At 64.6% G+C, this 55678-nt stretch carries 56 protein-coding genes (2 of these 56 cut by a window edge); 29 read left to right on the top strand and 27 right to left on the bottom strand.

Annotation, left to right across the window (positions count from 1 at the left end):
- From LPJ38_RS22825 to LPJ38_RS22815, 3 genes are all read right to left on the bottom strand, one after another.
- A protein-coding gene (locus LPJ38_RS22825; RefSeq protein WP_145632113.1) for an alpha/beta hydrolase crosses the window boundary here: on the bottom strand, positions 1–687 show its 5' portion. The gene continues 123 nt to the left of window position 1, outside the view; the window shows 687 of its 810 coding nt (coding positions 1–687); the start codon lies at positions 685–687; its stop codon lies off the left edge, out of view.
- A 253-nt stretch (positions 688–940) separates the two neighbouring features.
- On the bottom strand, positions 941–2218 hold the full coding sequence (locus tag LPJ38_RS22820; RefSeq protein WP_145632125.1) for an ArgE/DapE family deacylase: 1278 nt from the start codon (positions 2216–2218) through the stop codon (positions 941–943).
- 54 nt (positions 2219–2272) lie between these two features.
- A complete protein-coding gene (locus LPJ38_RS22815; protein ID WP_145632137.1) occupies positions 2273–2998 on the bottom strand; it encodes a pyridoxamine 5'-phosphate oxidase family protein in 726 nt (241 codons plus the stop codon).
- Between the two features lie 72 nt (positions 2999–3070).
- Between LPJ38_RS22815 and pdxR the strand changes: the two genes are divergently transcribed.
- Positions 3071–4558 (top strand): MocR-like pyridoxine biosynthesis transcription factor PdxR, encoded by a 1488-nt coding sequence (pdxR, locus tag LPJ38_RS22810; protein ID WP_145632149.1) that lies wholly within the window; start codon positions 3071–3073, stop codon positions 4556–4558.
- 67 nt (positions 4559–4625) lie between these two features.
- A complete protein-coding gene (locus LPJ38_RS22805; RefSeq protein WP_061848361.1) occupies positions 4626–4871 on the top strand; it encodes a DUF6719 family protein in 246 nt (81 codons plus the stop codon).
- Between the two features lie 11 nt (positions 4872–4882).
- On the opposite strand, the gene LPJ38_RS22800 is transcribed toward LPJ38_RS22805, so the two are convergent.
- Together LPJ38_RS22800 and LPJ38_RS22795 are read right to left on the bottom strand one after the other, a co-directional pair.
- The gene (locus tag LPJ38_RS22800) at positions 4883–5245 is read right to left on the bottom strand and encodes a hypothetical protein (protein WP_145632505.1); all 363 of its coding nucleotides are present in this window, start codon (positions 5243–5245) and stop codon (positions 4883–4885) included.
- A gap of 34 nt (positions 5246–5279) precedes the next feature.
- Positions 5280–5444 (bottom strand): hypothetical protein, encoded by a 165-nt coding sequence (locus LPJ38_RS22795; RefSeq protein ID WP_167520416.1) that lies wholly within the window; start codon positions 5442–5444, stop codon positions 5280–5282.
- Between the two features lie 407 nt (positions 5445–5851).
- Here LPJ38_RS22795 and LPJ38_RS22790 point away from each other — a divergent pair, with 407 nt between their 5' ends.
- Positions 5852–6070, top strand: coding sequence for a hypothetical protein (locus LPJ38_RS22790; protein WP_145632163.1), 219 nt, complete (start codon positions 5852–5854; stop codon positions 6068–6070).
- On the opposite strand, the gene LPJ38_RS22785 is transcribed toward LPJ38_RS22790, so the two are convergent.
- On the bottom strand, positions 6060–6608 hold the full coding sequence (locus LPJ38_RS22785) for a CreA family protein (RefSeq protein ID WP_145632176.1): 549 nt from the start codon (positions 6606–6608) through the stop codon (positions 6060–6062). The genes LPJ38_RS22790 and LPJ38_RS22785 overlap by 11 nt on opposite strands.
- A gap of 208 nt (positions 6609–6816) precedes the next feature.
- Between LPJ38_RS22785 and LPJ38_RS22780 the strand changes: the two genes are divergently transcribed.
- From LPJ38_RS22780 to LPJ38_RS22765, 4 genes are all read left to right on the top strand, one after another.
- The gene (locus LPJ38_RS22780; protein ID WP_167520417.1) at positions 6817–8403 is read left to right on the top strand and encodes a L,D-transpeptidase; all 1587 of its coding nucleotides are present in this window, start codon (positions 6817–6819) and stop codon (positions 8401–8403) included.
- A gap of 88 nt (positions 8404–8491) precedes the next feature.
- Positions 8492–9061, top strand: a complete 570-nt coding sequence (locus LPJ38_RS22775) for a glutathione peroxidase (protein WP_145632191.1) — start codon at positions 8492–8494, stop codon at positions 9059–9061.
- A 163-nt stretch (positions 9062–9224) separates the two neighbouring features.
- A complete protein-coding gene (locus LPJ38_RS22770) occupies positions 9225–10247 on the top strand; it encodes a polysaccharide deacetylase family protein (protein WP_145632194.1) in 1023 nt (340 codons plus the stop codon).
- A 7-nt stretch (positions 10248–10254) separates the two neighbouring features.
- A complete protein-coding gene (locus tag LPJ38_RS22765) occupies positions 10255–10806 on the top strand; it encodes a dihydrofolate reductase family protein (protein ID WP_167520418.1) in 552 nt (183 codons plus the stop codon).
- Between the two features lie 175 nt (positions 10807–10981).
- Here the strand turns inward: LPJ38_RS22765 and LPJ38_RS22760 are convergent, their stop codons facing one another.
- Together LPJ38_RS22760 and LPJ38_RS22755 are read right to left on the bottom strand one after the other, a co-directional pair.
- Positions 10982–11434, bottom strand: coding sequence for a DoxX family membrane protein (locus tag LPJ38_RS22760; protein ID WP_145632197.1), 453 nt, complete (start codon positions 11432–11434; stop codon positions 10982–10984).
- 294 nt (positions 11435–11728) lie between these two features.
- Positions 11729–14038, bottom strand: coding sequence for an NADP-dependent malic enzyme (locus LPJ38_RS22755; protein ID WP_145632200.1), 2310 nt, complete (start codon positions 14036–14038; stop codon positions 11729–11731).
- A gap of 247 nt (positions 14039–14285) precedes the next feature.
- Here LPJ38_RS22755 and LPJ38_RS22750 point away from each other — a divergent pair, with 247 nt between their 5' ends.
- A complete protein-coding gene (locus LPJ38_RS22750) occupies positions 14286–16253 on the top strand; it encodes a hypothetical protein (RefSeq protein ID WP_145632511.1) in 1968 nt (655 codons plus the stop codon).
- Between the two features lie 188 nt (positions 16254–16441).
- Here the strand turns inward: LPJ38_RS22750 and aspS are convergent, their stop codons facing one another.
- Positions 16442–18214, bottom strand: coding sequence for an aspartate--tRNA ligase (aspS, locus tag LPJ38_RS22745; RefSeq protein ID WP_145632203.1), 1773 nt, complete (start codon positions 18212–18214; stop codon positions 16442–16444).
- 196 nt (positions 18215–18410) lie between these two features.
- Between aspS and LPJ38_RS22740 the strand changes: the two genes are divergently transcribed.
- The 6 genes from LPJ38_RS22740 to LPJ38_RS22715 all read left to right on the top strand — a co-directional run bounded on the left by LPJ38_RS22740 (position 18411) and on the right by LPJ38_RS22715 (position 24578).
- Complete coding sequence (locus LPJ38_RS22740) at positions 18411–19886, top strand: protein adenylyltransferase SelO (RefSeq protein ID WP_145632206.1); 1476 nt, start codon at positions 18411–18413, stop codon at positions 19884–19886.
- A gap of 11 nt (positions 19887–19897) precedes the next feature.
- Positions 19898–20410, top strand: coding sequence for an SEL1-like repeat protein (locus LPJ38_RS22735; protein WP_145632209.1), 513 nt, complete (start codon positions 19898–19900; stop codon positions 20408–20410).
- A gap of 173 nt (positions 20411–20583) precedes the next feature.
- A complete protein-coding gene (locus LPJ38_RS22730; protein ID WP_145632212.1) occupies positions 20584–21432 on the top strand; it encodes a phosphodiesterase in 849 nt (282 codons plus the stop codon).
- Position 21433: 1 nt separating this feature from the next.
- Entirely contained in the window at positions 21434–22384 is a 951-nt protein-coding gene (locus tag LPJ38_RS22725) for a carbohydrate ABC transporter permease (protein WP_167520419.1), read from the top strand.
- The gene (locus tag LPJ38_RS22720; RefSeq protein WP_145632218.1) at positions 22381–23250 is read left to right on the top strand and encodes a carbohydrate ABC transporter permease; all 870 of its coding nucleotides are present in this window, start codon (positions 22381–22383) and stop codon (positions 23248–23250) included. Before LPJ38_RS22725 ends, LPJ38_RS22720 begins: the two co-directional genes overlap by 4 nt.
- Before the next feature lie 11 nt (positions 23251–23261).
- A complete protein-coding gene (locus LPJ38_RS22715; RefSeq protein WP_145632221.1) occupies positions 23262–24578 on the top strand; it encodes an ABC transporter substrate-binding protein in 1317 nt (438 codons plus the stop codon).
- A gap of 77 nt (positions 24579–24655) precedes the next feature.
- On the opposite strand, the gene LPJ38_RS22710 is transcribed toward LPJ38_RS22715, so the two are convergent.
- Complete coding sequence (locus LPJ38_RS22710) at positions 24656–25645, bottom strand: zinc-dependent alcohol dehydrogenase family protein (RefSeq protein ID WP_145632224.1); 990 nt, start codon at positions 25643–25645, stop codon at positions 24656–24658.
- A 104-nt stretch (positions 25646–25749) separates the two neighbouring features.
- Between LPJ38_RS22710 and LPJ38_RS22705 the strand changes: the two genes are divergently transcribed.
- Together LPJ38_RS22705 and rnd are read left to right on the top strand one after the other, a co-directional pair.
- Positions 25750–26649, top strand: a complete 900-nt coding sequence (locus LPJ38_RS22705) for a LysR family transcriptional regulator (RefSeq protein ID WP_145632227.1) — start codon at positions 25750–25752, stop codon at positions 26647–26649.
- A 355-nt stretch (positions 26650–27004) separates the two neighbouring features.
- Positions 27005–28153 (top strand): ribonuclease D, encoded by a 1149-nt coding sequence (gene rnd / locus LPJ38_RS22700; RefSeq protein ID WP_145632230.1) that lies wholly within the window; start codon positions 27005–27007, stop codon positions 28151–28153.
- A gap of 150 nt (positions 28154–28303) precedes the next feature.
- On the opposite strand, the gene LPJ38_RS22695 is transcribed toward rnd, so the two are convergent.
- The 5 genes from LPJ38_RS22695 to LPJ38_RS22675 all read right to left on the bottom strand — a co-directional run bounded on the left by LPJ38_RS22695 (position 28304) and on the right by LPJ38_RS22675 (position 31874).
- Positions 28304–29686 (bottom strand): aspartate aminotransferase family protein, encoded by a 1383-nt coding sequence (locus LPJ38_RS22695; RefSeq protein ID WP_145632233.1) that lies wholly within the window; start codon positions 29684–29686, stop codon positions 28304–28306.
- 181 nt (positions 29687–29867) lie between these two features.
- A complete protein-coding gene (locus LPJ38_RS22690; protein ID WP_167520420.1) occupies positions 29868–30035 on the bottom strand; it encodes a hypothetical protein in 168 nt (55 codons plus the stop codon).
- A gap of 31 nt (positions 30036–30066) precedes the next feature.
- Positions 30067–30630 (bottom strand): cysteine hydrolase family protein, encoded by a 564-nt coding sequence (locus LPJ38_RS22685; RefSeq protein ID WP_145632238.1) that lies wholly within the window; start codon positions 30628–30630, stop codon positions 30067–30069.
- A 25-nt stretch (positions 30631–30655) separates the two neighbouring features.
- The gene (locus LPJ38_RS22680) at positions 30656–31276 is read right to left on the bottom strand and encodes a GNAT family N-acetyltransferase (protein ID WP_145632241.1); all 621 of its coding nucleotides are present in this window, start codon (positions 31274–31276) and stop codon (positions 30656–30658) included.
- Positions 31263–31874, bottom strand: a complete 612-nt coding sequence (locus LPJ38_RS22675; protein WP_145632244.1) for a hypothetical protein — start codon at positions 31872–31874, stop codon at positions 31263–31265. The genes LPJ38_RS22680 and LPJ38_RS22675 overlap by 14 nt, the downstream gene beginning before the upstream one ends.
- A 77-nt stretch (positions 31875–31951) precedes the next feature.
- Between LPJ38_RS22675 and LPJ38_RS22670 the strand changes: the two genes are divergently transcribed.
- A complete protein-coding gene (locus LPJ38_RS22670; RefSeq protein ID WP_145632247.1) occupies positions 31952–32992 on the top strand; it encodes a LysR family transcriptional regulator in 1041 nt (346 codons plus the stop codon).
- A 1-nt stretch (position 32993) separates the two neighbouring features.
- On the opposite strand, the gene LPJ38_RS22665 is transcribed toward LPJ38_RS22670, so the two are convergent.
- Entirely contained in the window at positions 32994–34115 is a 1122-nt protein-coding gene (locus LPJ38_RS22665) for an autotransporter outer membrane beta-barrel domain-containing protein (protein ID WP_145632250.1), read from the bottom strand.
- A gap of 359 nt (positions 34116–34474) precedes the next feature.
- Between LPJ38_RS22665 and LPJ38_RS22660 the strand changes: the two genes are divergently transcribed.
- Together LPJ38_RS22660 and LPJ38_RS22655 are read left to right on the top strand one after the other, a co-directional pair.
- Positions 34475–34681: a cold-shock protein gene (locus LPJ38_RS22660; RefSeq protein WP_145632253.1), complete on the top strand. Its 207-nt coding sequence runs from the start codon at positions 34475–34477 to the stop codon at positions 34679–34681.
- 27 nt (positions 34682–34708) lie between these two features.
- Positions 34709–35098: a DUF6678 family protein gene (locus LPJ38_RS22655; protein ID WP_145632256.1), complete on the top strand. Its 390-nt coding sequence runs from the start codon at positions 34709–34711 to the stop codon at positions 35096–35098.
- Positions 35099–35114: 16 nt separating this feature from the next.
- Here LPJ38_RS22655 and purN read toward each other — a convergent pair whose 3' ends face one another.
- Complete coding sequence (purN, locus tag LPJ38_RS22650) at positions 35115–35768, bottom strand: phosphoribosylglycinamide formyltransferase (protein ID WP_167520437.1); 654 nt, start codon at positions 35766–35768, stop codon at positions 35115–35117.
- A gap of 14 nt (positions 35769–35782) precedes the next feature.
- Positions 35783–36856: a phosphoribosylformylglycinamidine cyclo-ligase gene (purM, locus tag LPJ38_RS22645; protein WP_145632259.1), complete on the bottom strand. Its 1074-nt coding sequence runs from the start codon at positions 36854–36856 to the stop codon at positions 35783–35785.
- 154 nt (positions 36857–37010) lie between these two features.
- Between purM and LPJ38_RS22640 the strand changes: the two genes are divergently transcribed.
- From LPJ38_RS22640 to ppx, 4 genes are all read left to right on the top strand, one after another.
- Positions 37011–37553 carry a CDP-alcohol phosphatidyltransferase family protein gene (locus tag LPJ38_RS22640; protein WP_145632262.1) on the top strand — a complete coding sequence of 181 codons (543 nt, stop codon included), beginning with the start codon at positions 37011–37013 and terminating at the stop codon, positions 37551–37553.
- A gap of 92 nt (positions 37554–37645) precedes the next feature.
- Positions 37646–38323, top strand: a complete 678-nt coding sequence (locus LPJ38_RS22635; protein ID WP_145632515.1) for a P-loop NTPase family protein — start codon at positions 37646–37648, stop codon at positions 38321–38323.
- 146 nt (positions 38324–38469) lie between these two features.
- Positions 38470–40662 (top strand): RNA degradosome polyphosphate kinase, encoded by a 2193-nt coding sequence (locus LPJ38_RS22630; protein WP_167520438.1) that lies wholly within the window; start codon positions 38470–38472, stop codon positions 40660–40662.
- Positions 40663–40677: 15 nt separating this feature from the next.
- Positions 40678–42180, top strand: coding sequence for an exopolyphosphatase (ppx, locus tag LPJ38_RS22625; RefSeq protein WP_145632265.1), 1503 nt, complete (start codon positions 40678–40680; stop codon positions 42178–42180).
- A 4-nt stretch (positions 42181–42184) separates the two neighbouring features.
- Here the strand turns inward: ppx and LPJ38_RS22620 are convergent, their stop codons facing one another.
- Positions 42185–43312, bottom strand: coding sequence for a PepSY-associated TM helix domain-containing protein (locus tag LPJ38_RS22620; RefSeq protein WP_145632268.1), 1128 nt, complete (start codon positions 43310–43312; stop codon positions 42185–42187).
- A 117-nt stretch (positions 43313–43429) separates the two neighbouring features.
- On the bottom strand, positions 43430–45406 hold the full coding sequence (locus LPJ38_RS22615; protein WP_145632271.1) for a TonB-dependent receptor: 1977 nt from the start codon (positions 45404–45406) through the stop codon (positions 43430–43432).
- Positions 45407–45563: 157 nt separating this feature from the next.
- Between LPJ38_RS22615 and LPJ38_RS22610 the strand changes: the two genes are divergently transcribed.
- A complete protein-coding gene (locus tag LPJ38_RS22610; protein ID WP_145632274.1) occupies positions 45564–45860 on the top strand; it encodes a hypothetical protein in 297 nt (98 codons plus the stop codon).
- A 253-nt stretch (positions 45861–46113) separates the two neighbouring features.
- On the opposite strand, the gene LPJ38_RS22605 is transcribed toward LPJ38_RS22610, so the two are convergent.
- Both LPJ38_RS22605 and ndk read right to left on the bottom strand, forming a co-directional pair.
- Positions 46114–46974: a TerC family protein gene (locus LPJ38_RS22605; RefSeq protein ID WP_145632277.1), complete on the bottom strand. Its 861-nt coding sequence runs from the start codon at positions 46972–46974 to the stop codon at positions 46114–46116.
- A 44-nt stretch (positions 46975–47018) separates the two neighbouring features.
- Positions 47019–47441: a nucleoside-diphosphate kinase gene (gene ndk, locus LPJ38_RS22600; protein WP_130216087.1), complete on the bottom strand. Its 423-nt coding sequence runs from the start codon at positions 47439–47441 to the stop codon at positions 47019–47021.
- A gap of 242 nt (positions 47442–47683) precedes the next feature.
- Between ndk and LPJ38_RS22595 the strand changes: the two genes are divergently transcribed.
- The 3 genes from LPJ38_RS22595 (at position 47684) to LPJ38_RS22585 (ending at position 50280) form a co-directional block, all read left to right on the top strand.
- The gene (locus LPJ38_RS22595) at positions 47684–47944 is read left to right on the top strand and encodes a sulfur globule protein precursor (RefSeq protein ID WP_145632280.1); all 261 of its coding nucleotides are present in this window, start codon (positions 47684–47686) and stop codon (positions 47942–47944) included.
- Positions 47945–48180: 236 nt separating this feature from the next.
- Entirely contained in the window at positions 48181–48354 is a 174-nt protein-coding gene (locus LPJ38_RS22590; protein ID WP_167520421.1) for a hypothetical protein, read from the top strand.
- Between the two features lie 66 nt (positions 48355–48420).
- Positions 48421–50280, top strand: coding sequence for an ABC-F family ATP-binding cassette domain-containing protein (locus LPJ38_RS22585; RefSeq protein WP_145632283.1), 1860 nt, complete (start codon positions 48421–48423; stop codon positions 50278–50280).
- Between the two features lie 140 nt (positions 50281–50420).
- On the opposite strand, the gene LPJ38_RS22580 is transcribed toward LPJ38_RS22585, so the two are convergent.
- Both LPJ38_RS22580 and LPJ38_RS22575 read right to left on the bottom strand, forming a co-directional pair.
- Positions 50421–51389 (bottom strand): tripartite tricarboxylate transporter substrate-binding protein, encoded by a 969-nt coding sequence (locus LPJ38_RS22580; RefSeq protein WP_145632286.1) that lies wholly within the window; start codon positions 51387–51389, stop codon positions 50421–50423.
- A gap of 259 nt (positions 51390–51648) precedes the next feature.
- The gene (locus LPJ38_RS22575) at positions 51649–52119 is read right to left on the bottom strand and encodes a MarR family winged helix-turn-helix transcriptional regulator (protein WP_145632289.1); all 471 of its coding nucleotides are present in this window, start codon (positions 52117–52119) and stop codon (positions 51649–51651) included.
- Positions 52120–52217: 98 nt separating this feature from the next.
- On the opposite strand from LPJ38_RS22575, the gene LPJ38_RS22570 reads away from it, so the two are divergent.
- Both LPJ38_RS22570 and LPJ38_RS22565 read left to right on the top strand, forming a co-directional pair.
- Positions 52218–52586, top strand: a complete 369-nt coding sequence (locus LPJ38_RS22570) for an antibiotic biosynthesis monooxygenase family protein (RefSeq protein WP_145632292.1) — start codon at positions 52218–52220, stop codon at positions 52584–52586.
- A 24-nt stretch (positions 52587–52610) separates the two neighbouring features.
- Positions 52611–53084: a hypothetical protein gene (locus LPJ38_RS22565; protein WP_145632296.1), complete on the top strand. Its 474-nt coding sequence runs from the start codon at positions 52611–52613 to the stop codon at positions 53082–53084.
- 93 nt (positions 53085–53177) lie between these two features.
- Here LPJ38_RS22565 and LPJ38_RS22560 read toward each other — a convergent pair whose 3' ends face one another.
- The 3 genes from LPJ38_RS22560 to LPJ38_RS22550 form a co-directional block, all read right to left on the bottom strand.
- Complete coding sequence (locus tag LPJ38_RS22560) at positions 53178–53675, bottom strand: hypothetical protein (protein WP_167520422.1); 498 nt, start codon at positions 53673–53675, stop codon at positions 53178–53180.
- 156 nt (positions 53676–53831) lie between these two features.
- Positions 53832–54284, bottom strand: coding sequence for a DNA polymerase III subunit chi (locus LPJ38_RS22555; RefSeq protein ID WP_145632302.1), 453 nt, complete (start codon positions 54282–54284; stop codon positions 53832–53834).
- An 18-nt stretch (positions 54285–54302) separates the two neighbouring features.
- Positions 54303–55678: the 3' portion of a leucyl aminopeptidase gene (locus LPJ38_RS22550; protein ID WP_167520423.1), read on the bottom strand. 124 nt of this gene lie beyond the right edge of the window; 1376 of the gene's 1500 nt are visible here — the last part of the coding sequence; its start codon lies beyond the right edge, outside the window — the gene reads right to left on this strand; its stop codon occupies positions 54303–54305.

Below are 55678 nucleotides of genomic sequence, written 5' to 3'. Positions count from 1 at the left end.
GACATTGGCAATCAGGTCGGACTGGCGGATGAACTCCGGGCGTTCGCTGCCGCCGACCCAGGCGGTCACAGGCGAAGCTCCGCGCGGCAGATGCAGCACCGCGCTTTCCAGCGTCGCCTCCTCCATGGTCATGCGCAGCGTCTCGTTCATTTTCGTCTTGAGCAGCGGACGCAGATCATGCAGGCCGCTGATCGAGAGCGTGCCGGCGATGCGATCGTAGACGGCGGGCTCGAGCCGGCCGTCGTTGCACAGCATGCGCGTGACAAGATGCCCGCCGGCGGAATGGCCGGCGAGCCGGATCGGCCCCGCGACCAGCGAAGCCGCCTTGGCAATCGCAGTTGTGATCTCGGCCGTGATGTCGGAGATACGCGCGGCCGGCGTCAACGTGTAGCTCGGCAAGCAAACCGTCCAGCCATGGTGGCGCGCGCCTTCGGCCAGATCTGTCCAGGTCGATTTGTCGAAGCGCATCCAATAGCCGCCATGCACAAAGACGACGAGGCCCTTGCTGTCACCGTCCGGCAGGACCAGGTCGAGGCGCTGGCGCTCGGTGGCGCCATAGGCGATGTCCGCACGAAAATCTTTCAGCCCGGCACGATAGGCCGCTGCTCGCTCCGCCCACAGCGCCGGCATCTTGTCCGAGCCCGGGATATGGGCCGAATTGGCATAAGCGTCATCCCAATCGCGCATGGTGTCTCCCTGGACTCGTCCGGCGAACGGGCACCAGTCTGCCACCGGTTAGTGCGGCATCCTAGTCTTTATTTTAAGCTTAAAGGATTTGGGCAGTGGAGCGGCAAGATATTTCCGCACAAATGAGGATCTGGCAGCCAACTCCGTCATTGCGAGCGCAGCGAAGCAATCCAGTCTGTCTCCGCGGCGACAGTCTGGATCGCTTCGTCGCAAGGGCTCCTCGCAATGACGGCGGAGACGGCGGGGCTCGCCTCTACGCCTTCTCCACGCCGCACCATTCCGCGACGAACAGCGCCATCGCCTTGGTCGTCTTCTTCAGCGAGTCCAGGTCGACATATTCGTTGAAGCCGTGCATCTCGCCGCCGCTCGCACCGAAGCACAGGCTCGGGATGCCGTGATTGAGGCCGTAGAACCGGGTATCGGTGAGCGCGGTGAACACGAGGTCTTCGACTGCGCCGCCATAGACTTTGTTGAAGGCCTTGCCGAACGCAGCCTCCGGTGCGGCAGCGTCGGTTAGTTCATACCCTTCCGACAGGAAGCCCGACCATTCGATCTCAGGCGGGTTGTTGGCCAGGAAGCGGTGGTTGCGCGCAGCGGCCGCGACGCAAGCCATGATCTCCTTCTGGTGATCGGCGATCGACCAGCCCGGCAACACGGCAATCCGGCAATCGACGTCGCACCAGGCCGGGACGCTGGAGGCCCAGTCGCCGCCCTTGATGATGCCGGGGTTGAAGTTGATGGGATGGTTGAGCGTCTTGAAGTGCCGATCGGCTTTCGCGCGCTCGTTCCATTCGATCTCGAGCTTTTGCAGGGCCTGAATCAGATGATAGGCGGCCATGATCGCATTCGCACCTGAGCCGGCGAAAGCCACGTGGGTCGGGTGCCCTTTCACACGCAGGCGGAACCAGATCACACCGACCTGCGAGCGCACCATCTTGCCGCCGGTCGGCTCGGGAATGAAGCAGGCGTCGGCGCGATAACCGCGCTGCAGCGTCGAGAGTGCGCCGACGCCGGTGCTCTCCTCCTCGATCACGGATTGGAAGTGGATCCGCGCCGTCGGCTTCAAGCCCGCCGCCTTGATCGCATCCAGCGCATAGAGCGCGCCGATCGTGCCCGACTTCATATCGCAGGCGCCGCGACCGAACATCTTGCCGTCCTTGATGACGGGCGAGAACGGTGGCGTCTCCCACAAATCCAGCGGACCTGCCGGCACCACGTCGGAGTGGCCCTGGAGGATCAGCGATTTGCCAGCGCTGGTTTGCGGACGGTAGGTCCCCACCACGGAACGCGCCTTGGAGAAATCGTGCTCGATCGGGCCGAAGCCGCGCAGATCCTTGAGGTCGTCGACATTGATGTGCCAGTCGTCGACCTCGTAGCCGCGCTCGCGCAGGAGGTCGCCGATCATGTCCTGGCACGGTCCCTCGGCCCCGCGGGTCGAGGGGATCGCGACGAAATCTCGCGTGGTCGCCAGCTGGGCTTCGAAGCCGGCGTCGACGGCGTCGAGAATCCTCTGCTGCATTTCGGCATTCATCAGGCAACTCCAATCGGGGCTTCAGATCATCGATGGAGCGCAAGCTAGCCGATTTCAGCCGTTCGGGTACTCCACAAAATACGCATCCCGCAATGCATCTTCGAGCAGTCGGCCTTCCGAATAGCCATCCAGCGTCGCAGGACGGCTGACGCCGTCGAGCAGGCGCGGACACGGCTCGGGCGCGCCGAGCACGGTGCGCACCGGGATGCGCTCGGCATAAACAGGCAATTCGTAGTCCTCGTCGTCGTCTGCCACGCCCTTGGCGCGGATCTTGGCCGAGGCCTCCTCGATCTCCATCGCGATGAAGGAGGTCGCCTTGATCTCCTGCGCAGTGCTCTGGCGCAGGCCCGCGGTGCGGCCCGGGAAAAAGCGGTCGACCATCGCGATCACCGCACGCTCCTTCTCTTCGGGATCGGTGACGAGATAGGCGGTGCCGAATGCCATCACCGCGCGGTAGTCGGCGGAATGGTTGAAGCCGCAGCGCGCCAGCACGAGACTGTCGAGATGGGCGACCGTCAAACAGACGCGCTCGCCTCTGGTCTGGCTGCGCAGCATGCGGCTGGCGCTGCTCCCGTGCCAGTACAGCTTCGTGCCTTCGCGCCAAAAGAAGGTCGGCGTGCAATAGGGCTGGCCGTCGATCACGTAGGAGACGTGGCACAGCATCGAGGAATCCAGGATGCGGTGAACGGTCGCGTGATCGTAGAAGCCACGGTCGTGACGCCGCTTCACTTGGTTACGGGCTGACGTCGGATAGGAATTCGAAATCTCAACCTGGCTCACGGCCGCTCCTCGGGAGTGAAACAATCCAACAGAGTTGTAGCCGCGGATTTGGTCTGCGATAGTGCCAATTCCATGCAAAAAATTCCGACCAATTCTCTGCCGCCGGCCAAGGCCGCTTCTCTGTCGAAGCCCGAGCTGCCGCTCGACCTGACCGGTCCGCACATCACGGCGGACGCCTCCGCCGGGCACCGGCTTTATCAGGCCCTATGCGAGATGATCGTGTCCGGTCTCGTCCGGCCCGGTGAGCCGCTCCCGCCGACGCGGACATTGGCCAAGCAAACGGGCTTCCGCCGCAACGCCGTCGTCACTGCCTATGAACGGCTGATTGCCGACGGTTTTGCCGAGGCAAGAGTCGGCTCCGGCACCTTCGTCGCAGCGCGGATTCCGGCGCGCGCGGCCGAGGCGAAGGCGCCCAAGGCCGTGATCGAAGCACCGCGGCAGGGCGCATTCGCGCTCGGCTGCACCCATATCGACGAGCGCGCCGTGCAGCGGTTCCGCGCTTTCGTCGGCCGCCGCATGCGCGCATTCGGGTCCGAGCATCTGCACTATGGCGATCCCCGCGGCAGCCGCGAGCTGCGCGCGGCGATTGCCGATCACCTGCTGTCGGCGCGAGGCCTGCGCTGCGACCCCGAGCAGATCATGCTCACGTCAGGCACGCTGCACGCGCTGCGCATCGTGCTGAGCGCGATCCTGAAGGCCGGCGACCGGGTCTGGTGCGAAGACCCAGGTTATCCCATCGTGCGCCGGACGATCGCCCAATGCGGATATCGCATCGTGCCCATCCCCGTCGACGCGCAAGGCCTGCACGTGGCCAAGGGCCGCGCTATGGCGTCGTCTGCGCGCGCAGCCTATGTCACGCCGTCGCACCAGTTTCCGCTGGGAGTCCAGATGTCGATGCCACGGCGGCTCGAGCTGCTGGACTGGGCCAAGCAGGCCGGCGCCTTCGTGCTGGAGGATGATTACGACAGCGAGTTCCGCTACGACGGCGCGCCGCTGATGTCGCTGGCCGGCATCGATCACCTGCAGCGCGTGATCTACATGGGCACCTTCGCCAAGACCCTGTTTCCGGGCCTGCGCATCGGCTATTGCGCCCTGCCCGAGCGCCTGATCGGGAACGTCACCGCCGCGCGCGCCGCGCTCGACCGCTTTCCCGGCACGCTGATGGAAGGTGCCGTGGCCGACATGCTCAATTCCGGCGCCTTCGCGGCGAACCTCAAGCGCACGCGCAAGCTCTATCGCGAGGCGCGTGATGCCCTGGCCGCGACGCTGGAGACCAGATCCGACGGCGCACTATCGGTGCCGGTGCCGTCGCAAGGGTTGCACCTCGTCGCCCGGTTCGATCGCGCAGTCGATCCGCGGGTGGCGGCAGAGGTGAAGCAGGCGGCTGGTGCAGAGGGCTGGCTCCTGGCCGACACCTATTCACGCGCACGCCCCCTGCCCGGCTTCGTGCTGGGATTTTCGGGCCACGCGGTTCCGCAATTGATCGCCTCGGCTGAACGGCTGGCGCGGGAATCGCGCTCAGCCCAAAGTGCCGGAAGCAAATCGTCCCGGCGGGCGTGACGAAGCTTCACTATGAGAATCGCCTGCCGCTTCCTAGATTGCGACTATCGATACCGGATCTCACACCATGCAGCTGCGCCGCGCGACTTGCCTGTCTCTCCTGATCTCCCTCGCGCTCGCCTCGACGGCGCACGCAGCAACGGTCGGCCGCGAGCAGGACATCGTCGACCTCAAGCTTGGCCAGCGCGTGCTCGTAGATGACGGAACCTGCCCCGCAGGTCAGGTCAAGGAAGTGCGCGGCGCGAAGATGACCGACAAGGGCGTGTCGCGGACCAGCGCCTGCGTGCCGCGCTACGGTCCGAAAACCAAATGAAGACCTGAGAGCTACTTCGCCGGGTCGAACATGCACTGCAGGGTCGGCTTGGCGATCCTGGTGAAGGTCGGGCCGATTTCGCCCTGCTTGGACGTCGGTACCCAATCGGTCTCGATCGTCGGCACGCCCGTTTCGCTGATGCCGCGCAGCAGGGCCTCGCGCAAATCGCGATCCTCGACCATGGCAGCCGCATGGTCGTGGAGACAGGTGCAAATCGCTTCGGGATGCTCCCAGCGCCCCAGCATCCGTGGCGCACACTGACGCACGAATTCGCCACGCGGATCCGGCAGCCTCGAGGGAGCGCGGACCTGCGCCTGAGCGGCACTGATCGTCAGGACGGAGATGAACGCTGCGGCGCAGAAACGAACGAGCATGATGGCCATTGCCGGCTGATTTTCGGGTTGGCAGTCAGAGGCGCGCGGCGAGCACGATCGGCTGCGCTGCGGTGGTCGTCAGCGGCGAGCCACTGTACTGGAACGTGCCGACACCGGGCAGACTGCCATCGGGCGTGCCTGCGAAGGAGGAGCCGGCGAGGACGAAACCGAAGGCAAGGATGAAGCTGAGTGCGCGCATAGTCTCGTCTCCGAATTCGTGGCCGGCAGTGCGCCGTCGTCGTTGTGAAGCTGATAACCATGGGCGGTTTCGGCCGTGATGCGCGAAAAGCGGAAAATGGTTTCGTCTTTCGCGCGAATTGTTTCGACACATTCGGTGCGACGAAACATTGGGCGGGAAACCCCAATCATTTCAGTTAGGTCGCGCCAGGGCCCAAATCGGCCTGGCAAGTTCCATCCGAGCTCGAGGCCAGACTCCAAGACAGGCGTCGTCATGCTCGCGCCTTACGCGCTTCACATGCATTTTACGTTTTTCTGCTGAAGAGAAGCCGAACGAAGGCTGGGCCTGTCGAACCGGGGGCGCTTCGGCTGCGACCCAAGCCATCGAAACCGAGACGCCCGGGCTCACCGGGCGCGTGTATTTGAGGGATGGCCATCATGATGGCGACAGATCGCGCAACGACGCGCGAGGCGGACCAACGGACCGGCCGTGGAGATCAAGGATCCGTTCGCGGCAGCGCCAAATCCACTGGCGAAATGGCGCTGCAATCAAACCGTGGCTTTGAAGCCGCGCCGCAGACATTCGTGCGGCTGACCGGTTCGCATCTGGCAAAGCCGCGTGCCAGCCGCGCCGTCGTCAGTGAGTGAAGAACTCCCCGCACTTCTGCACGTTGGCGTCCGAAGGTCCCCACGGCATGATCGGCACCGTCGAGGTCGAGTTCTTCGGCGATCCCTCGATCAGCCTGTCCGAATAGACCATGTAGACCAGCACGTTGCGCTTGGTGTCGCAGCCACGCACGATCTGCATCTTCTTGAAGAACAGTGAGCGGCGCTGGCGGAACATGTCGTCGCCCTGCTCCATCTTGTTCTTGAACTTGATCGGGCCGACCTGACGACAGGCGAGCGAGATGTCCGAGACCTCCTCGGCAAGGCCCAGCCAGCCCTTGAAGCCGCCCTTCTCCGGGACCGTGAAATGACAGGCCACACCCTCGACCTCGGGATCGTCGAGACCATAGGTCGCGAGCTTGTCGTTCGGGCTCATCCATTTGAACACGGTCGAGCGGCGGAAGATCAGATCCGGCTCGTCGGCAGCTTGGGCGGACGCCGCCGGCGCAGCCAGAGCCAGAAGCAATAAGGCGAGGCCTTTCAAGCGGATGCCGGCAAGACCAGGGAAACGAGATGACATGAAGTTCTCCGGTAACAAGTCCCCGCAATGTAGGAATGCGACAGCCCGACAGGAAGATGACATGCCCCCGGAGGTGACCGCCGTTTACCGCTCTGTGAGGCTTTTTTGCTACGCCTTGGACAAATGTAGCTGATGGCAGAACCGCGCTGCTGGTGAACGCGTATCCCCTTTGTGAGACTAACGTCTGATTTGGATGATGGATTCGAGGATGAATAGCGTGAACGGGGCCGCTTCTTCCAGCAAGCCGGCGCGGCTGTGGCAGATCGCCTTTTTGACGGCGGCAGGCGCGATCGGTACGGCAAGTCAGGCGGACGCAGCGTATTATTATTGGACGGATTATTCCGACGGCTCCTACTACGCCCGGCAGGATCGGCGCCCCGAGATACAGCCGCAGAAGCCTCAGAAGCGTACCAACGCGGCCAAGAAGGATACCGTCGTCCAGAAGGAAGCGGGCACCAAGCCGCAGGGACCGCTGGTCATCGTCGTCTCGATCGAGCGGCAGAAGGTCGCGGTCTACGACAGCAACGGCCTGTTCGCGGAATCTCCGGTGTCGACCGGCATGAAGGGCCATTCGACGCCGATGGGTGTGTTCAGCATCATCCAGAAGCACAAATTCCACCACTCCAACATCTATAGCGGCGCGCCGATGCCCTACATGCAGCGGATCACCTGGTCCGGCGTCGCCATGCATGCCGGCGCGCTGCCGGGCTATCCGGCCTCGCACGGCTGTATCCGCATGCCGATGGCGTTCGCGATGAAGATGTGGAACTGGACCCGGATGGGCGCGCGCGTGATCGTGACGCCCGGCCAGATGTCGCCGCGAAACTTCTCGCATCCGCTGCTCGCCTCGGTGCGCGTGCCGCCGCAGCCCGCTGCCAGCCTCGCGCCGCAGATCAATGCCGGCGACAAGGCGGATAAGGGTGCGCAAGCGACGTCCGCCGAAGCCAAGATCACTGAAACCAAGCCGCTCGAAAGGAAGACTGCCAGTGCGGACAGCGTGCTCGAGTTGCGCACTTCGCTCGGCCACACCGTGATGTCGGATGTGACGACCGGCAATGCGCCCGCACGCGAGGACGCAGCTGCCCCAGCCGACAGAACCGAGACCAGGACCGCGGAGGCCTCCGATGCGGTCAAGTCGTCGTCCGACGTATCCGCCAAACCAGCAGCCACGGACGCGAAGCCTGTTGACGCCGCGGAAGCGCCGAAGGCTTCGAAGACGACCGACAAGCCGGACGCCACCAAGACCGACGCGCCGGCGCTCACCGCCTCACCTGACGTGAAGAAGGACGAGACCCGGATGGCCGATCCCGCGCCTGCGGCAAAGCCGGATGCGCCGAAGCGCGCCGGCCAGATCGCCGTCTTCATCAGCCGCAAGGATTCCAAGCTCTACGTGCGGCAGAATTTCGCGCCGCTGTTCGAGGTGCCCGTCACTATTGCCCCGAGCGACCGGCCGCTCGGCACGCATGTCTTCACCGCCGAACTCGACAAAGCCGATTCCAATACGCTGCGCTGGTCGGTGGTGTCGCTGCCGGTCTCCGTTCGCGCAGCCGTGCGCGATGACGACGGACGCGTGTTGCGCCGCAAGGGCGGCGCTGCCGTGATCCCCGTCGCTGCAAAGCCGGTGGTCACGCCGGACAGTCCGGCCGAAGCTCTCGACCGCATCATGATCCCCGCCGACACCGTGGCTAGGATCAACGAGATGCTGACCACGGGTGGCTCGATCATCGTGTCCGACCAGGGCATCAACCAGGGTGAGACCGGCGAAGGCACCGACTTCATCGTCCGCCTGTACTGAGCTGCATCGCTCCCGATAACGCGGTGTTGACGCGCGAGATCGCAGCGGCGGAGTAATGTCCGCCGTGGATCATTTCGGGGACGCCGTCATGATGAATCGCAGAACCTTGCTCACCGCGGCGCTTGCCGGCGCCATGATGCCAGCGACACGCGCGTTGGCCGATGGCGGCATGAGCCGGATCTCGGCCTACGCCTTCTCCTTCCCCGCATTGTCCGGCGACGACATCCGCCTTGCCGCTTTCACCGGCAAGCCGCTGCTGGTCGTGAACACCGCTTCGCTCTGCGGCTACACTCCGCAATATGCGGGCTTGCAGGAGCTCTGGGGCGAGTTTCGCGAGCGCGGGCTGACCGTCATCGGCGTGCCCTCCAACGATTTCGGCGCCCAAGAGCCCGGCGGCACCAGCGAGATTTCAGAGACCGCGCACCACCAATACGGCGTTACCTTCCCGGTCACGGGCAAGTCGGCCGTGATCGGATCGAAGGCGCACCCATTCTATAAATGGGCCGCTGACGCGCGGCCGCGGGAGGTTCCGAAGTGGAACTTCCACAAATATCTGATCGGGCGAGATGGCTATATCGCCGAGGTCTTTCCGTCCGCCGTCGCGCCGACCGATACGCGCGTCAAAACCGCCATCGCCAAGGCGTTGGCCGACAGCTGACTCCGGTCGCGCCCAATCCGGTTGGGCACAATTGTGGCGCGGCATCAAACAGCCGTTGCAATGACGAGGGCCCACCATCTAGGCTAGGATGGTTTGGGCAGGACGGTTTGTCGCGAGCGAAAAGCCGCGGCGGAACAACGGGATCAATCTCGAGGACAACACGATGCGCGTGGCAGCAGGACTGATATTGGCAGGCGCGATGTCTCTGGCCATGACGGGCGCGGCGTGGTCGCAGACCGCCGCAAAACCCGCGGCAAGTACGCAGGCTGCTCCGCCGGCGACACCGGCCACTTCGGCGCCAGCAGCTGCGCCGGCTCCCGCCCCGGCCGTGGCTGCAGCGCCAGCCGGCTTCGTCAATCCGCCGCCACCGAAACAGGCGCCACAGCCGGCACGCGCGGCCTGCAACACGCCGGGCGCGCTCGGCGTCGCCCGCACCGTCGAGATCGACACCACGGGGGGTCCGGGCTTCGGCTTCGAGCACTTCAAGGAGCTCGACTTCCTGCGCGACAAGGAGGTGGTGCTGACCTTCGACGATGGCCCCTGGCCACGCAACACGCCTGCGGTGCTCAAGGCTCTCGCCGACGAATGCACCACCGGCATCTTCTTCATCATCGGCAAGCACGCGACCTATGAGCCGGAGATCCTGAAGCAGGTCTATGCGGCCGGGCACACGGTTGGCGCCCATACCTGGTCGCACGCCAACCTCAACAACAAGAAGTTCACCGAGGCACAGCGCAAGGACGAGATCGAGAAGGGCTTTGCGGCGGTGAAGTGGGCGCTGGGCGGCGTCTCGCCGGCGCCGTTCTTCCGCTTCCCGGCGCTCCAGCATCCGCCGGAGATGGTCACCTATCTCGGCAACCGCAACGTCGGGATCTTCTCCTGCGACATCGACTCCTTCGACTTCAAGGCGTCCAAGCCCGAGAAGATCGTCGAGACCGTGATGAAGAAGCTCGACACCAGAGGCAAGGGCATCATCCTGATGCACGACTTCCAAAAGCACACTGCCGAGGCCCTGCCGGAACTACTCAAGCGCCTGAAGGCCGGCGGCTACAAGGTGGTGGCGATGCGCGCGAAATTCCCGGCCTCGACGTTGCCCGAATACGAGCAGGAGCTGGTCAAGGACCTCAAGCTGCCCACGGTGAGCCAGCGCCCGGTCAATTCCGTGGTGACGACCGTTTCCGAATAGACAGCAATTGTCTTTCCGGTTCGAAGGCTACGTCATCGTCTCCGCGGACGGCATGCTCGCCGACGCTGGTCATGTGATGCCCGATAGCCTGAAGTTTGAAGGCGACAAGCTGTTCTTCGAGCAGTCGCTCGACCGCGCCGCGCTGATCGTGCACGGCCGCAATTCGCACGAACAGCAGCCGAATTCGCCCCAGCGCAAACGCCTGCTCCTGACCCGCAAAATCAAGGCGCTGACCGTCGATCCTGAAATGCCGAACGCGACATTGTGGAATCCGGAACGTGCCAGCTTCGAGGAAGCCTGCGCCTTCGCCGACGTCGCCTCTGGCTTGGTCGCCGTCATCGGCGGCCCGGTCGTGTTCGACATGTTCATGGATCGCTATGATACGTTCTGGCTGTCGGAAGCCCCGCAGGTACGATTGCCCGGCGGCGAAGGCTGCTTTGTCGGCGTCCCCGAGCGGACGCCGCATGACATTCTCACGTCGCACGGGATGAGGCCCGGTGCGCCGTATTTGCTCGACGCGGCACATAAGGTGACCGTGACCCCGTGGCAGCGGAAATAGCCGTCTCACGAGGCCGCTCAAACCAAAATGGAGAAACAACCCCATGCGCAGTACCGGCATGGTGATACCGCGCCGTATGTTGCTTATTGATCTAACCAAAAATTGGTGCCACCGGCGGCCGGCGCGAAGCTGGCTAGCGCATCTGCAAAGAGCCGCTCCTAGGGCGGATTGACCGCTACACGTCGCCGTAGGCCGCCTCGGCCGGACGCGTTGTGCGTCCGTAGCCGATGATCATGCAGAGCGCGCCGATGATCGACAGGTTCTTGAGCGCGTCGACCAGCATCTTGGCGTTCTCGGGCGCCGCCATGTTCCAGAAATCGTAGAACAGCACGGTCGAGACCGCGACATAGATGATCAGCAGCATCGCGAAGAAGCGCGCACCGAAATTCAGCGCGATCATGAGGCCGGCGATGACCTCGAGCCCTCCGACCGCCATCGCGAGCAGTTGCGGCGTGGTCATTGCGGTCGCGGTCTCGACCTGCTTGGCGTAAGGCGCGATCACCTCGGGCACCACGACCTTGGTAGCGATGAAGTCTGCGGTCGCTTGGATAGCGAACAGCTTGGTCGCGCCAGTGTAGACGAACAGGACGGCGAACAGGATTCGCCCGAAAGTCACGAACGCTGGCATGATCGGCCTCTTGGCAAAGCGCTGAGCAGGGAACGCGTGAGTGGATTATGAAGAGTCGTGCGCCGGTTTACAAATAGGGAAACGGAGACCTGCGAGGAATTCAAAGTTGGCGCTGCGTCATTCGATTGGCGCTCCCTAGCGGAATCGAACCGGTGTGATTGGCCGCAATGCTCTCGGCGTCCCGGCCATCCACGACTTGCTTCGCAGGAGAGAGACGTGGATGCCCGGGTCAAGCCCGGGCATGACGAGTTTGCGGCGCGTAAGCACTCCGAACAGTTGAGGGACTACGTTCTACTACGTGAACAACGTCGGCTGCTGCCGGGCCGCGCGCTCCTGCGCTTCGACCACCGCCACCGCGGTCATGTTGAGGATGCCGCGCGCGGTCACCGATGGCGTGAGGATGTGCGCCGGGCGCGCCGGACCGATCAGGATCGGGCCGACGGGGAGTGCGTCCGCCAGCGACTTGATCATCTGATAGCCGACGTTGGCGGTATCGAGGGTCGGCATGATCAGGATGTTGGCCTCGCCCTCGAGCTTGGAGTGCGGCAGCACCATCCTCCGCGCGGCGGCCGAAAGTGCGGTGTCGCCCTGCATCTCGCCGTCGGCCTCGATCTCCGGATGCTTGTCCTTCAGCAACTGGGTCGCCCGGCGCATCTTGCGCGAGGAGTCGGTATCGTAGCTGCCGAAATCGGAGTGAGAGACGAAGGCGATCTTCGGCTTGATGTTGAAACGCTGCACATGAACGGCCGCGAGCGAGGCGATCTCGGCGAGCTCCTCGGCACTCGGATTGGGGCGCACCTGCGTGTCGGCGATGAAGAAGGCGCCCTTGCTGGTGATCAGCAGTGCCAGCGCGGCATAGTCACTGACACCGGGCGAGAAGCCGACGATCTCGCGGACATGGCGCAGGTGGCTCATATAGCGGCCCTCGACGCCGCAGAGCATCGCATCGGCCTCTCCGCGCGTCACTGCGAGCGCTGCGATGACGGTGTTGTTGGTGCGCACCACGGTACGCGCCGCATCAGGCGTCACGCCGCGGCGGCCGGCGACCTCGACATAGGACTGCACATAGGAGCGATAGCGCGGGTCGTCCTCGGGATTGACGAGATCGAAATCCTTGCCCGCCTTGATCGACAGGCCGAAGCGCTTGATGCGCGCCTCGACGACCGAAGGACGGCCGACGAGGATCGGCCGCGCCACCTTTTCCTCCAGCACAACTTGCGTGGCGCGGAGCACGCGCTCGTCCTCGCCTTCGGCGTAGATCACGCGCACCGGCTGGGTCTTGGCCTTGGCGAACATCGGCTTCATCACGAGGCCGGATCGGAAGGCGAAGCGCTCGAGCAACGCGGTATATTCGTCGAAATTGGTGATGGGCCGCGTGGCCACCCCCGATTCCATGGCCGCCTTGGCGACGGCGGGCGCGATGCGCAGGATCAGCCGCGGATCGAACGGGCTCGGGATCAGCGATCCCGGACCGAAGCCTTGCGTCTCGCCGGTGTCAAAACCTTGCGCCACCGCGTCCGACGGCGCTTCGCGCGCGAGCTGGGCGATGGCCTCGACGGCGGCGAGCTTCATCTCCTCGTTGATGGCGCTGGCGCCGACATCGAGCGCGCCGCGAAAAATGAAGGGAAAGCAAAGGACGTTGTTTACCTGGTTCGGATAATCGGAACGGCCGGTGCAGATCATGGCGTCGGGGCGCACCTTGCGGGCCTCCTCCGGCATGATCTCCGGTACGGGGTTGGCGAGCGCCATGATGAGCGGCTTGTCGCCCATCGCCTTCGCCATCTCGGGCTTGAGCACGCCGGGCGCCGAGAGGCCGACGAAGATGTCGGCGCCGCCGATGACGTCGGCCAGCGTGCGCTTGTCGGTCTTCTGGGCGTAGACCGCCTTCCAGCGGTCCATCGAGGTGTTGCGGCCTTCATGCACGAGGCCGTCGATGTCGCAAACCCAGATGTTCTTGCGCTGCGCGCCCATCGACACCAGGAGGTTCAGCGTCGCGATGGCCGCGGCCCCTGCCCCCGACGCCACGATCTTGACGTCGGACAGCTTCTTGCCGTTCAACCTGAGGCCGTTGGTGATGGCGGCGGCGACGATGATCGCGGTGCCGTGCTGGTCGTCATGGAAGACCGGGATTTTCATGCGCTCCTTCAGGCGCGCCTCGATCTCGAAGCACTCCGGTCCGCGGATGTCTTCCAGATTGATGCCGCCGAAGGTCGGCTCGAGCGCCGCCACCGTCTCGACCACGCGGTCAATGGTGTCGGCGGCGATCTCGATATCGAACACGTCGATGCCGGCGAATTTCTTGAACAGAACCGCCTTGCCTTCCATCACCGGCTTGGAGGCCAGCGGACCGATATTGCCGAGCCCGAGCACGGCGGTGCCGTTCGAGACCACGGCGACCAGATTGGCGCGGGTCGTGAGCGAGGCGGCCTCGGCGGGGTTCTTGGCGATCTCGGTGCAGGCGGCGGCAACACCAGGAGAGTAAGCGAGCGCGAGGTCGCGCTGGTTGGCGAGCGGCTTGCTCGCCTGGATCTCGAGCTTTCCGGGACGCGGCAGACGGTGATAGGCGAGCGCCGCCTTGTGGAGATCATCAGAATAGGACGACATGCGGTGTCTCGCTTCGCGTTACCGGCCTCAAAATGCCTGATCCGGTGCGACCGCCCAAGATGAACGGAATTTCCGGGTCATGGAAACGGGATGAAGCACGCCAGCCGCCCTGGTGGCAACATCCGATTGCGACCCCATCAACAAGACGCGTAGTCAAATAATTGATAACGATAGCTTTCCCTGGACCACCCGCCGTTTCGCGAATATGCCAGGTTGTGCGATCCAAAAGGGCAACTGGGGCAATGGAATGAAGCGAATCCTGATCGGGCTGATCGTGGCAGCCGCGCTCGGCGCGGGCGGATGGTTCAGCTTCAATCTTTACGTCCAGCACCGGGCGACCAGCGAGGTCGAGGCAGCCTTCGAGCGGATGCGCTCGGGCGGCGGCAAGGCGAGCCACGGCAAGGTCTCGTTCGAATTCACGACCCGCACGCTGACGATCGAGGACATCGCAATCGAGCCCGCGCAGCCGCAACTCGCCAACGTGAGGGTTGCGAAGGTCACGGCCGTCGGTGTGCGCCAGCCGGACGAGGCCCGCTTCTCGGCCGACACCATTGAGGCGTCAGGCGTCGAGGTCGCCTTCGCGGCGAACGAGCGAATGAAGCTGAAAGCGACCTACAAGATGCCGCAGATCAGCGCCCGCGACTTTTCCGGCCCGACCCGTGCAGACACCACGCCACTGTCTGGCTCGATCATCGACATGTACCGCTTCATGCTGGCGCAATACGCGAGCGTTTCGGCGACCTCGATCACGGTGCCGACCCTCGCAGTGAATGTCGATGCAGGCAGCGGCAATCCCGGCAGCGGCGACTATGTCTATTCGGGCCTGTCGGCAGAGAACGTCAAGCGCGGCCAGATCGAGGCGGCGAAGACGGAGCGCGTCACCTTTACGCTCGACATGCCCCCGCCGGGCAAGCCCGCGAAAATGACCGGCGAATTGTCGGGCCTGGCCATCTCCGATTTCGACGCAACCGCCGTAAGGATCGCGCTCGATCAGCAAGAGCCGAGCGACGACAATTTCCACAGAATCTATCGCCGCATCTCGGCCAATTCATACGCGGTCACGATGGGACCGGGGTCGCGCATTCAGATCGACGGCTTCAGCTTGGACGACATTGCGATCCGCCCCTCGAAATTCCGCTTGGCCGAGATCATCGCGCTGATGCCGGCGGACGGCGCGATCCCGACGCCGGCGCAGTCGCGCGACATACTCGCGAAAGTCGCGGAGTCCTTCGAAGGCTTTCAGATCGGCAAGGCCGAAATCGGCAAGCAAACCGTGGAGACGCCGCAAGGGACCGGTCGGCTCAATGCGATCAAATACGATCCGGACAGGATCGCGTTGGAAGGGCTCGACATGCCGCTGCCACAGGGGCAGCTCAAGATGGAGCGCTTCGCGCTGAAATCCTTCAGAGCAGCAAATCTGATGCGATGGGCGGCGAGCCTCAGTACGCCGGGACAGCCGCCCTCGCCCGATCAGATGCTGGGCCTGTTCCGCGTGCTCGAAGGCGCCGAGATCAAGGGCGTGGTGGCGCCCTACAAGAGCGCACGCCAGTTCGTCACCATCGACACGCTCAGCCTGAACTGGGGGCAGCTGGTCGGATCGATCCCGAGCAAGGCCAATCTGGTCGTGAAGATGGTCGCGCCGACCGATCCCGCCAGCCCGGTACACCGGCCGCTGATCATGGCGGGTGTCGACAAGCTCGCCATCGACCTCGATCTCGGTGCCGCCTGGACGGAGTCATCGGGTGCGTTTGCGCTCGCGCCCGCCACGATCGATCTCGGCAATCTTGCCAAGGCACAGGCCCGCTTCGCGCTCGCCAACGTGCCGCGCGGCGTGTTCACGACCGATCCGGCGCAGGCCATGAGCGATGCCGGGCGGATCGAGGCCGGCGCGATCGAGCTTTCCTTGCGCGACAGCGGCGCCGTCGATCTGGTCGTGGCGCAATTCTCGCGCATGCAGAACGTCAGCCGCGACGCAGCGCGCGGTGCGCTCGTCGAGATGATCCGCGCGCAGGGCGAGAAGCTCGCGGCGTCCAATCGCGACGCCAAGACCGCAGCGGACGTCCTCGCCGACTTCGTCTCGACCTCGGGGCAAACGCTGTCCCTCAAGCTGACCCCGCGTGGCAAGGTGCCGGTGGCTCAGCTCATGGACGTCATGAAGAGCGAGCCGACCCTCGCACTGGGGCAGTTCCGGATCGAGGCGTCGACGGGGCTGTAGGAGAGAGAGGCCGCTCTCTCTTCCTCGTCATTGCGAGGAGCTTGCGACGAAGCAATCCAGAGTCTCTCCGCGGAAAGACTCTGGATTGCTTCGCTGCGCTCGCAATGACGAGGTGGAGGCAGCCTTTCCCTACATCCGCCTACGCTAAAGCTTCGGCGGGACAAGCGTGGTGAGAGGCGGTGAAAGCCTCACTTCTGCGGCAGGTTCACCCGCACGTGCAGCTCGCGGAGCTGCTTCGTCGTGGCTTCCGACGGCGCGCCCATCAGGAGGTCCATGGCCTGCTGGTTCATCGGGAACAGGGAGATCTCGCGCAGGTTCGTGGTACCGCACAGCAGCATCACGATGCGGTCGACGCCCGCGGCCATGCCGCCATGCGGCGGAGCGCCGTACTGGAAGGCGCGGTACATGCCGCCGAAGCGGTCGACCACTTCCTGCTCGCCGTAACCGGCGATCTCGAACGCCTTCACCATGGCTTCCGGCACGTGGTTGCGAATCCCGCCCGAGGCGATCTCGTACCCGTTGCAGGTGATGTCGTACTGGAACGCCTTGATGGTCAGGGGGTCCTGGCCCTTCAGCGCCTCCAGGCCGCCCTGCGGCATCGAGAACGGGTTGTGCGAGAAATCAACCTTCTTGTCGTCCTCGTTGTACTCGTACATCGGGAAGTCGACGATCCAGGCGAGCTCGAACCGCTCCTTGTCGGTGAGGTTCAATTCCTCGCCGACCTTGTTACGGGCGAGCCCTGAGAACTTCCAGAACTTGTCGGGATCGCCGGCGACAAAGAAGGCGGCATCGCCTTCCTTGACGCCGAGCTGCGCGCGGATCGCGGCCGTGCGCTCGGGCCCGATGTTGTTCGCAAGCGGACCTGCGCCCTCGCCGCCCTCGCGCCACATGATGTAGCCGAGCCCGGGCTGCCCCTCGCCCTGCGCCCACGAATTCATGCGGTCGCAGAACGCGCGGCTGCCGCCGCCTGCAGCGGGGATCGCCCAGACCTGGTTCTTGGGATCCTCGAGCATGCGCGCGAAGACCTTGAAGCCGGAGCCGCGGAAATGCTCGGAGACGTCCTGCATCTCGATCGGGTTGCGCAGGTCCGGCTTGTCGCTGCCGTATTTGCGCAAGGCTTCCGCGAACGGAATCCGGCGCCAGCCTTTCGTCACCGGCTTACCCTTGGCGAACTCCTCGAACACGCCGGTGATGACAGGCTCCATCGCCGCGAACACGTCGTCCTGCGTGACGAAGCTCATCTCGACGTCGAGCTGATAGAACTCGCCCGGCAGACGGTCGGCGCGCGGGTCCTCGTCGCGGAAGCACGGCGCAATCTGGAAGTAGCGGTCGAAGCCCGACATCATCAGGAGCTGCTTGTACTGCTGCGGCGCCTGCGGCAGCGCGTAGAATTTTCCTGGATGGATGCGCGAGGGCACCAGGAAGTCGCGCGCGCCCTCCGGCGAGGACGCGGTCAGGATCGGGGTGTTGAATTCGAAGAAGCCCTGCCCCTCCATCCGCCGGCGCATCGACTTGATGATCTCGACGCGCGTCATGATGTTCTGGTGTAGCTTCTCGCGACGCAGGTCGAGGAAGCGGTACTTCAGGCGGATGTCTTCCGGGTATTCCTGGTCGCCGAACACCGGCAGCGGCAGGTCGCCCGCGGGGCCGAGCACCTCGATCTCGCTGACATAGACCTCGACCTTGCCGGTCGGCAGGTCGTCATTGTCGGTGCCCTCGGGGCGGCGGCGGGCCTTGCCGTCCATCCGCACCACAAATTCCGAACGCAGCTTCTCGGCCAGCGAAAACGCCGGCGAATCCGGGTCGACCACGCACTGGGTCAGGCCGTAATGGTCGCGCAGGTCGATGAACAGCACGCCGCCATGGTCGCGGACGCGATGGACCCAGCCTGAGAGGCGGACCGTCTCGCCGATGTTGCTCTCGCGGAGCGCGCCGCATGTATGTGACCGGTAGCGATGCATGGTCGTCCCAAAATCAATGTCGGAGGAAGCGAATCGAACGGCCTGAAACGACCGGTCCGAAGTTGCGGCAGGGTTTACCCGACGAGGACCAAGGCGGCAACCAAGCGAACGGCCTGATTTGGACCCGAAAGGCCCATTTCTGGCTTATCAGAGACCGAGCCTTTGCCATCAGGCGTTCCAGCCCTATCTTGAGCCCATGACCGTCCATTTCCCCTTCCAGAACTCCTATTCGGCGCTGCCGGACAGCTTCTTCGCCCGCGTCGCGCCGACCCCAGTGGCCGCGCCCCGGCTGATCAAGCTGAACCGGCCGCTGGCGCTCCAGCTCGGGCTCGATCCCGACCTGTTGGAGACCCCGGAAGGCGCCGAGATCCTGGCCGGCAAGACGGTTCCCGCCGGGGCGGATCCCATCGCCATGGCCTATGCCGGCCACCAGTTCGGGCATTTCGTGCCCCAGCTCGGCGACGGCCGCGCCATCCTGCTCGGCGAGGTCATCGACCGGAACGGCGTTCGCCGCGACATCCAGCTCAAGGGAAGCGGCCCCACCCCGTTCTCCCGCCGCGGCGACGGCCGCGCCGCGCTCGGGCCGGTGCTGCGCGAATACATCGTCAGCGAAGCCATGTTCGCGCTCGGCATCCCGACCACGCGCTCGCTCGCTGCGGTCGTCACCGGCGAGCACGTCATCCGCGAGACTGCGCTGCCCGGGGCGGTGCTGACCCGCGTCGCCTCCAGCCACATCCGCGTCGGCACCTTCCAGTTCTTCGCCGGCCGCCGCGATACCGATGCGATCCGCCGGCTCGCCGACCACGTCATCACGCGCCACTACCCGGATCTCCTTCAAGCAAAGCGGCCCTATCACGACCTGCTCGCCACGGTCGTTGCGCGCCAGGCCGAGCTCATCGCGCGCTGGCTGCTGGTCGGCTTCATCCACGGCGTGATGAACACCGACAACACCTCCATCTCCGGCGAGACCATCGACTACGGCCCCTGCGCCTTCATGGACACCTACAATCCCGCGCAGGTGTTCTCCTCGATCGACGAGATGGGCCGCTATGCCTATGCCAACCAGCCGCGCATCGGCTTGTGGAATCTGACGCGCCTTGCCGAATGCCTGCTGCCGCTGTTCTCCGACGACCAGGAGAAGGCAATCGCGGAAGCCCAGGACATCCTTGGCGCCTTCTCGGACCAGTTCAGCGCCGCCTATCAGGCCGGCCTGCGTAGGAAGGTCGGCCTTTTCACGGAACGTGACGGCGACGAGGCGCTGATCCAGGACCTGCTCGACGCCATGGCCAAGAACCAGGCCGATTTCACCCTCACCTTCCGCAAGCTCGGCGATGCCGCGGGCGATCCGGCGGCGGGCGACGCGCGCGCGCAGTTCATGGACCCCGCAGCCTTCGACGAGTGGGCCAAGCGCTGGCACGAGCGCATCGCACTGGAGCCGCAGAGCGCGGCCGAGCGGCAAGCCGCGATGCACGCGGTCAACCCGCTGTTCATTCCGCGCAACCACCGCGTCGAGGCCGTGATCCAGGCCGCGGTGAACAACGACGATTTTGCGCCGTTCGAGGAGCTGGTGAAGGTGCTGGCAAAGCCGTTCGAGGACCAGCCGGACTATGCAAGCTACGCCGATCCGCCGCTGCCGGACCAGCGGGTGCTGCAGACGTTCTGCGGGACGTAGGCAAGCGGAATATGCATCCCGAATGGCGCCTCGAAGTGGCGGAACTACTTGTTGCCCGACGCTATTCGGAAGCGCTCACGCTGGTTCGCCAAGCGATCGAGCAAGGCAACATGTCCGCACGCGTGATGCTCGCGAAGATGGGTGAGAATGCAGGCCTCGTGCGTGATGAGGTCGATCGTCTGATCGATGAGGTCGAAACCACCATGGCCCCCGCAGACGTCGAAACGCATCTCGAATTGAGTAGCGCGTATGACCGAAGGCTCGGCAACCTCCCCTATCTCGAGAAGGACGAGCGGTGCTTCGATCACCTGCTGAAAGCGGTCGAGCAAGGGGCCGGACCAATTCATGTTCTGGCGCTGGCCCGCAAATATGTCATGGGCACGCTGTCCGTCAGGCCGAACTTTGAAGAAGCCATTCGCTGGTACAAGCATGCGGTCCAGCAAGGAAGTGTCGAGGCCGTGGACGAGTTGCAAAGGCTCTACCAGCACATCCAGAGACAGCGGCGCCACGAACCGAATGCCTGAGCCTAAGGTTGTGCCGTTGGGTGGATTGCTCGCAGGCGTAATGTAACCCAGGCGGCGCAGGCTGTGGACGTCGGAACCGCTGTCATCAAACTGAAACACACGCGCTCTAACGGGCTGACAGCGCCGTCTTGCCGGAGGCGCCGATCCTCCCACCGTCCCGATTTAGGCGCGCCATGCCCTTCAAGTTCATCCACCTCACCGACACGCATCTCGCGAACCCCGGCTCGACGCTCTACGGCCTCGACCCGCGCGCCCGGCTGGACGCGGCGATTGCTGACATCAACAAGCATCAGTCCGACGCTGCCTTCGCGGTCGTGACCGGCGATCTCACCCATTGGGGCGAGCCTGAGTCCTACGCCAACTTCGCCGGGGCGATGGCGGCGCTGAAAATTCCCTACATCGCCATGGTCGGCAATCACGACAAGCGCGTCACCTGCCTCGACGCGTTGAAGGCGGCGCCGCGCGATGCCAACGGCTTCGTGCAGGGCACGCGCACCACCGAGCACGGCCTGTTCGTCTTCCTCGACACGCTGGACGAGACCAGCCATGCCGGCGAAATGTGCTCAAAACGTCTCGGCTGGCTGGCGAGCACGCTCGCGGCCGCGCCAGCCGACATGCCTTTCGTCGTGTTCATGCATCATCCGCCCTTCCCGGTCGGTGTGCTCGCGATGGACGAGATCGCGCTGAAGCAGAGCGCGGAGTTCGCCGAGATCATCGCGCCCTATCGCGCCCGCATCCGCCATCTCTTCTTTGGCCATGTGCACCGGCCGATCTTCGGCAGCTACGGCAAGATCCCCTTCTCCACACTGCGCGGCACCAATCACCAGGTCTGGTTCGAGCTCAATGCCGACGCGCCGCATCTGGCGAGCCACGAACCGCCGGCCTACGGCGTGGTGCTGATCGACGACGAGAACCTGGTCGTTCACAGCCACGACTTCCTCGACACCAGTCTGCGCTTCCCGTTCGACCCGCCCGCGGGAATGGACGGCCGCGACTATGCGCTCAAGTTCGCGGCGCGGTGAGATGAGCTTCGCTGAACCCGCGGCTCTCCCGGTCGCGAACTCGGCGGCACCGCGTTTGCACGTTCTCAAGCGCTACTCCAGCGGTTTCAAGGCTTCGCTGCCAGCCTATCTGCTGTTGCTGCCGTCGCTGATCTTCCTCGCGCTGTTCACCTACGGCGCGATGGGCCGCGTGCTCATCGATGCGCTCTACCAGCGCACGACGCCGAAGGCCCCGGTCCGCTTCGTCGGCCTCGACAATATCAGTGCGGTGCTTGCCGACCCCGCCTTCACCGGCGCGGTCGTCAACAATCTCATCTATGCCGTCGGCACCGCGATCCCGAGCATCGGCCTGGCGCTGTTGTTTGCGCTCGCGCTCGCGCGCACCAACGTTGTGACCAGCGCGCTGCGCGCCGCACTGTTCCTGCCGGTGCTGATCCCGATGGTCGCGGCCTCCGCGCTGTTCCTGTTCATCTTCCTGCCCAATGTCGGCCTGCTCGACTATTACATCGGCCGGCTGCTTCCGGTGCTGCCGAACTGGCTCGGCGATCCCGATATCGCGCTGTCGGCGATCATGGTGATCACGATCTGGAAGAACGCCGGCTATTACATGCTGTTCTTCCTCGCCGGCCTCCAGGCTGTCCCTGAAGACGTGATGGAAGCCGCGCATCTCGACGGCGCCGGTCCGTTTCAGCGCCTGCGCTACATCATCCTGCCGGAGCTCAAGCCTACCTTCCTGTTCGTCATCGTGATCGCCACGCTCAATGCGGTGACGCAGGTCGACCACGTCTTCGTCATGACCAAGGGCGGCCCCGCGAATTCGACCAACCTCGTGCTGTTCTACATCTATCAGCAGGCGGTCGAGCATTACGACATCGGCAAAGCTTCGGCGGCGACGCTGCTGACGCTGGCCGCGCTGATGGGCCTTACCGCGCTGTCCTTCCGCACGCTGGCGAACCGCGAGGGCGGGCCATGACGCTGCTCGACAGGCTGTGGAAGGACGCCCCGCTCGCCACGCGTAACGAGATCACGCCGAAGCTCGGCTTCGTGCTGACCGTCCTGCTCGCGCTGGTCTGGCTGATCCCGTTCCTGTGGATGGGCGTGGCGACGCTGCGCCCGCCCTCCGACGGCTTCAACCTCATGGCCGAGCTGATGCCGAGCCTGAAGCCGACGCTCGACAACGTCAGGGACGCCTGGGAGATCGGCGATTTCCCGCGCTACACGCTCAACACCACGATCATCTGCGCCGGAATCCTCATGGTGCAGTTCGTCACCATCACGCTGGCGGGCTTTGCCTTTGCGCGCCTCGAATTCGCCGGCAAGACGCTGATCTTCTACCTGTTCCTGATGCAGCTGATGCTGGTGCCGGTCCTGCTGATCGTGCCCAACCTGACCCTGGTGGCACAGCTCGGCCTCTACGACACGCTGACCGGCGTCATGATGCCGTTCTTCGCCTCGGCCTTCGGCACCTTCCTGATGCGGCAGGCCTTCGAGGCCATTCCAACCGAGCTCGAAGATGCCGCGCTGATCGACGGCGCCGGCCTGTTCCAGCGCATCCGCCACATCTACGTGCCGCTGTCGATGCCGAGCTTCTCGGCCTTCGCCATCATCTCCGTGACCAGCCACTGGAACGACTTCCTGTGGCCTCTGATGGTGATCAACTCGCCGGACAAGCGGCCGCTCACGGTCGGCCTCTCCGTCTTCACTGCGACGGCCGAAGGCACGCAGGCCTGGGGCACCATCGCCGCCGGCACGCTCATGGTCATCGCACCGCTGCTCGTCACCTTCCTGATCTTCCAGAAGCGTTTCATCAGCTCTTTCGTCACCTCAGGCATCAAATAGGAGATTTTCCGATGCTGTTCTCCCGCAGGCTCATGCTGGGTCTTGCTATGGCAAGCACTCTCGCCTTCCCGGCGATGGCCGAAGGTCCGACCGAGATCGACCTGTTCTTCCCCGTCCCCGTTGACGGCAAGCTCGCCCGCGACATGGGCACCATGATCAAGGAGTTCAACGAGACCCATCCCGCCATCAAGGCGACGGCCGTCTACACCGGCTCCTACGACGACACGCTGATCAAGACGCGCGCCGCGATCAAGGCCGGCAAGCCGCCGGCCGCCGTGATCATGTCAGCGAATTTCCTGCTCGACATGCAGATCGAGAACGAGCTCACCAATCTCGATGCCCTGATCAAGTCCGATGGAAGCACCAAGGAGCAGTTCCTCGGCCAGTTCTTCCCCGCGCTGCAGGGCAATGCGGTGATCAACCGCTCGGTCTACGGCGTACCGTTCCACAATTCGACGCCGCTGCTCTACATCAACGCCGACAAGGCCAAGGAAGCCGGTCTCGATCCGAACAAGCCGCCGCAGACCTGGGCCGAGCTCACCGACTGGGCCAAGAAGCTGACCAAGCGCGACGGCGACAAGGTGACCCAATGGGGCATCGCGATCCCCTGCGCCTACGACTATTGCGGCTGGATGATGGAAACGCTCACCATGAGCAATGGCGGACGCTACTACAACGAGGAGTTCGGCGGCGAGGTCTATTACGACACGCCCTCGATGCTGGGGGCGCTCACCTGGTGGAACGACCTCGTCTACAAGCACAAGGTGCATGCGCCAGGCGCTACGCCCGGACCTGCCGTCAGCACCTCCTTCATCTCCGGCAACGCCGCGATGATGATGCTCTCGACGGGCTCGCTCACCTACGTGCGCGACAACGCCAAGTTCAACTACAAGGTCGCCTTCATCCCGCGCAACGTCCGCAACGCGGTGCCGATCGGCGGCGCCTCGCTGATCGTCCCGGCCGGGCTCGAGGCCGAGAAGCAGAAGGCGGCATGGACGCTGATCAAGTGGATGACCTCGCCCGAGAAGAGTGGCTGGTGGAGCCGCGCCACCGGCTATTTCGCGCCCAACATGGCCGCCTACAAGACGCCCGAGATGGTGGACTTCCTGAACAAGAACCCGGACGCCAAGACGGCCGTCGAGCAGCTCGACGTCGCAAAGCCCTGGTTCGCGACCTACAAGACCGTCCCCGTCCGCAAGAACCTCGAGGACGAGGTCATGCTGGTCCTCAACGGCAAGAAGCAGCCGAAGGAAGCGTTGGTCGCTGCCCAGAAGGCCGCGGACGAGACGCTGAAGCCGTACAACGAGACATCGCTGAAGCTGCCGTAAGGCCGGCGGCTTATCGCGCAAACGAACTTCGGCGCTCCGCATGCGGGGCGCCGAATGCGTTTCGGGGATGCGCGCGTCTAGATCGTCACGACGATCTTGCCAAACTGATCGTTCGATTCCAGGAAACGATGCGCTTCGACGATCTCGTCGAAGCGGAACGTCTTGGCCATGATCGGCTTCAACGAACCGTCCGACAGCCCGCTGAGAATAAATGCCTTCGCATCCGCAAGACGCGCTGGATCGCGGATGACTTCGTGCACGAGATAGCCGCGCAGCGTCAGGCTCTTGCTGAGCACGTTGAGCAGCGGAAACGGCGTCGGCGCGGGGCTCAGGCCCCCGTATTCAATCAGGACGCCGCCCGGCGCCATCGCCGCGGTCAGCGGTTCGAATGCAGGGCCTCCGACTGCGTCGAACACCACGCGGACACCGTTTGAACCGGCGATCTCCGCGAGCCGCGCGCCGATATCCTCCTCGTCCGAGGCGATCACGTGGGCGGCACCGGCATCGCGCAAGGCGCGCCGCTTGGCCGAGGTCCGCGTCAACGCGACCGGGACCGCGCCGATCCGGTTCGCGATCTGGATGGCGGCAAGCCCGACACTGCTCGATGCGGCCGTGATGGCGACGACGTCCCCTCGCAAGAGTCCGGCGATGTCGACCAGCGCCCCGTAGGCCGTCAGATATTGCATCCAGACCGCGGCAGCTGCCTCGAAGCCCAGCTCGGGCGGATGCTTCACGACGAGCTCAGCCGGAAACGTCGCGAGCTCGGCATAGGCCGGCCATCGCACCATCGACAGCGGCGGCACGATACTGACGGCGTCGCCCGGAACAAAGCTTGCGACGCCTTCGCCAACAGCCTCAATAATGCCCGCCGCCTCAAGGCCCAGACCGGACGGAAATGCCGCGGTCTCGATATAGGTGCCTCTGCGCAGCAGCGCTTCCGCACGGTTGAGACCGAGCGCCTTGACCCGGATCTGAACCTCGTCTTTCCCCGGCGACGATACGTCGACGGTCTCGATGCAGAGCACGTCGGGACCACCATGCCGGTGAAAGCGAACGGCGCGCGCCATGGATTACACTCCAAAACAGTTGAACTGAATCGAGCTATGCCGGCCGCGCTCAAGCGGATAAATCGCCTGAATAGGCCAACAGTCGAAACCAGGAGTTTTCAATCATGGACCGCCTGACCAGTATGGCCGTGTTCGTCAGGGCCGTCGATCTCGGCTCGTTCGCGGCAGCGGCCGACGCGCTGGAGATGTCGGGGCCGATGGTCGGCAAGCATGTTCGCTTCCTCGAAGAGCGCCTCGGCGTTCGCCTCCTTAACCGCACCACGCGGCGCCAGGGCCTGACCGAGGCTGGCCAAGCCTACTACGAGCGCTGCCGCGCGGTGCTCAACGAGGCCGAAGCCGCCGACGCCGTCGTGGCCGACGGGCTGTCCGAGCCGCGCGGCAGGCTGCGCGTGACTATGCCTGCGCTGCTGGGACGGCACTGCATCGCGCCCTTGCTGGTGAAGCTCGCTCGCAAATATCCGCATCTCGATCTTGACCTCTCCTTCGGCGACCCGATCGCCGACATGGTCGAGGCCGGCTATGATCTTGCGATCCGGACCGGCGATCTCGATGACCAGTCCGGCCTGATCACACGGCGCATCGCGAGCCAGCGCATGGTGGTGTGCGGCGCGCGCTCGTATCTGCGCGCCAACGGAAAGCCCAGATCGATCGACGATCTCGCCGCGCATCAGGCAATCATCTATCGCCGCTCGGGCCGTGTCCGGCCGTGGCTGTTTCCGCAAGAAAGCCAACCTCCACGCGAGATCATGCCGTCAGGCCGGCTGAGGCTCGATGATCTCGAGGCGATCGCGGACGCCGCCGCGCAAGGTATGGGCCTCGCCTGGCTGCCCTATTGGCTGGTCCGCGAGCGCCTTAAGACCGGCGCACTGGTCGGTCTGTTCGCGGAGCAGCCCGAATTCCTGTACGACTGCCACGCATTGTGGCCCCGCTCACCCCGCTTGCCGCCAAAAGTCCGCGCCGCCGTGGACGCCCTCACCGCAGCCCTGCCGAAGCTGATGACGTGACGCAGGCCCCGCGGGAGCCGTTAACCCCGCGTCCACCATCCGGCTCGGCCCGCCGGCGGTAACCACGGGAATTAACAGACCCTCAACACAGCCCCGACAAATCTATCAATGTTTCTGGAGATTTCGCCGTGGATCTGTTGGTTATCGAGTTCCTGGGACTGGCTCTGGTCGCCATGTGCGTGCTGGTGGTGGCGCTGCCCTGCGCCCGCAAATCCTCACAGCGGATCCGCTACGAATAGGAATTTCGTCGGAAGAATCCGGTTCCGGCCCAAATGCAAGGGTCGAATTCGCATCGAGCCCCTTGACATCACTGCGCTTTCGGCAGAACGGCTGATGGTCTCGTCATGGGCCGTTCATGGATTTGATTACCACCACCGCTGACCTCGCGGCTGCCTGCAGCCGGCTGGCCAAGCATCCCGTCATCACCGTCGATACCGAGTTTCTCCGCGAAACCACCTATTACCCGCTGCTGTGCGTGGTTCAGATGGCCAGCCCCGAGGAAGCCGTGGTCATCGACACCTTGGCCGAGGGCATCGACCTCAAGCCGTTCTTCGAGCTGATGGGCAACGAGGGCGTGCTGAAGGTCTTCCACGCTGCCCGCCAGGACATCGAGATCATCTGGCACCAGGCGGGCATCATCCCGCATCCGGTGTTCGACACCCAGGTCGCGGCGATGGTGCTGGGTTATGGCGATAGCATCGCCTACGACCAGCTGGTCGAGAAGGTCACCGGCCACCGGCCGGACAAGACCCACCGCTTCACCGACTGGTCGCGCCGGCCGCTGACCAAAGAGCAGATGCACTACGCCGTGTCCGACGTCACCCATCTGCGCGACGTGTTTGCAGCGCTCGACGCCGACCTCAAGAAACGGCGCCGCAGCGAATGGGTCTCAATCGAAATGGAAGTCCTGACCTCCCCCAGGACCTACGATTTCCACCCTGAGCGCGCCTGGGAGCGGCTGAAGACGCGGGTGCGCAAGCCCAAGGACCTCGCGGTGCTGATGGAGATCGCGGCCTGGCGCGAGCAGGAGGCGCAGAGCCGTGACGTGCCCCGCGGCCGCGTGCTGCGGGACGAGGCGATCACGGACATCGCGACCCATGCGCCGAACACGCTGGAGAAGCTCGCGAACTTGCGCTCCGTGCCGAAGGGATTTGAGAAATCCAAATGGGGCGCGGACATCGTCGCCGCGGTCGAGCGCGGGCTGGCGCGGGATTTCTCCACGCTGCCCAAGCTGGAGAAGCCGCGCAACAACAACAATGGCGCCGCGATCGTCGAGCTGCTGAAGGTGCTGCTGCGCATGACCGCGGAACGCCATGCCGTGGCGAGCAAGGTGATTGCGACCGTCGACGACCTCGAAGAGATCGCAGCCGACGACGAGGCCGATGTGCCGGCGCTACGCGGCTGGCGCCGCGAACTGTTCGGCGATGCCGCGCTGAAACTGAAGCGCGGCGAGCTGGCGCTCGCGATCGAGAAAGGCCGCGTGATCGGGGTGCAGCGGGCGTAGCTGCCCCTCCATCGTCGTTGCGAGGAGGTCTTGCGACGAAGCAATCCAGACTGTTTCCGAGGAGGGATTCTGGATTGCTTCGCGGAGCCTGTCATCGGGCCGCGCTTCGCGCGGACCCGTTGGCTCGCAACGACGACGCAGCCGGGTGCCCTACGCCGGCGTCAGCTTCGCCACCTCGCCCTTCATGTCCTCCAGCACGCCCGAGATCGCGGCGACCAGCTCGTCGATCTGGGCCTTGGTTGAGATCAGCGGCGGGCAGATGGCGATGGCATCGAGCATGTTGCGGGAGATCACGCCGCGTTCCTGAAGCATGCGGCTGGCGATGCCGCCGACGGCGCCGGGCGTTGCGGCTGCCGTCTTGCGGCCCTTGTCGAGCACGAGCTCGATCGCTGCGATCATGCCGACGCCGCGGACCTCGCCGACCAGCGGATGGCTGGTGAGCTCGCGCAGCTTGGCCTGCATGGTGCCGCCGAGTTCGGCGGCATGTGCGACGAGGCCGCGCTCCTCGATGATCTTCAGATTCTCCAGCGCAATGGCCGAGCCGACGGGATGACCGCCCGCGGTGAAGCCGTGGCCGAGCACGCCGATCTTGTTGCTCTCGTCCGCGATCGGCTCGAACATGCGGTCGTTCAGGATGATCGCCGACAGCGGGAAATAGCTCGAGGTGATCTGCTTGGAGACCACGATCGCATCGGGCTTGATGCCATAGGTCTCGCAACCGAACATCTTGCCAGTGCGGCCGAACCCGCAGATCACCTCGTCGGCGACCAGCAGGATGTCGTACTTCCTCAGGACCGCCTGGATCTTGTCCCAATAGGTCGCCGGCGGCACGATGACCCCGCCCGCCCCCATCACGGGCTCGCCGAAAAAGGCCGCGATCGTATCCGGCCCTTCCTTCTGGATTAGCGCGTCGAGCTCCTCAGCCCGCCGTGTCGCGAACGCCTCCTCGCTCTCGCCGGGCGCGCCGTCCTTGTAGAAATGCGGCGAGCCGGTGTGCAGGATGTTCGGCAGCGGCAGGTCGAATGAGCGGTGATTGTTCGGCAGGCCGGTGAGGCTGGCCGAGGCAATGGTCACGCCATGATAGGCGCGCATCCGGCTGATGACCTTCTTGCGCTGCGGCTGGCCGAGCGCATTGGAGCGGTAGGCAATCAGCTTCAGGACCGTATCGTTCGCTTCCGAGCCGGAATTGGTGAAGAACACCTTGCTCATTGTGACAGGCGCGAGCGCGACCAGCTTCTCAGCGAGGTCGATCGAGGGCCCGTGCGACTTGGCCGAGAACGTATGATAAAACGGCAATGCTTGCATCTGCTTGTGCGCGGCCTCGACGAGACGCTTCTCGTTGAAGCCGAGCCCGACGCTCCACAGGCCGGCCATCGCCTCGAAATAGCGTTTGCCCGACGCATCGAACACGTACGGCCCCTCGCCGCGCTCGATCACGAGCGGACCGGCCTGCTGATGGGTGCGTGCGTTGGTGTAGGGATGGAGCTGGTAAGCCACATCCCGGGCCTCTTGCGAATTGGGCAGCATGGACATTGCAGGGATCCTTACAGTCGTGACGTCGCCGGCACGGCCGGCATCATCACTTGATGATCAAGTGACTTGGAAGACCAAGCTACTTGGCTATTGCGGTGAGACGAAGCTTGCAACGCCAATTCGGCGGCAGCAAGCGCTCAGCAGCGTTGCACAAAGCCGCATGCCGGCATTCGAACGGCTCTCAGGCCGCATCATCGTCATCCCCATCGTTGTCGGCGACGGCCTCCCTCACCTCGACCAGCGCCATCGAGAGCAGATAGACCGTCGTGGGCAGGCCGATGCGGCGCGCCGTCTCGACGGCCCGCGACAGATCGCTTGCCAGCTCCTTGAGCCGTTCTCCCCGTGACAATGTCGCAACCCCACCCGCCGATCGCGGCCGCCTACACCGCAACGGCGCCGCTGGTTCTGATCAGTTCGGCGCTGGAACGGATCGTAGCAAAATTCCCGACGACATTCACTACTGCACGCTGGTAGGCGGCGGCATCGCCACTGCCCGGCTGACGACAGGCCACGGCGTCGGTGACCACTTCATAGCGATGGCTGCGGTGAAACCCGTCCACGGCGGTGGCCAGGATGGTCTCGTCGAGGGAAAAGCCGGCCAGGACGCAGCGCACATTGCGGATATTGGACATGTAGTCCCCAAACCGCGACGAGCTGTAGGCCGACGGTAGCGGATGCTCGAACGTCATTTCGCCCGGACGCGGCTTTGCCTCGGCGATCCAATCGGTCAGCTTGGATGCCGGATTGAACCAGGCCGCCTGCGCGATGCGCTTCAGATGCATCACCGGCCAGAGATTGCTGCGCCACAGCGTCAGCAGTTCCAAACAGCGCGCGGTGGCGGCGTCGCCGTCGAGGATGACGTGGCGACGCCCTGGGGTGAGATATTCGATCTGGAGATCCGCGCAGATCAGGATCGGCGGATCATCGTGGATGGAGACCGGCATCGTCTTGCGTTGAGCTGCACCTGTTTCAGCGTTCGGCGACCGCGAGGTCCCGCAGCGGCGAGGTCACCGCCCGCCCCGCGGAGGCGTCGAGCACGCCCGGCCGGTCCCAATCGCCCTCGGGCCGGATGATCACATAGGGATCGCTGTCCAGCGTGATGGCGTCCGGCCCCGGCTCGATCTCCAGCAGCATCTCCGTATAGGAGAAATCGGAGAAGGTGATCTTGCGGTTGTGGCCGAGCGGCTTGGCGCCGAAATGAGCCCAGAAATCGACCAGCCGGTCCTGCGCTTGGCCGTAGATCTTGCGAAAGCCCTTGCGCTTGACGTAGTCGACGCTCGCCTGCACCAGCTTGAACGAGACGCGCGAGCGGCGGTACTGGTGACGAACCGCAAGCCGCTCCACCTTGGCGAAATCGCCGAAGAAACGGACCCGCAAGCAGCCCGCGGGCTCGCTGCCGACGAAGCCGATGAAATGCGCGGCGACCATGTCGTTGCCGTCGAACTCCTCCTCGAACGGACAATCCTGCTCGGCGAGATAGACCGCAGACCGGATGGCGGTGACCAGCATGAGATCGCTGGGGTCGCGCGCAAGGCGGATCGAGATGGCGCGGGAGTCGGGCTTGGCGAGAGGAATTCTAGTACCATGCATCTGCAAAACTCCTTGCTTGGATGATCGCACCCGGCATGCGCATGGGCGGGCGATGCCAGGGGCGCTCGTAGCACCAGAGGTCGGGCTGGAAACTCGGGACCGGCGCAAAGCCCGTCGCCCTCATGATGTCGCGTCCGGCCACGGTTGACGGCTGCGCATAGCAATCGGCGCCACGAAACCTTAGCTGTCGCAGATGAGCCGCAGCCTTGCCGAGGCCGGCGATACCGCGCCCCGTCGCCGCGATCGCCCAGATGTAGATGGCCGCAACGTCGTCCTTCGCCGAAGCGAGATAGCGCGTCTCGGGCGCGGTGAGGCAGATCTCGTCGAGCAGCAGCGCATCGTGGCCGCGCTCGTTGAGGAACAGGAAGGCCATGCCGCCGAGCAGACGGCCGTTGCGGCTGAAGGTCAGGATGCTCTCGGGATCGAACGTGAAATATCTTGCAAGCTCGGCCGAGCCGATCTGCACCCCCGGCACAAGGCGATGCGCCATCTCCGAAAGCGCGGCGATTTCGGAAAATTGCGCGCAACGGACATCGACATCCGGACTCAGCGGCAGCGCATCGAAATCATGCCTTGCGGCAAACGAGCCCCTTTCCATACCGATATCGTCCCTCTATCGTTTGCGGCTTTAGTACCCCGCTACGAGGACGACCTTAGCGGTTGGGGATCAAGAGTATGCAGCAGTTATTGCACCGGGGTGCTGCGATGATGCAGCACCGTGAAGAAGCCCTGGGTGCGTCCTGGGACGATTTGAAGCTGTTTTTAGCGTGCGCAAAATATAAAAGTTTCCGCAATGCGGCCGAAGAGCTCGGGCTCACCTCCACCACCTTGATGCGCAGGATCGATCGGCTCGAGGAGAGCATCGGCTGCAAGCTGTTCCTGCGCGACCAGAGCGGGCTCACGCTCAGCGACGAAGGCACCGCGATGATCGCCGACGTCGCGCATATGGAGCGTCACGCCTTCAACGTCTTCCGCCGCGCCTCGCGCTCGTCCAGCGACGCCGCCGGCACGGTACGCGTCGCGGTGACGGAGGGGCCCGGCAATTTCTGGATCCTGCCGCGCCTGATCGATTTCCAGAAGACCTATCGCAAGATCACGGTCGACCTGCGCTGCGCGATGGAGCAGGCCGACGTCGCGCGGCTGGAATCCGACATCGCTATCCAGTTGGAGCCGCCGACCAATCCGGATCTGATCGTCGCCAAGCTCGGCCGTCTCCACATCTATCCGTTCGTCTCCAAGGAATACGAGAACCTCTACGGCGTGCCGGCGACGCTGGCCGAACTGAAGAACCATCGCATCATCAAGCAGAGCGCGCCGCAGGTCGACGACGGCGCCTATGCCCGCGTGCTCGGGCTGACATCGCTGGAGGGTATCGTCGGGATCAAGACCAACTCTTCGGTCGGCGTGCTCTATGCCGTCGAGCGCGGCGCCGGCATCGGCTTCCTGCCGACGGTGTCGATCGCGCTCGGCGCGCCACTCGTCGCCGTCGATCTCGGCGTCAGCCATCACGCCGATCTCTGGCTGACCTATCACAAGGAGTTCCGCAGCTCGGAGCGGCACAAGATCGTCGTGGACTGGCTGAAGAAGATCTTCGATCCCAGAACCTATCCCTGCTTCCGCGACGAGTTCATCCATCCGAACGCGCTGGTGCCCATGATGACAGCCGCGCGCGAGGGGTTTGGGCTGACGGGGTATGTGGCGGCGACGCCGGCGTGAGCTACCATTTGTATTCGAAGCCGACCATGCCCTGGTGCGAGGTGAGCTCTCTGCGGAACTTGCCGTCGTAATTGACATAGAGCCGCGCCACGTTGGTCAAGCTGAGCGAGACTGAGGCGCCGGCATCCGCACCGTAACGGCTCTCACCGATGCCGGGAACGACGATGCTCTGGGCTCCCAGGCTGACCTGGATCGATCCAAGGTCCTGGTGGAAATTGTCGACGAACTTGCCGTAGGCAGACAGGTCCAAGATCCTTTGGTCGACGATGAAGTAGCGGCCGATCTCGGCCCCGATCATGAGGCGCGCGCGGGACAGCGCAGTCGCGCCGACGTTGAGCGGATCGAGGCCGCCGGCCTCCTGGAACGCGGCGCTGGTGGCGCGCACATATTCGAGCGCCCCCTTGGGCACGAGGCGCATCTGGTCCTTGGTCCAGTAATAGCTGATCTCGGTCAGCGCACCGTCCACCGCCGCGCGATAGCCTGCCGTCGCAAGGCCGAGGCCAGTGTCGCGGCTGGAGCGGACCTTGCCGAAGCCATGCACCACCGCAAAAGCCCAGGTCCAGGGGCCTTTGTCGACCGAGCCGCTAAAGCCGACTTGGGTCAGGTCGAGCGTCGCCGATTGCAGCGCCAGCGGCACGTCGATGTCGGTGTGGCTCTGATCGACCGAAAAGCCGAGATTGACACCGGGCGCAACGCGCGCGCCAAAACCGGCGACGCCACCAACGGTCTTGCGCTTGTCGCCGACGAAGTCTCCTTGCGCGTCCGTTCGCACCGAGATGCCGTAGCCCTCGAACCAGGTGCGGTAGCGCGGATCTTCGGTGGCGGCCGACGCGCCGCCGCCGCCGGGATTGCTGCGGAACGCCCGGTTGACGCCGCCGGATGCCTGGTTGCCGAGGCGCTCCAGGAAATTCGAGCCGAGATTGAGCGCGCTGTTGCCGGCCGACTGATCGTCATTGGCCGAATTGGCCGACGGGGTGGGAGGCGGCGGCGGGACGAGTTGGGCATAAGCGGGCGTCGCCACCAGGATCAACACGACGATGCTCGCGACCTTGGCCGTCGTCCGGCGAATCCGGGCTCCTCCAACCACCTGCCGTGTCCCGGAGAGCTGCGACGTGCAGCACATGACGATCAATCCCAAAGCAAATGGCGGCGCAAAAATGCAACACGGTCTGCGCCGATTTGCGCCGAACTGCCGCGGAGGGTCAACCGCTCGGCGCGCCAAGATCGAGCCTATTGGCCCGATTGTGGTTCCGTTGCCACAGGTCGCAAATTGCAGACGGAGAGGCCAGGTCCGATCTTGAAATTCGCGCTCTGCTTGCTAACGCGCGATTTTCATGTTGCAATATTGGTCACAATCGGAATTGACCGCTCGGCTGTGCGTTTCGCGACGATGAGACTCGACAGACTTCCGGAAGCCCGTTTGTGGCGTGGCACGCGAAAAAGCGGCCGCGTCGTTTTTCTATCTAGTGGAGGAGACTAGCGATGCCGCAAAAGGGCACCGTCAAATGGTTCAACCCGACCAAGGGTTATGGGTTCATCAAGCCGAACGGCGGCGACAAGGACGTGTTCGTCCATATCTCGGCCGTCGAACGCGCCGGGCTCTCGACCCTCAACGAAAACCAGGCGGTTGAATACGACCTCGTGGAGAACCGTGGCAAATCATCCGCGGAGAATCTCAAGGTCTCCTGATTTCTCTCAGGGCTGAGCCGCGAGATCATGACGTTGCCCCCGGCTTTGCCGGGGGATTTTGTTTGGGGTGCGCATATGGCTCGGCCGTCCGACTATTATTCGGTCGCCAATGACACAAAATGGCGCGAGTTGCGGGAGGCGGTGCTCATGCTTACCTCCTCCGACCAACCTCGATTTCGCTGCAAGAACTTGGAAACGGGAAACCTAAGCCAGTGGGACGGCGAATGGTTCTATCACTGGAGCAGCAGCGGATGGGATTGGATGGAATGGGCTGAACTATCTGTTGAGACGGCGCATCAACGTGAACATGTCCGCGCAGTCCTACGCCGCATCCGCTTTGCTGGAGAGCAAACGACTGCGGGTTTCAGAATCTACGGATATGTCCGCAATGGCGAGGCGGCAGGTTACATCGAGTAAGCCTGAGGTGCCCCGCTCAGCTTACCACCGGTGCAACCAAAAAATTCTCCGACGCAGAGCTCCCCGCCGTCCTGCACACATCGCCTTCGATCCGGACCTTGCCCATAGCCAGCAGCCGCAGTGCCTCGGGATAGATGCGGTGCTCGACTTCGAGGATGCGCTCCGAGAGCGTGTCGGCCGTGTCGTGATCGCCGACGGGAACCGCACCCTGCATCACGATCGGGCCGGCATCGGTCTCCGGGATCACGAAATGCACCGTCGCGCCCGACAGCTTGACGCCGGCGCGCAGAGCCTGGCCGTGCGGGTCTAGGCCGGGGAAGGACGGCAGCAGCGAGGGGTGGATGTTCAGCATCCGCCCGTACCAGGCCTTGGTGAACTCCGCGGTGAACAGGCGCATGAAGCCGCCGAGACAGATCAGCTCGATGCCGTGCCGGTCAAGGATCGCCTGCAACACTTTCTCGAAGCCGGCGCGGTCCTTGCCGAACGGCTTGCTCTCGATCACCTCGGTGGTGACGCCGCTCGCCCTCGCCCGTTCCAGCCCGAGCGCATCGGCCCTGTTCGAGATGACGAGCGATATCTCCGCCGGGAAATCGGGCGCGCTGGCTGCCTTGATCAGCGCGGCCATGTTGGAGCCGCGGCCGGAGATCAGGATGGCGACGCGGCGCTTCATCACAGCGCCAGTCATCACAGCGCCATGTCGAGGTGGCCGTTGTAGACGACGCGGTGCTCGCCCTCGGCCGGGATCACGGTGCCGAGCTGCGCCACCGTCTCGCCGGCGTCGGTGAAGACCTCAATCACCTCGTCGACCTTGTCAGGCTCGACGATCGCGATCATGCCGATGCCGCAATTGAAGGTGCGCAGCATTTCCAGCTCGGCGATGCCCGCCTGCGCCGCCAGCCATTTGAACACGGGCAGGACCGGCAGGCGCGCGAGGTCGATGCCGACGCCGAGGTGCTTGGGCAAGACGCGCGGAATGTTGTCGGTGAAGCCGCCGCCGGTGATGTGGGCGAGCCCCTTCACCGCGCCGGTCTCGCGGATCGCGCGCAGGCAGGATTTGACGTAGAGCCTGGTCGGCGTCAGCAGCGCGCCGCCCAGCGTCATCACGGGCGCGAACGGCGCCTGCGCCTCGAAGCTGAGACCGGACTGTTCGACGATCTTGCGCACCAGTGAAAAACCGTTGGAGTGCACGCCCGACGAGGCGAGGCCGATCACGGCGTCGCCCGCCGCGATGTCCTTGCGCGGCAACAACGTACCGCGCTCGGCGGCGCCGACGGCAAAGCCGCCGAGGTCGTAATCGCCGTCCTTGTAGAGGCCGGGCATCTCGGCGGTCTCGCCGCCGATCAGGGCACAGCCGGATTCCCGGCAGCCTTCAGCGACGCCTGCGACGATCGCGGCGGTGGCCTCCGGATCGAGCCTGCCGCAAGCGAAATAGTCCAGGAAGAACAGTGGCTCGGCGCCCTGCACCACGAGGTCGTTGACGCTCATGGCGACGAGATCGATGCCGATCCCGCCATGCAGGCCGGTTTCGATCGCGATCTTGACCTTGGTGCCGACGCCGTCGGTCGCGGCGACCAGGACGGGGTCCTTGAAACCGGCCGCCTTGAGGTCGAACAGGCCGCCGAAGCCGCCGATCTCGGCATCGGCGCCGGGGCGTGCGGTGGCGCGCACCATGGGCTTGATCAGGTCGACGAGGCGGTTGCCCGCGTCGATATCGACGCCTGAATCGGCGTAGGTGAGGCCGTTTTTGCGGTCGGTCATGCCCGATTTCCAGTGGGTTTGCGGCTGGTTACGTCGAATTCCGGGGACACGCAATGGCTCGCATGGCGCCCCGCCCTATACTATGTAGACATATCAACCGGTTCAGCCTGTAACGGGCCGGATTCGAGGTCAGACCGGTGCCGGGAAGCGCTGCGTGAGTATTCCGAATATCATTACCCTGGGCCGCATCATGCTGGTCCCGATCATCGTCTGGGCCATCGTGTCGAGCCAAATGGAGGTGGCGTTTGCCGTCTTCCTGGTCGCCGGCATCAGCGATGCCGTCGACGGCTTCCTGGCCAAGCGCTTCAACATGACGAGCGAGCTCGGCGCCCTGCTCGATCCGCTCGCGGACAAGGCGCTGCTGGTCTCGATCTACATGGCGCTCGGTATCTGGGGCGCGATCCCGCGCTGGATCGTGATCCTGGTGGTCTCGCGCGACATCATGATCGTCGCCGCGGTGATCGTATCCTGGCTGTTCGACCGGCCGGTCGAGATGAAGCCGTCGATGGTGTCTAAGCTCAACACCGTCGCCCAGGTGGCGTTCGCGGCCCTGGTGCTGGCGGCGCTTGCTTTCGGCTTCAAGCCGGCCCCCTATGATATGATCCTGATGGGTCTCGTCACGATCTTCACGCTCTCCTCCGTGTCGCTCTATCTCGTCGAGTGGCTGCGGCACATGAGCACGATCGAGGCCAAATGAGCTGCGAAGCGGCCCCGCAAAAGGCCAACTCGCGCCCAATAGGATCGAATCTTCAAGCTGAAGCCGGCGCGCCGGCATGGAGCAAAGCAAGCGTGGCAGGCCGCGTTCACCCCCGACAATTGGCGTTTTCGCTGCCGCACGCGGAAAGCCTCAGCCGGGACAATTTCCTGGAAGGCCCGGCCAACACGGCCGGGCTGGGCCTGATCGACAGCTGGCCGGAATGGCCCAACCGGATCATGTGGCTGGCCGGCCCCGAGGGAAGCGGCAAGAGCCACCTTGCCGCGATCTGGGCCGAAGAGGCCGGCGCACGCTCGACCATGGCCAATGCGCTGACTGCCGCTTCTGTCCCGGGTGCGCTCGCCACCGGAGCGCTGGTGGTCGAGGATCTCGAGGCGAAGGCGTTCGACGAGCGCGCCCTCTTCCATCTGATGAACCTCGCCCGCGAGGACGGCGCCTACGTCCTCTTCACAGGGCGCGAGGTCCCGGCCTCGCTCGCGATCGAGCTGCGCGACCTGCGCTCGCGTCTGCGAGCCGTGCCTGTTGTCGCGCTGCTGCCGCCCGACGACCAGCTGTTCCGTGGCCTGATCGTCAAATTCTGCGCCGACCGGCAGCTCACCGTGGACGAGAGCGTCGTCAGCTACCTCGCCACCCGGCTGGAGCGATCGTCGGCGGCCGCCCGGCGAGCCGTGGAGCTGCTCGACAGCGAGGCCCTGCGGCTCGGCCGCCCCGTCACCCGGGCCCTGGCCGCCGAGCTGCTTCGCGACGCCTGACCGGCTGGCGCTGGGTCACCAAGGCCGCTTGACGCGGCACAGCGGCGGAACATCAATGTCATCGAAACGTCATCGCTCTAACACATGCTCCGGCCGGTTTTGCGCATAAGTCGCAAAGTGAGGCGAACTGGATGGACCGACTTCTGATGGATTCCGCGCAAGCTGTTGAAACAAAAGAAAAACCCCAGGAACCTGAGGGCCTGCCGGCGATCGCGTCCAGCCCCGAGCGATTCATCAACCGCGAGCTCTCCTGGCTGCATTTCAACCGCCGCGTCCTGGAGGAATCGGTCAATCCCAGCCACCCCCTGCTGGAACGCGTGCGATTCCTGTCGATTTCGGCGAATAACCTCGACGAATTCTTCATGGTCCGCGTCGCCGGCATCAAGGCCCAGGTGCGCGAGGGCATTGCCGAACGCAGCCCCGATGGCCTGACGCCCTCCGAACAACTCGCTCTGATCAATCGCACCGTCTCCGAGCTTGCCTCCGACCAGCAGGCGATCTGGCGCGATCTGCGCGGCACGCTCGCCGAGGTCGGTATCGTGCTGGTCGAAGGCAAGGAGGTCACGAAGGCGGAACGAGCCTGGATCGAGGATTATTTCCTCAACAACGTGTTCCCGCTGCTGACGCCACTCGCAATCGATCCGGCCCACCCCTTCCCGTTCATTCCGAGCCTCGGCTTCACCATCGCGCTCCAGCTCACCCGTGCCGCCGATGGCAGGCAGATGAACGCGCTGATCCGCATGCCCGGCAAGATCGACCGCTTCATCCGCCTGCCCGCCGAGGGCAAGGCCGTCCGGCTGATCTCGCTGGAGCAGGCGACCGCCCTGTTCATCAACCGCCTGTTCCCCGGCTACAATCTGCGCGGCCAGGGTGCTTTCCGCATCATCCGCGACTCCGAGCTCGAAATCGAGGAAGAGGCGGAAGACCTCGTCCGCTTGTTCGAGACAGCACTGAAGCGGCGGCGCCGCGGGTCGGTGATCCGGCTCGAGATCGACGCCAAGATGCCGGAGGAGCTGCGCAGCTTCGTCCAGCATGCGCTGTCGGCCGCCGACGACGAGGTATTCTTGGTCGACGGCGTGCAGGCGATGAACGAGCTCTCGCAGCTCACGCGCCTCGACCGTCCGGACCTCGAATTCACGCCTTACGTGCCGCGTCACCCCGAGCGCGTGCGCGAGCACGGCGGCGACATCTTTGCCGCGATCCGGCAGAAGGACCTCGTCGTCCACCACCCCTACGAGTCCTTCGACGTGGTGGTGCAGTTCCTGCAACAGGCAGCACGCGACCCCGACGTCGTCGCGATCAAGCAGACGCTCTATCGCACCTCCAACAACTCGCCGATCGTGCGCACGCTTGCGGAGGCCGCCGAAGCCGGCAAGTCCGTCACCGCGCTGATTGAGCTGAAGGCGCGCTTCGACGAAGAAGCCAACATCCGCTGGGCGCGCGACCTCGAACGTGCCGGCGTGCAGGTCGTCTACGGCTTCCTCGAATTGAAGACGCACGCGAAGCTCTCGATGGTAGTGCGCCGTGAAGGCGGCAACCTCACGACCTACGTCCATACCGGCACCGGCAACTATCATCCGGTCACAGCGCGCATCTACACCGACCTCTCCTACTTCACCTCGGATCCGACCATCGGCCGCGACGCAGCGCGTGTGTTCAACTTCATCACCGGCTATGCCGCGCCGAGTGACCTGGAGAAGATGGCGGTATCGCCACTGACCCTGCGCAAGCGCATCATCGAGCACATCCAGGGCGAGACCGCGCATGCGCGGCACGGCCGGCACGGCGCGGTCTGGATGAAGATGAATGCGCTGGTCGACCCCGACATCATCGACGCGCTCTACGAGGCTTCGCAGGCCGGCGTTCAGGTCGAGCTCGTGGTACGCGGCATCTGCTGCCTCAGGCCGGGAATTCCCGGCCTGTCGGAGAACATCCGCGTCAAATCGATCATCGGACGCTTCCTGGAACACGGGCGAATCTATTGCTTCGGCATGGGTCAGGGCCTGCCGAGCGCAAAAGCGGCTGTGTATATCTCCTCGGCCGACATGATGCCGCGCAACCTCGACCGCCGCGTCGAGGTGCTGTGTCCGCTGCAAAATCCCACGGTGCATCAGCAGGTTCTCGAACAGATCATGGTCGCGAACCTGAAGGACAATGAGCAGAGCTGGCAATTGTTGCCGGACGGGTCCTCAACGCGTATGAAGGCCGCGAAGGGCGACGAGCCTTTCAACGTCCACAACTACTTCATGACGAATCCGAGTCTGTCTGGCCGTGGAAAGTCGCTCAAGGAATCCTCGCCGCGCCGTCTCACGCGTCGTAACGAACGCCATCAATCCTGATTCCGGATTTGCGACGTGAAGCGACCGCGCAAGCGCGCCGCGAGCGTCGCGGTCATCGACATCGGTTCCAACTCGGTCCGTCTCGTCGTCTACGAGGCGCTGGCGCGCAGCCTCATTCCGATCTTCAACGAGAAGACGCTGTGCGGCCTCGGGCGTGAGGTGCAGAGCACGGGCCTGCTCGCGCCTGACGCCGTCGACAAGGCGCTCACCTCGCTGAAGCGTTTCCGCGCGCTCTGCCGCGTGATGCAGGTCGGGCGCGTGTTCGCGATTGCGACGGCCGCCTGCCGCGACGCCTCCAACGGCCCTGACTTCATCGCCAAGGCCGAGCGCATCTGCGCCGTGAAGATCGAGATTCTGTCGGGCCCGCGCGAGGCACGGCTGTCGGCGCTCGGCGTGATCTCCGGTATCCATCATCCCGACGGCATCGTCGGCGATCTCGGCGGCGGCTCGCTCGAGCTGATCGACGTACGCAGGAACAGCGTGCGCAGCGGCGTGACGCTGCCGCTCGGCGGGCTCGCGCTCCAGGACCTCGCGCACAAATCGCTCAAGCGCGCCGACCGCATCGTCCGCGAGGCGATCGACGGGGTGCCGCAGCTCGCCGCGGGCCGCGGCCGTATCTTCTACGCCGTCGGCGGCACCTGGCGCGCGCTCGCGCGCATCCACATCATCCAGAGCGGCTATCCGCTCCAGGTCATGCACGGCTACTCCATTCCTGCGGCTGAAGCGCTGGACTTTTCGCGCCGTCTCCGCCGCCTCGCGGCCGCCGACATGCTGGCCGACATCGAGATCGTCGCCGATGCGCGCCGCCCGCTCCTCACCTATGCCGCCCTGGTTCTCGAGCACATCATCCGCGTGGCGAAGCCGAAGACCATCGTGTTCTCCACCTTCGGCGTGCGCGAGGGCCTGTTACACGAGAAGCTGTCGGAGACCGAGCGCAACAAGGACGGGCTGATCTGCGCCGCGGAGGAGCTCAATCAATTGCTGTCGCGCTCGGCCAAGCATGCCCGCGAGCTGATCTCCTGGACCGATCGCCTTGCGCGCGTCGTGAAGCTGCGCGAAACCGAAGAGGACCGCCGCCTGCGTCACGCCGCATGCCTGCTCTCCGACATCGGCTGGCGCGTGCACCCCGACCACCGCGGCGAGCAGACGCTGAGCCTTGTCGTCAACGGCAATTTCGGCGCGATCACCCACACCGAGCGCGCCTTCGTCGGCCTGTCCGTGTTCTATCGCTATGCCGGCCTGAGCGAGGAGAACCAGCCGCCGGCCACCATGCAGGGCCTGCTGACGCCTGCACAGCTCGAGCGCGCCCGCCTCCTGGGAGCAGCGTTCCGCGTCGCGCACCTGGTCTCGGCGGCGCGGCCTGGCGTGCTGCCGGCCACGCATTTCCGCAGCCAGGGCCGTAAGCTGATGCTGGTGTTCGAGCATCGCCTCGGCGATCTCGTCGCCGACCGCGTCGGCAGCCGCTTCCGCCAGCTCGCCCGCCTGATTGGCCGCGCCGGTTCGATCGTGAGGCGGTGATCCCTCAGCCGGGCCGCAACTTCGCGGGCCGTCTCTTGAGCCACATCATCGCGCCGCTGACGAAGAGGACGAGCGGCGCGAACCCGGCTGCGAACACCAGCAGGCGCCCTGCAAATCCGAACGTCGCGCCGTTGTGCAGCCAGAGCTGCTCGGCCAGATAGCGCTCCCCCATCGACATGGTACCCGGCGTGCGGTCGTGCACCACCCCACCGCTCCACGGATCGAGCCAGATCGCCCCACGCGACCGCACGGCAGGATCAGCCCCATCAGGACGGAACTGCACCCGCCACGTGTTGCGCGTTGCGGTCGGCGGATTGAGCATCGCAACGGTGCTGCCGCCCGGCCTGGCCTCCTGCGCGCGTCGCATGATCGCATCAGGTGAGAGCAGCGACGTCCCGGCCGGAGGCGGCATTTCGACCTTTGGCGAGCGATCAGGCGTCGGCTGCGACACGAGGCCGACGATGGGACGCACGACGTCGGGAAAAACGATGCCGATGCCGGTGATCGAGATCAGCAAGAGCACGGACAGCGCCCAAAAGCCGGCCGCACTGTGAAGGTCCAGAACAAATCGAAGCAGCGAGACATTCTTGCGCACCGAGACCGATCGCCAGAATCGTCGCGGCTTCGGCCACCACAGGAAGAGGCCTGAGACCGCCAAACCCAGCAGCACGAATCCGGCGACGCCGACCAGTTCCTTGCCCCAGAACTCATAGAGCAACAGCGTGAAGTGGAGACGATAGACCTTGAGCGCGAATGCGTTGGCGTAGTCACGCCGCCCGAGCACCTTCCCGTTCGAAGGATCGACCATGGTGGTCCACCTGTTCGGGTAGCTGCCTGGCGCGGTCTCGTGCGAATGGATCACGATCCAGACCGGCCAGGTCCGGTCCGGCGCCAGGATGGTGGCAATCGGCGCGGGATCCGCTGTCGCTGCGACGCGCATCACCTCCGATAATGTCACGCTTTGCTCCGGACCGGCGGGAGCATAGAGCGACGGATTCAGGGCGACATCGATCTCACGGTAGAAGACGATGAAGCTTCCGGTCAGACCGATCAGCACCAGGACTATGCCGCCGATCAATCCGAACCAACGGTGCGCCCACAGCAGCGCGCGCCGTGCGCGTCCGGGCATCATCCTGGATCGGACAGCCGCCGAGCCGTCTCGGCCTGGCGCCCTGATTGTTTGGTCCATTCAGAGCACCTGTCGTCAGCGCCTGATCCAGCCCCGCAGCCGGCTCGAAGAGGCCATGGCTCAGAAATCGGTCGACATCGACAAGAGCAGGGTTCGCGGCGAGCCTTGCGCCAGTGCGGAGAAGCTTGCGACGCCAGCCCAGTAATTGGTGTCGAACACGTTCTGGACCAGTGCGCGAACCGTGACGGGCCGGTTGTTGATGCGCGTGTTGTAGCGCGCGCCCAGATCGAGCCTCGTCCAGGCCGGAACAACCTGCGTATTTGCCCCATTCAAGTATTGGTGCCCGGTATAGATGGTGTTTGCGACCAGTGTCAGTCCGGGTGCGAACGGGGTGTCCCACTCGGCGGACAGATTGGCCTGCACCTCGGGCACCCCGATCGGGGTCTTGCCGAGATTGGCCAGCGTGTTCGTCTTCGTCAGCTCCGCGTCGATCAACGTCACGCCGCCAATAACGCGAATGCCCGGCTGCACTTCTCCGAACACGGTGAATTCCACGCCGCGATTGCGCTGCTCCTGATCAGCCCGGAAGACATTGCCGGCACCCAGCTGTCCCGACGGCTTGGTGATCTCGAACAGGCTGATCGTGGTCGCCAGCGTGCCGAAATCGACCTTTACGCCTGCTTCCTTCTGCTTGCTCAAATACGGCGCAAGGACCTCGCCTTGATTGGCCGCCGTCGTCGGTGCGGTGTCGCCTTTGCTGAGCCCTTCGATGTAGTTGGCGTAGAGCGAAACGTTGCTCAAGGGCTTGACGACCACGCCGACCATCGGTGTGAACGCCGTCTGGTCGTAGGCCGAGGTCACGGCTCCCGTGGTGGTGTTGTAGTTGTTCGACCTGACGCCCTGCTGCCTGACGCCGACCGTCAGCTGAAGCCGCTCCTGGAGAACCGACATGGTGTCGGCCAGCGCAATGCCCCTCAGCTCGGTGTCCGACAGCCTTGGCACGGTCGCAGGAGCCGGAACGAGCTGCTGCGGACGAGCGATCGGCGCATAGATGTTGGATAGCACCGGCGTGCCGTTCACCGAGCCGCGCGAAATCTCATCCATGTAGTAGCTGCCCTGGAAGCTCACGGCATGACTGATTGCGCCGGTCTCGATCCGGGCCCGCACGCCGGCGTCGGCCACGTTCCTGTCGATGTCGAATTTGAACCGTCCTGGTGTCGATGTAGTATTACCCGCTGCGTTCAGGATCGTCGGGGTCCCGAACAGACGATCGACCTCGGTCCTGCCACCACCCACGTCAGCAAATACCGTCACGGCGTCAGTCACATCGTATTCGGCGCGTGCGAGCAGCGAGTTGTCGTGAACCTTGGCAAATTCCCAGGATTGCGTGACGTTGCGCCGTCCGACCGGCGCGGTCGGGACGGCGACGCCGGTTGCGACCAGGAACGGCCGCGAGGGCGCGTCGAACTTTTCCTCCTGCTCGATGAAATCGAGCGAGGCTCTGAACTTCTCGCCGCGATAGTCGAACGCCGCGGAGCCGACATGTGCCTCGCGGGTCTGGTTGTCCAGCGGCGTATCGCCGTTGTGATAGCTGCCATTGACGCGAATGCCGAATTCGCGGTTCTCGCCGAACCGCCGGCTCACATCAAGATGCGTGCCGAGCTGGGTGTTTGACGCGTAGCCGGTCGTGACCCGGGTGAGATCGACGTCCCCGGCGCGCTTCGGCACGATGTTGATGGTGCCGCCGACGCTGCTGTTCGGCGCCATGCCGTAGAGCAACGCCGTCGGGCCCTTGAGGATCTCGATCCGCTCGACGTATTCGGTGAGCACGCGGTAGTTGGGCGCGACGCCATACACGCCGTTGAAGGCGATTTCTCCGACATTGCCCTCCCCGATCGGAAAGCCGCGGATGAAGAAAGAATCGAAAATGCCGCCGGGCTGGCTCCCTAAGCGGACCGAGGGATCGTTGGTGACGACGTCGGCGACGGTGACGGCCTGTTGATCTTCGATCTTCTTCGCCGTGTAGCTCGTGACGTTGAACGGCGTATCCATGAAATCCTTGTTGCCGAGCAGGCCGACCTGACCTCCACGTGCCACCTGCCCGCCTGCGTAGGTCGGTGGCAGTGCACCAGGCCTCGCAGCCGTCGGGGTCGCTGCCGCCTGCAACTTGGCCCGCTCATTCGCAGGCGCGCTGCGGCCCGCCCTTCGGACCGGATTGGCTCGCGGGCGCACGCGCGGCTTCGGCGCGTCTGCCGTGACGGTCACCGCCGGCAACGTGCCCACCCCCGCCGCCTGGGGCGCAGCGCTTTGCGCGCTCGTGCCGTGCAAGACGCCATCGCTGCACAACGCAATGGAAACCACGGAGATCGCGAAGGCTCTCGGGCTGGCGCACGTCAGAAACGTCTTGATGCGAGCGGCAAGAACGGCAACAGGACGGCAAAACACTTTCAACGACATCGCACCAGCTTCCGAATTCATGAACATGAACGTCGGAGCGACGTGCCGTGGGTGCCTCCGTCGAGTCAACGAAAGCACCCTTGAATCTCAGTAGTTTATAATAAGACAAGGTCTAAATCGCGTGAGGGTTGCGAAACAGGACTCTCGACGCAACGCCCGCGCGCACGACCGCGCGACGCGCGCTCCCGCGAAGCGCCGCTTATACGAATGCAACGATGGGGGATTCGGCGCTTGCACCGAACCTGTGGCAGGTGATCGCTCGCATCCAGCCGACGCGGCGAGTGTCTTGATGACGTGGTCGCCGCCCCTCGCTGGAGAGGAAGGTCACACCGATCGGAGCTTCAACGTCACTCCGCCGAGGCCTTGGCGTGCCGCTCGGACGATTCGAGCGCTGCCGCGGTCAGGCTGCGCCTGCGCCAGATGCTGCCGACAATCAGCACGGTGAGGATGCCAAGGACCGCGCAGAAATATTCGCCGCCTGCACCGCCATGGGCAAATTGCGGCGGGATACGGAAGACTCCGAGCACGCCGTCCAGCGCGGCGCCGAGCGGGCCGTCGAACAGCGTGTGCAGCTTCGGCGCCACGGCAGGATCGGTCGCGATCACCTCGCCCGAGATCCAGCCGAGCAGCGCCGCACCAGCCCAGACCAGCACCGGCAGCTTCGTGAGCAGTGCCATAATCAGCGCGGCACCGGCGACGATCAGCGGAACGCTGACGGCAAGGCCGAGGACCAACAGCGGCACGCTGCCATTGGCGGCGGCGGCCACCGCGATGACATTGTCGAGACTCATGACGATGTCGGCGACCACGACGATCTGGACGGCCTGCCACAGATGCGAGGCGGCATCGACGTCGTCCTCGTCCTCGTTTTCCGGCACCAGGAGCTTTGCCGCAATCACGATCAGCGCGAGGCCGCCGATCAGCTTGAGATAAGGCAGCTCCATCAGGGTTGCGACGATGCCGGTGAAGATGATCCGCAGCATCACGGCTGCGCCGGCACCGAAGATCATGCCCCAGAGCCGGTGCCGCGGCGACAGACCGCGGCAAGCAAGCGCGATCACCAACGCGTTGTCACCGGAGAGCAGGATGTTGATCCAGATGATCTTGCCGACCGCGAGCCAGAAGGTCGGCGCTGCCATCTCGTTGCGGAACTGGGTGAAGAATGCCCCGATCGTAGCGGGATCGAAGATCTGCCAGAGCCAGTCCACAAGTAAGTCCTTTCGCCCGTCGTTCTAACCTCTCGGCTGATTGATCAGCCGACGATCTCGTTGCCCGAGAAGAACTGAGCGATCTCGATCGCGGCCGTCTCCGGCGCATCCGAGCCGTGCACCGAATTCTCGCCGATCGACTTGGCGTAGAGCTTGCGGACGGTACCCTCGGCGGCCTTGGCCGGATCGGTGGCGCCCATCACCTCACGATATTTGGCAATGGCGCCCTCGCCTTCCAGCACCTGCACCACGACCGGGCCCGAGGTCATGAAGTCGACGAGCTCGCCGAAGAACGGGCGCGCCTTGTGGACGGCATAGAAGGTCTCTGCCTGGTCCTTGGTCATGCGGATGCGCTTCTGCGCGACGATGCGCAGGCCCGCCTTCTCGATCACGGCGTTGACCGCGCCGGTCAGGTTACGCTCGGTCGCGTCGGGCTTGATGATCGAAAAGGTGCGTTCGATGGCCATAAGTCTTGTCCCTGGGAAGAATACGGTGGTTCGGAGGTTTGCGGGGCTTATATCGGCGCCTTTGCCGGACGGCAAGCGGCCGCACTGGCGCTTCGGCGCAGGGGACCTTGGGGTGGATTACAACAATTTCACCCAGATGAACCCAATCTGCAGCGTCCGTCAGGGCTCCGTTCAGCTTCGCCGGCATAAGGTCGGTCCCATCGACGCGACAGGCTCGCGCCGGCCGTTTTGAGGAGATCACCATGTTGAGGAAACTTTCGCTCGCCGCCGTTGCCGCGCTGGCGCTCGGTGCCGCGCTGGCGCCGACCTCCGCCTCCGCTCACTGGCATGGCGGTTGGCACGGCGGAGGCTGGCACGGCGGCGGCTGGCACCGCGGCTGGGGTGGTGGACCACGCTTCTATGCTGGCGGCCCCGTCTCTTACGGCTATGGCGGTTGCTATGTGCGCCGGCTGGTCCCGACCCCCTGGGGACCTCGCTGGCGGCTGATCAACCGTTGCTACTGAGCCCGACAGCACCTTCTGCACAGCACCTTCCTGCAAAAGGGGTACCCTACGCCCCCCAAGGTACCCCTTCCCAGGACAGGCCCCGGCGTTCCCCGCCGGGGCCTTTTATTTGGACGCACTTTGGAGGGTTCATACAATTTTGACGAGAATGCCGGCATTCCCCGCCGGACGGCGAAACCATTTTCGGGCCAGAGACTTGGTACCGTGTTGATACTTTGAGAACACGGAACCACGCGATGGCTGGCCTTTCTGCCAATGACAGCGAACAGATCGATCGGCGCACCAGCCGCTCGATTTGCGACGCCGTGGGCGAACGGCTTCAGCAGAGCCTGCGCCCCGAGCCCCGGCTCCCGACGCATCTCGAGCAGCTGCTGAACGAATTGCGGCGCCGCGAGCGCGACACGTACTGACTTGCTGCACGGACCTATCACTGAAAAACGGGTTGCGTTCGAGGCGCCTTGCGGTGACAAGGCCGCATGCTTGCCATCGCAGACCTCTCCGTCCGGCTTGCCGGACGCCTTCTGATTGACCAGAGTTCCGTGCAGATCACGCCCGGGTCGCGCGTCGGCCTGGTCGGGCGCAACGGCACAGGCAAGTCGACCCTGTTCAAGGTGATCCGCGGCGAGCTTGCGGCCGAGCACGGCACAGTGACCCTCCCGCCACGCTGGCGCATCGGCAGCCTCGCGCAGGAAGCCCCGAACGGCCCCGAAAGCCTGATCTCCGTCGTGCTCAGGGCCGACCTCGAACGCGACGCGCTGCTCACTGAAGCCGAGCGCGCGATCGATCCGCACCGCATCGCGGAGATCCAGACCCGCCTCGTCGACATCGACGCGCATTCGGCGCCGAGTCGTGCCGCCGCGATTCTCTCCGGTCTCGGCTTCTCCGCCGCCGATCAGCTCCGGCCCTGCGCCGAATTCTCCGGCGGCTGGCGCATGCGCGTCGCGCTGGCCGCGACGCTGTTCGCAGCCCCTGACTTGCTGCTGCTCGACGAGCCCACGAACTATCTCGATCTCGAAGGCACGCTGTGGCTGGAGGATCACCTTGCGCATTATCCGCGCACGGTGATCGTGATCAGCCACGACCGCGACCTCCTGGACAGCTCGGTCGACCAGATCCTGCATCTGGAGCGCGGCAAGCTCACCCTCTACAAGGGCACCTACTCCTCTTTCGAGGAGCAGCGCGCCGCGCGCGAGCTGCTCGATGCCAAGCAGGTCAAGCGCCAGGAGGCCGAACGCGCGCGGCTGCAGGCCTTCGTCGACCGCTTCAAGGCCAAGGCGTCGAAAGCAAGGCAAGCGCAGTCTCGCGTGAAAATGCTGGAGCGGCTGAAGCCGATCACGGCGCTGGTCACCGAGGACGTGCGCGAGATCAGCTTTCCCGCGCCGGAGAAGATCCTGTCGCCGCCGATCATCGCGGCAGACAACGTGTCGGTCGGCTACGACCCCGCGAGCCCCGTGCTCAATCGCGTCACCCTGCGCATCGACAATGACGACCGCATCGCGCTGTTAGGTGCCAACGGCAACGGCAAGTCGACGCTGGTCAAGCTGCTAGCCGGACGGCTCGCGCCATTCTCGGGAAAAGTGACACGCGCGGACAAGCTGTCGATCGCCTATTTCGCCCAGCACCAGCTCGACGAGCTCAACGAGGACGCATCCGCCTACGACCATGTGCGCAAGCTGATGGGCGATGCGCCCGAAGCCAAGGTGCGCGCGCGCGCCGGCGCGATCGGCTTCTCCGGCAAGGCCGCCGACACCAAGGCCGGCAGGCTCTCCGGCGGCGAGAAGGCCCGGCTGCTACTGGGCCTTGCCACCTTCTTCGGCCCCAACATGATCATCCTGGACGAGCCGACCAACCATCTCGACATCGACAGCCGCGCGGCGCTCGCGGAAGCCATCAACGAATTCCCGGGCGCCGTCATCATGGTCTCGCACGACCGCTATCTGATCGAGGCCTGTGCCGAACGGCTGTGGATCGTCGCCGACCGCACCGTGACCAATTACGACGGCGATCTCGACGAATACCGCCGCCTGGTGCTGTCCGCGCGCAACGCCGAAGCCCCGCGCGAACGCAGCGCCGTGAGCGAGAAGCCGCAGCGAGCGAAGTCCGACAATCGCGGCTCACTGAAGAAGCGCATCGCGGACGCCGAGGCCGAGATCGCACGCGTCAGCGAGATCATCAGCAAGATCGACACGGCTCTCGCTTTGCCCGACATCTTCACGCGCGATCCCAAGCAGGCCGCGCAATTGTCGAAGGCCCGTGCCAACGCCGCGGACGCGCTGGCGCGCGCCGAGGAGCAATGGCTCGCGGCGAGCACGCAGTTCGACGAGGCGGCCGGGTAACGCCGAGTCAGCGGGCCCGCGTCATCCAAACGTGCAAAACAACCCCATGCACAGTAGCGGCATTATCATACCGCACTACTGTTCATTGAATCAGCTGAACTTTATCCGCCAATCGGCATGCTGCAACATGCGGGAATCGCTCAGTCCGCGTACTGCCCGGCGGCCTTGATGATCGGCGCCCAGCGATCGATCTCGCTCGTCAGGACCGCGCCGAGCGCCTCCGGCGTCGCCTTGTCCTGCGGGACCGGCTCGGTGTTGATGTCGTTGAACCGCGCGATCAGCGTCGGATCCTTCAGCGCCGTCTGCAGCGCCGCCGTCAGCTTCTGAACGACCGCGGGCGGCGTGCCCTTCGGTGCATAGATGCCGTGCCAGACACCGAGCTCGAAGCCCTTCAGGCCGGCCTCGTCCGCGGTCGGCAGATCCGGCAGGCTCTTCAGCCGCTCCTTGGTGGTGATGGCATAGGCCTTGACCTGCTTGGCGCTGATCGGCCCGGTGGTGTTAGTCGCCTGGTCGCAGGTGAGATCGATCTGCTTGCCGAGCAGATCGTTCATGATGGGGCCGTTGCCCTTGTAGGGCACGGTCGTGAGCTGCTTCTGGATCGCCGTCATGAACAGCATGCCGCACAGATGCGAAGCCGCGCCGAGGCCGGCATTGGCGTAAGTCAGTTTGTCGCCCTGCTGCTGGGCGTAAGCGACCAGTTCCTTGAGCGTGTTGGGCGGGAAATCGGGGCGCGCGATGATCGTCATCGGCGCGTTGGTCACGAGCCCGATCGGCGCAAACGCCGTCTTGGTGTCATAGCTGAGGTTGCGGTAGAGCGTGGCCGCGGTCGAGATGCCGACGTGATGGATCAGCAGCGTGTAGCCGTCCGGCTGGGCGCGCGCGGCGCGGGTCGTGCCGATGGTGCCGCCGGCGCCGGTCGCATTCTCGACGATGACCTGCTGGCCCAGGGATTTGCCCATGCCCGCCGCGGTCAGCCGGGCGATGGTGTCGGTCGGCCCGCCCGCGGCGAACGGCACCAGGATGGTGATGGGCCTGGTCGGATAGTCCTGGGCGATGGCCGCACCGAGCGGCAGTAGCAGAGCCGATACGAGGGCAGTGAAGAACCGCATAGTCTCCTCCGGATTGTTGTTGGCGCCATCAAAGCGCATTCCGGGGCGCGCGGCCACCACGAAAGCGACGTCGCCTGGAGCATCGCGATCACATCATCTTCGCGACGCCGTCGCTCGGGTGCCGGCAAGCAGCCGGGTCTGTTCGCTGCCGCGATGAACTCGTGCCCCCGATTGATCTCCGTCGCACGGTCTCCGGGCCGCACGGCGTCCTGGCAACACACCGCAAGAAGCGGCGGTCGACTCTCTCCCGTGCCGCGCGCTAAGTATGGCCCTCGGTCTCACTTTCCAGCTTCGTCCGCAGGGCCGCGACGATACGATGAACAGTCTGCAGGTCCTTGACCGACAGCCCTTCCGAAAGGCTGTTGACCCACGGCATCTGCAAGGCCATGGCGGCATCGAAAGCACGCCGCCCCTTGTCGGTCAGGACGACGAGCTGCGCTCGCCGGTGATGCGGGTTGGTCTCGAAAGCGACGAGGCCTTCCGCGTGCAGGTCATTGACGATCCGCTGCACGTTTTGGCGATTGGCACCGAGATCGCGGGCCAGCCAGGCCACCGGCTGGGGGCGCTCCGCATCGACGATGGCGCCGAGAATCTGCCAGCGGGCGCTCGTGAGCCCAAGCTTGGCCACCAGGCGGTCCCCTGCAGTCAAGAGCAGACTATTCAGCCGGAACAAGTCGAGCACGAGGTTGGTCAGAGCATCGCCGGCCGGGGTTCGTTGGGATTTCGGCATTCGTCACCATAAACCATTATTGACATCATGATGTCAAATTACTATGCTGTCCATAATGACATATTGACACCATAGGACCAACTTGAACGGAGCCCGTCATGGCACACCTACGCCCACTGGACCCCCATTTTCCTATCGAACGTCAACTCGGCATCGAGACCGGCCCCGTGGTGCTGGTGAATCTGTTCACGCTCGATCAGGCCGACGAACAAAGCTTCCTCCAGGTTTGGCAAGACGATGCCGCCTTCATGAAGCGGCAACCGGGCTTCATCTCCACCCAGCTTCACCGAGCGGTCGGCGATGGTCCGACATATCTGAACTATGCGGTTTGGGAATCGACCGCCGACTTTCGGGCTGCGTTCACGCACCCCGAGTTCAGATCGAAGATCTCGGCCTATCCCTCATCCGCCGTCGCCTCCCCGCATCTGTTCGAGAAGGTTGCGGTGCCCGGCATCTGTATCGCCTAGCTCGCATCGAAACGGCAGGACCCGGTGACCAAGATCATCCACCCAGTAGCAGGAGCGGTCGCGCTGACGATGATTGCGACCTTCTGGCTTTCCACGGCTCTCACCGAACTGTTTGCTTCGCAGCAGAGCATCGCCATGGTGAAGACGGCTATACCGTGGGGCTTCCTGTTGCTGGTTCCGGCGTTGGCGGTGACGGGAGGTTCAGGGTTCTTCCTAGCAAAGGGACGGCGCGCGGGCCTGATCGGTGCGAAGATCAGACGTATGCCGTTCATCGCCGGCAACGGCATCCTGGTTCTGATTCCCGCCGCGTTGTTTCTCGCCTCCAAGGCGAAGGCCGCGGAGTTCGACGCCACGTTCTATGCGGTGCAGGGTCTCGAATTGTTCGCCGGAGCAACGAACATCATTCTTCTCGGCCTCAACATGCGCGACGGCTTCAAGATGAAGGGCCGTTTCCGCACTCGCCAGTCTGCTCGCTTCAACACCAAGCCGATCCTCTGAGCGCGCCGCGAACCCGGCTTTCCGTCGGCACCGCCCGGCTCACGTCCTAAGTCGAGGACTCCTCTGTTTCACTGGAGCCGAAGCGATCCCCGCTTAGCCGTGCTTCTTCTTCGACTTGGTCGCCTTCGGCACCGGCTGCGGGTCCGGATTGCCTTCGATCGCGGACAGACGGCCTGCGGTGAAGGTGTAGATGCCGGCGCGCGGGCCGGTCGTCCAGGTCACCACGGCGACGCGCCGGCCGGCGGCATCGTTGGAGAGGTTGACGGTCGAGGGCGCACCGATGCCGCGGACCACGTCGCATTCGGTGTGGCCGAGCGCGACTGTGCCGCCCGCCGGCGCGGATGGCGTCGTCGATGCATTGGCGTCGGCCGGACCGGGAGGCGGCGCCATGCCGGGACAGCCGCCGTCGGCGCTGACGAGGTCTTCGGCTCTCACCGGCTTGTCAGGCGTGAGCGGCGGCGATTCGATCGAGATGTTCTTGATGAAGAGCCGGCCGGGCTTCTGGAACCATTCGGCATCCTTCGACAGCAGATCGCTGGCGCCGCCCGAGCAGCCCGCAACCAGCGGTGCTACGGCAACGAGCGCAATCATGAGCGAGCCGGGAAGCTTTTGATGTCGCACGATAAACTAATTCCCCGCGTGAAGGACCAGCCCTAAACAATTGTCCCAACATTCCTTTGCGGCACGAAGGTGACCGAAGCCAGCATCGTTCGAAAAGTGCAAATTATCATTAATTGCCGACGGTCGCTAATTGCGCTTGTGCCACCGGCCCCGCTCGTCGGCCTGCCAATAGGTGACATCAAATCCCCGCGCCTTGCAATCCGTCCAGGCGCTGCGGGCGAGCGCCAGCGCGTCGGGATCGTCGCCGTCGAACAGCAGCACTATGCGCTCATAGGCCTGCGCATCCTGCGGCAGCGCGGCGCTGTCGACCAGGAAGCGGACATTGGCGCCGTTCGGATTGCCCTCCTCGATCGCCAGCACGATCGGCTGATCGGCGGCATCGTTCACGCGCCATGTCGCATGCGGCAGGAAGGAATCGTCGCGATAGGTCCATAAGTGCGCATCCAGCGCATCGGCGCGCTCCTCCGACGTCGACTGCACCACGACGCGCCAGCCGCGCTCGAGCGATTTCTCGAGAAGCGGCGGCAATACGTTCTCCACCGTCATGTTTTGCAGATGATAGAACAGCACTTCAGTCATTGCAGTTCATTCGGCAGTTCATTTGCGCTCGTAATGGTCGGCGACCAGACGATCCAGCAGACGGACGCCATAGCCGCTTCCCCAGCTCTGGTTGATGTCGGTCTTCGGCGCGCCCATAGCCGTGCCGGCGATGTCGAGATGGGCCCAGGGCACGCCGTCGACGAAGCGCTGGAGGAACTGCGCGGCGGTGACCGAGCCGCCGTGACGGCCGCCGGTGTTCTTCATGTCGGCGAATTGGGAATCGATCAGCTTGTCGTATTCGGGGCCGAGCGGCATGCGCCAGACCTTTTCCCCGCTCTCGATGCCGGCCGCGAGCAGCCGGTCGGCGAGTTCGTCATTGTTGGAGAACATGCCGGCATGCTCGGTGCCGAGCGCGACCACGATGGCGCCGGTCAGCGTCGCCAGATCCACCATGAATTTCGGCTTGGTCTTCTTGGCGACGTACCAGAGCACGTCGGCGAGCACGAGGCGGCCTTCCGCGTCGGTGTTGATGATCTCGATGGTCTGGCCCGACATCGAGGTGACGATGTCGCCCGGCCGCTGCGCATTGCCGTCGGGCATGTTCTCGACGAGGCCGATGGCGCCGACCACGTTGGCCCTGGCCTTGCGCGCGGCGAGCGCATGCATCAGGCCGACGACGCAGGCCGCTCCCCCCATGTCACCCTTCATGTCCTCCATGCTGCCGGCGGGCTTGATCGAAATGCCGCCGGTATCGAAGCAGACGCCCTTGCCGACGAAGGCGACCGGGGCTTCGCCTTTCTTGCCGCCGTCCCAGCGCATGATCACGGTGCGGCTCGGCCGCGCCGAGCCCTGGCCGACGCCAAGCAGCGCGCCCATGCCAAGCTTCTGCATCGCCTTGACGTCGAGCACCTCGACCTTGACGCCGAGCTTGCGGAGCTGGCTGGCTCTGCGGGCGAATTCCTCGGGGAAAAGCACGTTCGGCGGCTCGTTGACGAGGTCGCGCGCGATGACCACGCCGTCGACGACGTGGGCGGCCGCGGCAAACGCCTTCTTCGCAGCGGCGACATCGCCGACCGCCAGCGAGATGTCGGCGCGCGAAGCGCCCTCCTCGCTGTCCTTCTTCCTGGTCTTGTAGCGGTCGAACTTGTAGGCGCGCAGGCGAAGGCCCGAGGCGATCGCGACCGCCTGCTCACTGGTCATGGCGCCATCGGGCAATTCGGCGATGATGGTCATGGCGGCTGTCCCGGCCGAGAGCTTGCTGGCGGCCACGCCGCCGAATTTGAGGAAATCGTTCGCTTTCAGATTGGTCCCCTTGCCCGCGCCAATCACCAGCAGCCGGGTGGCCTTCACCCCCTCGGGAGCCAGGATGTCCAGCGCAGCGCCGGTCTTGCCCTTGAAGGCGGCGGCGGAGGCCGCCCGTTTCACGAGGTCGG

It is taken from the genome of Bradyrhizobium daqingense, assembly GCF_021044685.1.
GTDB classification, from domain to species: domain Bacteria; phylum Pseudomonadota; class Alphaproteobacteria; order Rhizobiales; family Xanthobacteraceae; genus Bradyrhizobium; species Bradyrhizobium daqingense.
This window is presented reverse-complemented; position numbering and strand designations above follow the sequence as displayed.

Excerpts from the sequence above, each read along its gene's own strand:
- LPJ38_RS22820 (WP_145632125.1), bottom strand. The coding sequence starts at position 2,218 with ATGAATGCCGAAATGCAGCAGAGGATTCTCGACGCCGTCGACGCCGGC.
- pdxR (WP_145632149.1), top strand. The coding sequence starts at position 3,071 with ATGCAAAAAATTCCGACCAATTCTCTGCCGCCGGCCAAGGCCGCTTCT.
- LPJ38_RS22805 (WP_061848361.1), top strand. The coding sequence starts at position 4,626 with ATGCAGCTGCGCCGCGCGACTTGCCTGTCTCTCCTGATCTCCCTCGCG.
- LPJ38_RS22800 (WP_145632505.1), bottom strand. The coding sequence starts at position 5,245 with ATGCTCGTTCGTTTCTGCGCCGCAGCGTTCATCTCCGTCCTGACGATC.
- LPJ38_RS22795 (WP_167520416.1), bottom strand. The coding sequence starts at position 5,444 with ATGCGCGCACTCAGCTTCATCCTTGCCTTCGGTTTCGTCCTCGCCGGC.
- LPJ38_RS22790 (WP_145632163.1), top strand. The coding sequence starts at position 5,852 with ATGGCCATCATGATGGCGACAGATCGCGCAACGACGCGCGAGGCGGAC.
- LPJ38_RS22785 (WP_145632176.1), bottom strand. The coding sequence starts at position 6,608 with ATGTCATCTCGTTTCCCTGGTCTTGCCGGCATCCGCTTGAAAGGCCTC.
- LPJ38_RS22780 (WP_167520417.1), top strand. The coding sequence starts at position 6,817 with ATGAATAGCGTGAACGGGGCCGCTTCTTCCAGCAAGCCGGCGCGGCTG.
- LPJ38_RS22775 (WP_145632191.1), top strand. The coding sequence starts at position 8,492 with ATGATGAATCGCAGAACCTTGCTCACCGCGGCGCTTGCCGGCGCCATG.
- LPJ38_RS22770 (WP_145632194.1), top strand. The coding sequence starts at position 9,225 with ATGCGCGTGGCAGCAGGACTGATATTGGCAGGCGCGATGTCTCTGGCC.
- LPJ38_RS22760 (WP_145632197.1), bottom strand. The coding sequence starts at position 11,434 with ATGCCAGCGTTCGTGACTTTCGGGCGAATCCTGTTCGCCGTCCTGTTC.
- LPJ38_RS22755 (WP_145632200.1), bottom strand. The coding sequence starts at position 14,038 with ATGTCGTCCTATTCTGATGATCTCCACAAGGCGGCGCTCGCCTATCAC.
- LPJ38_RS22750 (WP_145632511.1), top strand. The coding sequence starts at position 14,286 with ATGAAGCGAATCCTGATCGGGCTGATCGTGGCAGCCGCGCTCGGCGCG.
- aspS (WP_145632203.1), bottom strand. The coding sequence starts at position 18,214 with ATGCATCGCTACCGGTCACATACATGCGGCGCGCTCCGCGAGAGCAAC.
- LPJ38_RS22740 (WP_145632206.1), top strand. The coding sequence starts at position 18,411 with ATGACCGTCCATTTCCCCTTCCAGAACTCCTATTCGGCGCTGCCGGAC.
- LPJ38_RS22735 (WP_145632209.1), top strand. The coding sequence starts at position 19,898 with ATGCATCCCGAATGGCGCCTCGAAGTGGCGGAACTACTTGTTGCCCGA.
- LPJ38_RS22730 (WP_145632212.1), top strand. The coding sequence starts at position 20,584 with ATGCCCTTCAAGTTCATCCACCTCACCGACACGCATCTCGCGAACCCC.
- LPJ38_RS22725 (WP_167520419.1), top strand. The coding sequence starts at position 21,434 with ATGAGCTTCGCTGAACCCGCGGCTCTCCCGGTCGCGAACTCGGCGGCA.
- LPJ38_RS22720 (WP_145632218.1), top strand. The coding sequence starts at position 22,381 with ATGACGCTGCTCGACAGGCTGTGGAAGGACGCCCCGCTCGCCACGCGT.
- LPJ38_RS22715 (WP_145632221.1), top strand. The coding sequence starts at position 23,262 with ATGCTGTTCTCCCGCAGGCTCATGCTGGGTCTTGCTATGGCAAGCACT.
- LPJ38_RS22710 (WP_145632224.1), bottom strand. The coding sequence starts at position 25,645 with ATGGCGCGCGCCGTTCGCTTTCACCGGCATGGTGGTCCCGACGTGCTC.
- LPJ38_RS22705 (WP_145632227.1), top strand. The coding sequence starts at position 25,750 with ATGGACCGCCTGACCAGTATGGCCGTGTTCGTCAGGGCCGTCGATCTC.
- rnd (WP_145632230.1), top strand. The coding sequence starts at position 27,005 with ATGGATTTGATTACCACCACCGCTGACCTCGCGGCTGCCTGCAGCCGG.
- LPJ38_RS22695 (WP_145632233.1), bottom strand. The coding sequence starts at position 29,686 with ATGTCCATGCTGCCCAATTCGCAAGAGGCCCGGGATGTGGCTTACCAG.
- LPJ38_RS22685 (WP_145632238.1), bottom strand. The coding sequence starts at position 30,630 with ATGCCGGTCTCCATCCACGATGATCCGCCGATCCTGATCTGCGCGGAT.
- LPJ38_RS22680 (WP_145632241.1), bottom strand. The coding sequence starts at position 31,276 with ATGCATGGTACTAGAATTCCTCTCGCCAAGCCCGACTCCCGCGCCATC.
- LPJ38_RS22675 (WP_145632244.1), bottom strand. The coding sequence starts at position 31,874 with ATGGAAAGGGGCTCGTTTGCCGCAAGGCATGATTTCGATGCGCTGCCG.
- LPJ38_RS22670 (WP_145632247.1), top strand. The coding sequence starts at position 31,952 with ATGCAGCAGTTATTGCACCGGGGTGCTGCGATGATGCAGCACCGTGAA.
- LPJ38_RS22665 (WP_145632250.1), bottom strand. The coding sequence starts at position 34,115 with ATGTGCTGCACGTCGCAGCTCTCCGGGACACGGCAGGTGGTTGGAGGA.
- LPJ38_RS22660 (WP_145632253.1), top strand. The coding sequence starts at position 34,475 with ATGCCGCAAAAGGGCACCGTCAAATGGTTCAACCCGACCAAGGGTTAT.
- LPJ38_RS22655 (WP_145632256.1), top strand. The coding sequence starts at position 34,709 with ATGACGTTGCCCCCGGCTTTGCCGGGGGATTTTGTTTGGGGTGCGCAT.
- purN (WP_167520437.1), bottom strand. The coding sequence starts at position 35,768 with ATGAAGCGCCGCGTCGCCATCCTGATCTCCGGCCGCGGCTCCAACATG.
- purM (WP_145632259.1), bottom strand. The coding sequence starts at position 36,856 with ATGACCGACCGCAAAAACGGCCTCACCTACGCCGATTCAGGCGTCGAT.
- LPJ38_RS22630 (WP_167520438.1), top strand. The coding sequence starts at position 38,470 with ATGGATTCCGCGCAAGCTGTTGAAACAAAAGAAAAACCCCAGGAACCT.
- LPJ38_RS22620 (WP_145632268.1), bottom strand. The coding sequence starts at position 43,312 with ATGATGCCCGGACGCGCACGGCGCGCGCTGCTGTGGGCGCACCGTTGG.
- ndk (WP_130216087.1), bottom strand. The coding sequence starts at position 47,441 with ATGGCCATCGAACGCACCTTTTCGATCATCAAGCCCGACGCGACCGAG.
- LPJ38_RS22595 (WP_145632280.1), top strand. The coding sequence starts at position 47,684 with ATGTTGAGGAAACTTTCGCTCGCCGCCGTTGCCGCGCTGGCGCTCGGT.
- LPJ38_RS22590 (WP_167520421.1), top strand. The coding sequence starts at position 48,181 with ATGGCTGGCCTTTCTGCCAATGACAGCGAACAGATCGATCGGCGCACC.
- LPJ38_RS22585 (WP_145632283.1), top strand. The coding sequence starts at position 48,421 with ATGCTTGCCATCGCAGACCTCTCCGTCCGGCTTGCCGGACGCCTTCTG.
- LPJ38_RS22580 (WP_145632286.1), bottom strand. The coding sequence starts at position 51,389 with ATGCGGTTCTTCACTGCCCTCGTATCGGCTCTGCTACTGCCGCTCGGT.
- LPJ38_RS22575 (WP_145632289.1), bottom strand. The coding sequence starts at position 52,119 with ATGCCGAAATCCCAACGAACCCCGGCCGGCGATGCTCTGACCAACCTC.
- LPJ38_RS22570 (WP_145632292.1), top strand. The coding sequence starts at position 52,218 with ATGGCACACCTACGCCCACTGGACCCCCATTTTCCTATCGAACGTCAA.
- LPJ38_RS22560 (WP_167520422.1), bottom strand. The coding sequence starts at position 53,675 with ATGATTGCGCTCGTTGCCGTAGCACCGCTGGTTGCGGGCTGCTCGGGC.
- LPJ38_RS22555 (WP_145632302.1), bottom strand. The coding sequence starts at position 54,284 with ATGACTGAAGTGCTGTTCTATCATCTGCAAAACATGACGGTGGAGAAC.